Genomic DNA, 49,863 nt, shown 5'->3' with positions numbered 1-49,863 from the left:
CCGATGGTACTGCAGGGGGGACCCTGTGGGAGAGTAGGACGCCGCCGAACAAATATTGAGGAAACCCCCGCATCATTTGATGCGGGGGTTTTCTGCGTTGTCTGATGCAATCTGGCCGTAATCATGTGTTGACATGTCCAGAACATGGCCCTACCTTCGAGGCGTCTGGAAAGCGCTTTCTATCGGAGGAGGTACCCCCATGAGATCGTCCTCGTTAACGCTTTCGCTCGTCCTCCTGCTGGGTGCGTTGGGTCTCGGTGGCCAGGCGACGGCCGCTGGGCCGGCGCCGTTGGCCGAGACGTCGCCCACCGGGTTCGCCGCCGTCAACGCGCTCGGGCAGAACGGCACGACCGGTGGGGCCGGGGGCGCCACGGTCACCGCCACCACGTCCGAGCAGTTCCTCGACTACATCGACACCGTGGGGCCGCTGACCATCAAGGTGCAGGGCACCATCAACATCACCAGCAAGCAGGGGGTCCGGCCCAACAAGACCATCGTGGGGGTCGGTTCGTCGGCCGTCATCAACGGTGGCGGGCTCGACTTCTACCGCTCGTACAACGTCATCGTGCGCAACATCAAGTTCACCAACGCCGAGGACGATGCCGTCAATATCGGCCAGCAGTCGCACCACATCTGGATCGACCACAACGAGTTCGTGGCTCCCGTCGACGGTGCCCTCGACATCAACCGGGCGGCCGAGTACGTCACCGTGTCCTGGAACTGGTTCAACAAGACCGACAAGAACATGCTGATCGGTCACTCGGACGGGAACGGCGGCCAGGACGCCGGGAAGCTGAAGGTGAGCATCCACCACAACTTCTTCGACGGGTCGAAGCAGCGGAACCCGCGGGTGCGGTTCGGTGAGCCGGTGCACGTGTACAACAACTACTACCGGAACAACGAGCTGTACGGGGTCGCGTCGACGATGAACGCCGGCGTGCTGGTCGAGGGGAACTACTTCGAGAACGTCCCCCATCCCTGCTACTCGGCCAGCGGGTACGCCGATTCCGGGCCCGGGCGGCTGGTGCAGCGCGGCAACCAGTTCGTCGGATCGGGGACGTGCGAGACCAACGGCAGCGTGACCGAGCCGCGGACCTTCTACCCGTACACGCTGGATCCGGTGGCCAACGTGCCCTCGCTGGTACGGGCCGGGGCCGGTGTCGGGAAGATCGGGGCCGTCTAAGGTCTGGTCATGCGATATGACCTCGTGATCTTCGACAACGACGGTGTCCTGGTGGACAGTGAGCGGATCTCCAACCGGCTGCTGGCCGCCTACCTCACCGAGCTCGGGCACCCGACGTCGTACGAGGACTCGATCCGGGAATACATGGGCTCCGCCATGCATCGTGTGCACGAACTCGTGGCGGAGCGCACCGGTCAGCGGCTGCCGGTGGATTTCGACGACGTGTTCCACGCGCGTGTCTTCGCGGCCTTCGAGCAGGAGTTGAAGCCGGTGGGCGGTGCCGTGGACGTCCTGGAGAAGCTCGCCGCCGACTCCGTGCCGTACTGCGTGGCCTCCTCCGGGAGTCATGAGCGGATTCGGGTGGGGCATCGGACGACCGGGCTGGACCGGTGGTTCGACGAGGGGCGGATCTTCAGTTCGCAGGACGTCGGGCGGGGGAAGCCGGCGCCCGACCTCTTCCTGTACGCCGCCGGGCGGATGGGGGTCGCGCCGGAGCGGTGCGTCGTCGTCGAGGACAGTCCGCTGGGGGTGCGGGCCGCGGTCGCGGCGGGGATGGACGTGTACGGGTTCACCGCCATGACGCCGGCCGAGCGGCTGGCCGGGGCCACCCGGCTCTTCTCCGACATGGGGGAGCTGGCCGACCTGCTGGCGTGAGTGAGCGCGGAAGCTGAGGAGAATTCATCTTTGGCTGGACCTACCCACGGGTAAGCCGGGGCACTACGCTCGCCGCCATGACTGATGTGCTGCGGCGCGGCAGGGCCTCGTTGGCGTTCAGCTTCTTGGTGCAGGGGGTCGCCTTCGCTCTGCTCGTGACGCGGATCCCGGCCATCCAGGACCGGTACGGGGTGTCGGACGCGCTGCTGCCCGCCTTTCTGGCCGCCGTGCCGATCCTGGCCGGGGTCGGGAGTGTGACCACCGGGCGGCTGGTGAAGCGGGTGCCGCCGAGCCGGCTGCTGCGGTGGTCCCAGCCCGTGGTGCTGCTGGCGCTGCTCGGGGTCGGGGCCGGGGAGCGGATGGTGGAACTGGGCGTCGCGCTCGCGGCGTTCGGGCTCGCCGTCGGGGTGCTGGACGCGTCGATGAACATGCTCGGGGTGAGCCTCCAGCGGTCGTACGGGCGCAGCATCATGCTCAGTTTCCACGCGGCCTACAGCCTGGGCGGGATCGTCGGGGCCTCGCTGGCGTGGGTCGGGGCGCACTGGGATCTGGCGTTGTGGGTGTCGTATCTGCCCGTGGTGGCGGTGCTGCTGCCGGCGGTGCTGGTGGGGAGCCGGTGGTACGTCGACGACCGGGGCGCGGCTCCGGCGGCGGAGGAGGCGGCAGCGGGCGGGGAGCAGGCCGTCGCGTTCAAGTGGCTGCTGCCGTTGTGTCTGGTGATGACGGTCGCCTATATCGGGGACTCGACCGTGTCCAACTGGAGTGCGAAGTACCTCCAGGACGTGCTCGGGGCTTCGGAGCAGATGGCGACGGTGCCGTACAACGTGTACATGGTCACCACGCTGCTGGGGCGGGCGATCGGGGACTTCGGGGTGCGGCGGTTCGGGGCCGTGGCGGTGGTGCGGGCCGGTGCGCTCGTGGCGGCGGGCGGGTTCGCGGTCGTGGCGGGGGCGCCGGGGGCGTGGGTGGGGATGCTCGGGTTCACGCTGCTGGGGCTGGGGTTGTGCGTGCTGGTGCCGCAGACGTTCGCGGCGGCCGGCAGGTTGTTCCCGGGGGCTTCGGATGCTGCCGTCGCGCGGCTGAATGTCTTCAATTATGTGGGGTTTTTGATCGGTTCGCCGTTGGTCGGTGCGCTCGGGGATGTGTGGAGTTACCGCGGGGCCATGCTCGTGCCGATGGTGTTGGTGCTGGTGACGCTGGTGTACGCCCGGTCGTTCGCCGCTCAACCGGACCGATACGGTGGCGGGCATGAGCGGCCGCGCACAGCTGATGTGGGACGAGGCAGTAACGGGCTATGACTTCGGTCCGGGCCATCCGATGGACCCGATCCGGCTCGCCCTGACCCGGAGGTTGGTCGACGCCTTCGGGCTCGACCGTGAGGTGGAGGTGGTCGCCGCGAGGGCGGCCGGGGAGTCGACGCTGCGGCTCGTCCACCGGGAGGACTACATCGCGGCGGTGAAGGCCGCGTCGGCGGATCCGGGGGCGGCGGACCAGTCGTACGGGCTGGGGACGATGGACGATCCGGCGTTCGCCGGGATGCACGAGGTGTCGGCGCTGATCGCCGGGCAGTCGGTGGGGGCGGCGGAGGCGGTGTGGCGGGGTGAGGTGCTGCACGCGGTGAACTTCGCGGGCGGGCTGCACCACGCGATGCCGGGCGGCGCGTCCGGGTTCTGCATCTACAACGACGCCTCGCTGGCCATCGCCCGGCTGCTGGAGCTCGGAGCCGAGCGGGTCGCGTACATCGACGTCGACGTGCATCACGGGGACGGGGTGCAGGCGGCGTTCTGGGACGACCCGCGGGTGCTGACGATCTCGCTGCACGAGCATCCGCGGACGCTGTTCCCGCAGACCGGGTGGCCGGAGGAGACCGGGGCGGACTCCGCGGAGGGCTCGGCGGTGAACGTGGCGCTGCCGGCCGGGACCGGGGACGCCGGGTGGCTGCGGGCGTTCCACGCGGTCGTGCCGGAGCTGATCGCGGACTTCCGGCCGCAGGTGCTGGTGACGCAGCACGGGGCCGACACGCACTTCGAGGATCCGCTCGCGCACCTGGCGGTGTCGCTGGACGCGCAGCGGGCGGTGCAGGTGGCCTGTCACGACCTGGCGCACGCGTACGCGGACGGGCGGTGGGTGGCCCTGGGCGGGGGCGGCTACGCGGTGGTGGACGTCGTACCGCGGTCGTGGACGCATCTGGTCGCGATCGCGGCGGGCCGGGCCGTCGAGCCCGAGGCGATGATCCCCGAGGGCTGGCGGCAGGAAGTGTTCGCGAGGACACGGCAGTTGGCCCCGGCGCGGATGACGGACGGGCGCTGGCCCGTCTCCTGGTCCGGCTGGGAGGAGGGCTACGACCCCGCCGACCGGCTCGACCAGGCGGTGCTGGCGGCCCGACGGGCGGTGTTCCCGCTGCGGGGGCTGCTGGCGTGAGGGGGCCGGCGTGAGGTCGGCTGGTGTGGGTGGCCCGGTGGTGAGGTCGGCTGGTGTGGGTGGCCCGGTGGTGAGGTCGGCTGGTGTGGGTGGCCCGGTGGTGAGGTCGGCCGGTGTGGGTGGCCCGGGTCGTGAGGTCGGCCGGTGTGAGTGGCTCGGTGTGAGGCCGGCCGTGCGAGTGGCCCGGTCGTGAGGCCGGCCGTACGCCGACCGTGCAGTGTTCGCCCGTTCCCGGGACATGTGGGGCGGTGGTCGCGGACGATCGCAAGGTGCTGACACCCGAAGCCCTTCGTGCGCACCTGGTCGGCGCACGGCTCGCCGGGACCGTGGCGACCTCGCGCGAGGAGAGCCTGCGCAGCTACCGGCTCTTCGCCGCCCGGGACCCCCGCGTCCTCCTCGGGCTCGACCCCGAAGATGCCTGGGAGCAGCCGGATCTGATCGAGTTGATGGCGGACAGGTGCGGGGTTTCGGCCGATTCCCGACGTACTTCCGGCCAGGACGTGATCGATCCGGAGCGGACCCTGGCCGCGCTGGACGCCTTCGCGGAACGTCTCGCCGAGGCCGCCCGGCGGGGCGCGCCCGTGCTCCTCGGCACCGGGCACCCCCACCGGCTGCTCGGTTTCTACGCCGCTCTGGCAGACGCGCTGTCGGCGGCGGGGTGTGCCGTCCTCACCCCCGCGCAGGGTCGCTGTGTCGACATAACGACCCGGTTCGGCCTACGCACGTACAACCTCGACTACGTACGAGGAGTCGCGCTGGTGCGGACCCCCGGCGCAAAACGCCCCGGTTGTGAGCCCGGCGCACATACGCACTCACCCCTCCCGATTCGTACCGTACTGGCCGCTGTCGCGGAGACCGGAGGGCCCCTCCCGGAGCTGGTGATCGGGGACCACGGATGGGTCTGCGGGGCAGGTCAGCTGGGGTTCGAGGCCATCGGGCCGGCCGATACGGACGACCCGGCGCCGTTCGTGGGGGAGGCCGAGGGGTCCGTGTCCGTCGTCGTTCCACTTGATGACGGCGTGCGGTCTGATTACTACCTGCCGCTTACCCGCTACGTACTCAATCGGGCGTGTCTGTCACAGTAGGCCGCCGATGGGTGCACCTCTTCCCCACTCGCATCACCCGCCCCTACATTGGGGAGTGAGCACGCAGCGACGAAGAGTCACCGGAAGGGGAAGCCGGTGGCCGTCGAGTGCGGAAGGTTCAGGTGTGTCATGGCTGCAGCTGGCGAGAGGCCTCTGAACGAGGTTCAGTTCCTTACCGTGGCGGAAGTCGCCTCGGTGATGCGAGTGTCGAAGATGACCGTGTACCGGTTGGTGCACAGCGGTCATCTGCCCGCGATCCGTGTGGGGCGGTCCTTCCGCGTCCCGGAGCAAGCGGTTCACGAGTACCTCCGCGAGAGTTACGTGGGGGTGGAAACCGCCTGACGGCTGGGGCGGGGTGGTCCCTCACAGGGCACTCGGGATCACCCTGGCCCCCTCGATTACGACCTCAGCGCTCGGGCGGGTAGGCTAGCCCCTCGTAGGTCGTGTGGGCCCATGGCGCCCAAACAACCGAGTGATGAGAAGTGAGCGAGGGTAGTCGTGGGCTCTGTTATCAAGAAGCGGCGCAAGCGGATGGCGAAGAAGAAGCACCGCAAGCTGCTCAAGCGCACGCGCGTTCAGCGTCGCAACAAGAAGTAAGTTCGCGACGCGGACACCGCGAGAGCGTTGCTGTGGCCCCCCACCCACTGGTGGGGGGCCACAGGTGTATCGGCTCGTACGTCCGGCTGCTTGTCGTCACTTCGCGCATCGGGCGGTCATCACAGCGCAACCCCGAACCGCTAAGTTGGCCACACGGGGGAACGCGGCGGGACAAGAGGTTCTGGAAGAAAGGCGCTGATCTTGGGCAAGGTCGTGCTCGTGACCGGAGTGGCCCGTCAGCTGGGGGGCCGGTTCGTGAGGCGGATCCAGCGTGATCCCGAGGTGGACCGGGTCGTCGCGGTGGACGCGGTGCCGCCCGAGCACCATCTGGGCGGGGCCGACTTCGTCCAGGCCGACATCCGGCAGCCCACGATCGCCCGCGTGCTCGCCGAGACGGGCGCCGACACGATCGTCCACCTGGACGTGACGGGCACGCCGCTGGGCAGCGGCAACCGGGCCTCCCAGAAGGAGACCAACGTCATCGGCACCATGCAGCTGCTCGGTGCCTGCCAGAAGTCCCCGGCCGTGCAGCGGCTGGTCGTGAAGTCCAGCACGAACGTCTACGGCTCCGCGCCCCGCGACCCGGCCGTCTTCACCGAGACGACCCCGCCGAAGTCCCTGCCCAGCGGCGGCTTCGCCAAGGACACCGTCGAGGTCGAGGGCTATGTGCGCGGCTTCGCCCGGCGCCGGCCCGACGTGGCGGTGTGCGTGCTGCGGTTCGCCAACATCCTCGGCCCCACCGCGGACACCCCGCTCGCCTCGTACTTCTCGCTGCCGGTCCTGCCGACCGTATTCGGCTACGACCCGCGGCTTCAGTTCGTCCACGAGGACGACGTGATCGAGGTGCTGCGCATCGCCTCGCACGAACCCCGGCGGGGCACCCTCAACAGCGGCACCTTCAACATCGCCGGCGACGGCGTACTGCTGCTCTCCCAGTGCTCCCGGCGCCTCGGGCGCCCCACCGTGCCCCTGCTGCTCCCGGCCGTCACCTGGGCCGGCTCGCTGGTGCGTACGCTGGGCATGACGGATTTCTCGCCCGAGCAGATCAGGCTGCTCACCCACGGCCGGGTCGTGGCCACGGGCCAGATGCGCGAGACGCTGGGATTCCAGCCCAAGTACACGACCGCGGAGACGTTCGCGGACTTCGCCCGCAGCCAGGGCCCCGGACTTCTTCCGCCCGAGGCCCTCGCGGGGGCCGTCGACCGGATCGCCGCGCTGCCCCTCGCGGGCGGCGGCCAGAGCCCGACGCAGAGCGCCGACTGAGGAGCGCATCAACGATGGCGGATGCCAAGGTCATTCCGTTCGACGACGACCGGTCCCGCGGGAGCGCCGTGCAGCGCCCCCAGCGGCGGCGGAGCGCGGGGAACCGGCGCCCGGGCACGGAGTCCGCGCCGGTCCGTGAGGTGCAGCCCCTGCCCACCAGGGCCGTTCCGCAGGATGATGTTCCCGTGACTTCTGAGGAACAGCCGCCGGAGCGGTCCCGGGACGGCGACGGCGGGCTGGAGCGGCGGATCGCGGGCGGCCTCGCCTTCCTGCGCCGCCGCCTCACCGGGGACTACGAGGTCGACGACTTCGGCTACGACGAGGAGCTGACCGACCAGGTCCTGATGTCCCTGCTGCGCCCGCTGTACGAGAAGTACTTCCGGGTCGAGGTGAAGGGCATCGAGAACATCCCGTCCGAGGGCGGCGCCCTGATCGTCGCCAACCACTCCGGGACGCTGCCGATGGACGGCCTGATGATGCAGGTCGCCGTGCACGACAACCACCCGGCGGGCCGGCATCTGCGCCTCCTCGCCGCGGACCTGGTGTTCATGCTGCCGGTGGTCAACGAACTGGCCCGCAAGCTCGGCCACACCCTGGCGTGCGCGGAGGACGCGGCTCGGCTGCTGGAGCAGGGCGAGCTGGTCGGGGTGATGCCGGAGGGCTTCAAGGGCCTCGGCAAGCCCTTCGCGGACCGCTACAAGCTCCAGCGCTTCGGCCGCGGCGGTTTCGTCTCGACGGCCCTGCGCTCCGGGACGCCGATCGTGCCCTGCTCGATCGTCGGGGCCGAGGAGATCTACCCGATGATCGGCAACGCCAAGACGGTCGCCCGGCTGCTGGGCTTCCCGTACTTCCCGATCACGCCCACGTTCCCATGGCTCGGGCCGCTCGGGGCGGTGCCGCTGCCGACCAAGTGGACGATCCAGTTCGGCGAGCCGATCCCGACGGACGGCTATCCGCCGGAGGCGGCCGAGGACCCGATGCTGATGTTCAACCTGACCGACCAGGTCCGGGAGCAGATCCAGCACACCCTGTACAAGCTGCTGGTGCAGCGGCGGTCGGTCTTCTTCTGATCCCTGCGACTTCGTGTCCTGACGACGATGGGGGCGCCCCTTGCCGAAGGGGCGCCCCCACTGTCGTACCGCCGCCGGCTAGTCGGCGTCCTCGCCGTCGATGCCCAGCCCGGGCAGCAGGTCCGGCAGGAGTGGCGGGAGTGTCACATCCGGCTCGGGGGCGGGTGTGGTGCCGTCCGCCGACGGGGAGGTGCTCGCGTCGCTGTCCTGCGGCGGGTCGAGCAGGCCGCCGGTGTTGCCGCCGAGCAGGCCGTCGCTGTCGGAGCCGGCCGAGCGGCTGGGACTGCCGCTTCCGGTGCCGCCCTTGTCGGTGCGGCCGCCGCCGCTGTCGCTGGGCTGGGCCGAGCGGTCGGTGGCGGAGGAGCCGGTGGAGGCCGACTCGGAGGCGCCCTGCCGCCGGCCGTCGCCGCCGCCCTGGGCCGGGGGCTCGGGCAGCAGGGACCGCAGCGGGGCGACGTCCTCCTCTATGGCGTCGAACACCGACGACACCTGCTCGCTGACGTCCCCGAGCTGGACGGGGAGCCGCTCGCGCAGTTCGCCCCAGGCCTCGCGGTGGGAGCGGGAGAACGCGGACAGGGCCTGGATGGGGCCGAGCGAGTCCGGGTCGCGCTCGTACGCCTCGCTGAGCAGCCGGTGGCCCTCGGACGCGTCGTGCCGCATGCCCGAAAGGGCTCGGCGGATCTCGCCCAGGGACTCGTGGTCCAGGGGGCCGCTGCGGCCGCGCTCCATCAGGCGCCGGGCTTCGCTGAGCCGTGTGGAGGCGTGGTCGAGGTAGACCAGGCCGCGCTCGTCCGCGCTGTCGGCCAGCCCGAGTTTGACGTCCTCGATGCCGCGCTTGAGGCCGTAGAGCGAGTCGCCGGGCAGGGCGTCGGAGCTGGCGGCGGCGACGCCGCCGAAGGCGCTCGCGGCCACACCCACGCTGAGCCCGCCCGCGGTGAGGCCCTTGGCCAGGCGGGAACGCGGCCGGAACTTCCTCAGCGAGCCCGCGCGGTGGGCGCCGCGGGCCCGGCTGGAGCGCTGCTCGGGGACCGCACGGTCCGTCGCCCCGCCTCCCGCGGTGCCCTCCTGGAGCATGGCCTCGAACGCGGCCACCAGCTGGGCCCGCTGGACGACCTTGACCTCCGGGTCGAGCTCCGGCTTGGGCAGCGCGCCGAGACCGGAGGCGAGCGCCAGCAGGCGTGCCCCTTCGGCCGGTTCCACGGCTGCCGGGGCCGGTGGCGATCCTTCGGACTGCTCGGCCGCCGTGCCCTGCTCGGACTGCTCCTCCAAGGCCTGGGCGAAGGCGTTCGCCCGCCGGTGCGCCGATACGTTCGCGATCACTGGCGGCACCTCCTCTCGTCATGACGGTCGACTCCCCAGGGGGTCCTGAGGGTTGCACGCCCTGACTACAACCACACGATCGAGTGATCGGAGTCGGCCAGGGGGTGACCACAGGGAGCCTGCATCCCGCACAACGAGCGGCTTGGCACTTGGGTTACGGACGGAGAACGATCGGATGGGGAAGTCAACGGACTTTCACGGAAAGTGAGTTGACCGTCGCCGAGGGTGCCGTCCGGTCAGCGGGCGTCTTCCGGGAGGAGCCGGGCGAGGGTGCGGACGGCCCGGTACTGGAGGGTCTTGATGGCGCCCTCGTTCTTGCCCATGACACGGGCGGTCTCGGCGACCGAGAGGCCCTGGAGGAAGCGGAGCGTCACGCACTCCTGCTGCTGGGGGTTGAGTCGCCGCACCGCGTCGAGCAGGGCGGCGTTGGAGAGGGACTCCAGGACGGAGTCCTCGGGGGAGCGCTCGACCTCGTTGGCGTCGAGCATCTCGCCGGTGGTGACCTCCAGCCGGAAGCGGCTGGACTTGAAGTGGTCCGCGACCAGGTTGCGGGCGATGGTGACGAGCCAGGCGCCGAAGTCACGGCCCTGCCAGGTGAAGGTGCCGATGCGGCGCAGGGCACGCAGAAAGGTCTCGCTCGTGAGGTCCTCGGCGGTCGCCTTCCCTCCCACTCGGTAGTAGATGTAGCGGTACACGGTGTCGCTGTACTGGTCGTAGAGGCGCCCGAAGGCGTCGGCCTCGCCGGCCTGGGCACGCTCCACGAGGTCCATCATCCGGGCGCTGTCGCTGTCCGCCGCCGGACGGCGGGCGGTGGCCGCCCCGGACGGGCGGCCTCGTCTGCCGACCGCGGCGCTGCCGTCGGCCAGTGCGTAGCACGGGCCGACGGGCGCGGCGGTGGCGAATGCGGGGACGGCGTACGCGGTGGGGACGAAGCCGCGCAACAGGTCCAGGACCGTTGCGCGCAGCGTAGCCAGGCCCGAGGCGTCAACCCCGACGTGTGGGTACACGGGACTCCCAGAGGCAGAGCTTCCATCACGTGCAGTGCGGGACCTTTCACCCGTCGTAGCGACGGAGGGGTACCGGTTTGCGTCTGAGGAGAATAACGCTTCGTGCAGGTGCTGCTACACCGAGTTGCTCAAATCATCGATTGCGTCGCTTCCGTAACCGATTGACACCGCATCAAGTGCCGATGGATGAACGGTTGTTGATCGGAAAGGTTCGTATTGCGGCTGAGTCCAGGGCGTGTTGTGGCCGTGTGCAGCCAAGAGGACTGGATACGAGGTTGTGGGGGTACGCCAGTTGGATTTACGGGGTTTGTCATCCCGTAAACGAAGGTGTCCCGCTTTGATCGTGTGGTCAGCGGCGCCGACGGTGCAGGGCGATGGCGGCAGCCGTGCCGCCGGCCACCGCGCCGACGCCCGCGGCGGCCGGGATGCCGACCTTGGCGGCCTTGCGGCCGGTGCGGTAGTCGCGCAGGCGCCAGTCCAGTTCGCGGGCGTGCTTGCGCAGCTTGGAGTCCGGGTTGATGGCGTAGGGGTGGCCCACCAGGGAGAGCATCGGGATGTCGTTGTGCGAGTCGCTGTAGGCGGCGCAGCGGCCGAGGTCCAGGCCCTCCGCCGCGGCCAGGGCGCGGACGGCCTCGGCCTTCGCGGGGCCGTGCAGCGGCTCGCCGACCAGCTTGCCGGTGTAGACGCCGTCGACCGACTCGGCGACCGTGCCGAGGGCGCCGGTCAGGCCCAGGCGGCGGGCGATGACCTGGGCGATCTCGACCGGGGCGGCCGTGACCAGCCACACCTTCTGGCCCGCGTCCAGGTGGGCCTGGGCGAGGGCGCGGGTGCCGGGCCAGATGCGCTCGGCCATGTACTCGTCGTAGATCTCCTCGCCGATCGACTGGAGCTCGGCGACACGGTGGCCCTTGACGATGGAGAGGGCCGACTCGCGGGCCTCCTGCATGTGCTCGGGGTCCTCGACCCCGGCCAGCCGGAACCAGGCCTGCTGCCAGGCGAACCGGGCGAGGTCGCGGGTCTCGAAGAACTTCCGTTTGTACAGGCCGCGCCCGAAGTGGAAGATCGCGGCACCCTGCATGACGGTGTTGTCCAGGTCGAAGAAGGCGGCGGCCCGGTCGTCGCCGTGGACCGGGAACTGCGGTTCCTCGGTCGCGCCGGCAGCCTCCTGTGAGGACTTGCGTGCTGCCTCCGCCGAGGCCTCGCCTGCCAAAACGCTCCGCGCCGTGGCGGAGCGCCTACGGGGAGTGAGCCATCCTAGAGCGGCCATGGCGTGAGCATAGCCAGTTTGCTCGGGGGTTCCGGAGTCGCGAGGTTTGAAGCCTGTGAACTCTCGGCAAGCGTGTCGTTAAAGATGCCGCTCGGGACGGACCCGGTCGGCGTGTCCCCTGGCCGTTCGCGGGGGTTCCCCTCGCCGCGTGGCGCGCGACAATGGCCGACATGAGCCCTCTCTTCCGTCGCAGGCCCCCTCGGGACCGGCTCGTCACCCTGATCCGCAAGCCGGGCTGTCATCTCTGTGATGACGCGCAGGTCGTTGTGGAGAAGGTGTGCGGTGATCTGGGAGTCCCCTGGGAGCAGAAGGACATCACCGAGGATCGGGAACTGCACGACCAGTACTGGGAGCAGATCCCGGTCGTGCTGGTGGACGGCAGGCAGCACACGTTCTGGCGCGTGAACGAGGGCCGCCTGCGCAAGGCGCTGACCGACTGACCCCGCCGGTGGGACGACTGACCGAGCAGTCCAAAGCGGCCCCCAAAGTCGCTTAGGATCGACGGCGACTTGGTCTCGGGGGCGGGATTCACTGAGGAAGTGTGTTGTTTTGCCCCCAGAAGGCAAGGAACGGCGGCGCGTATGCGCCGGTTCCCCAGGCGTGCGCCGGGGGCGCGTGAGCCCGGTCACGTTGGGCGGGCAAAACGGACACCATCTTTGTGCACGCGTTCACAAAGACATAGCCTGCTTTCGACGGGGCGGTCATGTAGGGACGTATGACCGCCTACAGCCCCGCTCTACCCGCAGGAGCACCGTGGCAACTGGCCGAACTCACCGACCGGCGACCCGCAGCCGAGGGATTCCCGAGGCCACCGTCGCCCGGCTTCCGCTGTACCTCCGCGCGCTGACCGCACTGTCGGAGCGCTCGGTCCCCACGGTCTCCTCCGAGGAGCTCGCGGCCGCGGCGGGGGTCAACTCCGCCAAGCTGCGCAAGGACTTCTCGTACCTCGGGTCGTACGGCACGAGGGGTGTCGGCTACGACGTCGAGTATCTCGTCTACCAGATCTCCCGCGAACTGGGGCTCACCCAGGACTGGCCGGTCGTGATCGTCGGTATCGGAAACCTCGGCGCCGCCCTCGCCAACTACGGCGGGTTCGCCTCCCGCGGCTTCCGCGTCGCCGCGCTGATCGACGCCGACCCGGCCATGGCGGGCAAGCCCGTCGCCGGCATTCCCGTGCAGCACTCCGACGACCTGGAGAAGATCATCCAGGACAACGGCGTGTCGATCGGTGTCATCGCCACTCCCGCCGGTGCCGCCCAGCAGGTCTGCGACCGGCTCGTGGCCGCCGGTGTCACCTCCATCCTGAACTTCGCGCCGACCGTGCTGTCCGTCCCGGACGGCGTCGACGTGCGCAAGGTCGACCTCTCCATCGAGCTGCAGATCCTCGCCTTCCACGAGCAGCGCAAGGCTGGCGAGGAGGCCGCGAGCGGCGACGGCGCCCTGCCCACGGCCGCCGCCCGCAGCGAGTCCGCCGACCAGGGGCCTGACGGGGACATGCCCGCCGTGATGCCGGCATGAGCCTCCTCGTCGTCGGACTCAGCCACCGCAGCGCCCCGGTCAGCGTCCTGGAGCGGGCCTCGCTGAACGCGGACGCGCAGGTCAAGCTGCTCCAGGACACGGTCGCCGCCGAGCCGGCCGCCGAGGCCGCGCTGCTCGCCACCTGCAACCGCATCGAGCTCTACGCCGACGTGGACAAGTTCCACGCCGGTGTCGCCGAGCTGTCCACGCTGCTCGCCCAGCACAGCGGGGTCGGCCTGGAGGAGCTCACTCCATATCTCTACGTGCACTACGAGGACCGGGCCGTCCACCACCTCTTCTCGGTGGCCTGCGGGCTGGACTCGATGGTCGTCGGCGAGGGGCAGATCCTCGGCCAGATCAAGGACTCCCTGGCCCGGGCGCAGGAGCTGCACTCCGCGGGCCGGCTGCTGAACGACCTGTTCCAGCAGGCCCTGCGGGTCGGCAAGCGCGCCCACTCCGAGACCGGCATCGACCGCGCCGGCCAGTCCCTGGTCACCTTCGGCCTGGAGCAGCTGGCCCGCGGCGGCGACGTCCAGGAATGGGCCCGGGGCAAGAAGGCCCTGGTCATCGGTGCCGGGTCGATGTCCTCCCTGGCCGCGGCCACGCTCGCGCGGGCCGGTGTCGCCGAGGTCGTCGTCGCCAACCGCACCTTCGACCGTGCCGAGCGGCTCGCCCAGATCCTCAGCGAGGGCGACGACACGGACGTGCTGGCCCGCGCGGTACCGATGGAGTCGGTGCCGGCCGAGCTGACACGTGCCGACGTCGCCGTCTCCTGCACCGGCGCGACCGGCCTGGTCCTGACCGCCGAGTCCGTCGCGGCCGCGGTCGAGGGCCGTACGCCCGCGCCGTCCGCAGGGATCGGTAGCGACGGACCGGCGGCGCCGGGCGGCGGCTCCGGCCGTACGGCCGGGCCGGACACGCGGCAGGGCGGTCCGTCGGCCACCAGCCTCGGCAGCGAGGACGGCTGCCCGCTGGACCTCTCCGCGGTGCAGGGCACCGCCGGATTCTCCGTACTGGGCGAGGCGGCCGTGGCCGGGATGGCCGCGGCGGACCTGGAGCAGCACGCGGCGTGGGTCGACAACGGCACGGCGGGCGGCGCCCAGCGCGGCGCGGGCCCCCGGCCGGGAGCTGCCGGCCCCCTCGACCCGGCCGCGGACACCGACGCCATCGCCGCGCTCGCCGCGACCGTCGCCACCGTCGGGCGGATCCCCGAGCGGCGTCGGCCCGAGCCGGTCGAGGAGCCGCGGCGGCCCGAGCCCGTGCTCTTCCTGCTCGACCTGGCGATGCCGCGCGACATAGACGCGGCCGTGCACCGGCTGGCCGGGGTGCGGCTGGTGGACATCGAATCTCTGGCGGAGGCATCCGCGGGCGCTCCGATGGCTGCCGATGTGGACCAGGTCCGGCGTATCGTCTCCGACGAGGTCGCGGCCTTCGGGGCAGCCCAGCGGGCCGCGCACATCACACCGACCGTGGTCGCCCTGCGCACCATGGCCGCCGACGTCGTGGCCAGCGAGATCGCCCGGCTGGACGGGCGACTGCCCGGCCTCGACGACAAGCACCGCGCGGAGATCACCCAGACCGTGCGGCGTGTGGTCGACAAGCTGCTGCACGCGCCGACCGTGCGGGTCAAGCAGCTCGCGGCCGAACCCGGCGGCGCCGGGTACGCGGACGCGCTGCGGACCCTGTTCGACCTCGACCCCGAGACGGTGGCCGCCGTCTCCCGGGCCGAGGACAGCACCACCCAGAGAGACCGAGGCCCGGCATGACTGACAAGGCGCTGAGGCTCGGCACCCGGCGGAGCAGGCTCGCCATGGCCCAGTCCGGGCAGGTGGCCGAGGCCGTGAGCCGGGTGACCGGGCGGCCCGTGGAGCTCGTCGAGATCACCACGTACGGCGACGTCTCGCGCGAGGCGCTCGCGCAGATCGGCGGCACGGGCGTGTTCGTGACCGCCCTGCGCGACGCGCTGCTCAAGGGCGAGGTCGACTTCGCGGTGCACTCGCTGAAGGACCTGCCGACCACACAGCCCGACGAACTGGTCGTGGCCGCCGTGCCCGTGCGGGAGGACCCGCGGGACGTGATCGTCGCCCGGGACGCGCTGAAGTTCACCGACCTGCCCTCCGGGGCGCGCATCGGCACCGGTTCGCCGCGCCGCATGGCCCAGCTCAACGCGTACGCGCGCAGCCACGGCCTGGACATAGCGACGGTCCCGATCCGCGGCAACGTAGACACCCGGATCGGATACGTGCGGGGCGGTGAGCTCGACGCCGTCGTGCTGGCCGCCGCCGGACTGAACCGGATCGGCCGGGGTGACGAGGTGACCGACTTCCTGTCGGTCGACACGGTTTTGCCCGCCCCCGGCCAGGGGGCCCTGGCGGTCGAGTGCACCGCGGGCAACGCGGACCTCGTCGCCGCGCTCGCCGAACTCGACGACCCGTTCACGCGGGTCGCCGTGACGGCCGAGCGGTCACTGCTCGCCGCCCTGGAGGCCGGTTGCAGCGCTCCCGTGGGCGCGCTGGCCGACCTTTTGGCCGACGGGCAGGTTGTCAAGGAAATGCGCCTGCGCGGCGTCGTCGGCACCACCGACGGCACGCGCATGGTGCAGTTGTCCACCACCGGTCCCGTGCCCGAGACGCATGACGGGGCAACGGCGCTCGGTCGCGCACTCGCGGCCGAGATGCTCGCCCAGGGCGCGGCCGGTCTGATGGGGGAGCGAGCACATTGAGCCCCACCACCCTTTCCGCCGGTCCTGAACACGGGCACGTCACCTTCCTGGGTGCCGGACCCGGAGATCCGGGACTGCTTACTCTGCGCGCCGTCGAGGCGCTGGCGAACGCGGACGTCCTCGTCGCCGAGCACGAGGTGCTCGACGTCGTACGTCAGCACGCCAGGCAGGGCGTCTCCGAGGTGCACACGGACGCGGATCCTTCCCAGGAGCCGACTCCGGGCACAGGGACGCCCCAGCTGACGGTAGTTGACGGTACGTCAACCACCGTGGCCGTCCCCGCGGTGCGGGATGCCGCACATCTTGTCATGGAGGCCGCGCGGGGCGGCAGGCGGGTCGTGCGTGCGGTGTCCGGTGACCCGGGCCTCGACACGTACGCCGCCGAGGAGATGCTGGCGTGCGCCGCCGCCGGGGTGCCCTTCGAGGTCGTCCCCGGCATCGCGAGCGCGGTCGGCGTGCCCGCGTACGCCGGTGTGCCGCTGCGGGACGCGCAGGGCGCGGACGTGCGGTTCGTGGACGCGCGGACGGCGTCGGACCGGTGCTGGACGGAGGTCGGGGCCTCGGACGGCACGGTCGTCGTGTCCACGACGCTGGACTCCGTCGCGGCGGCGGCCGGCGAGCTCGTCTCCGCGGGCCGCAAGCCGGACACCCCGATGACGGTCACCGTCGCCGGTACGACCACCCGGCAGCGCACCTGGACCGCCACCCTCGGCACGATCGCGCAGACGCTGAAGCAGGCCAAGGTGCTGCCCTCGCCTGAGGGCGGCCGGCCGGTGATAGCCGTGGTCGGTGAGCGTTCCGCCGCCGCCCAGCGCGACCAGCTCGCGTGGTTCGAGTCCAAGCCGCTGTTCGGCTGGAAGGTGCTCGTGCCGCGCACGAAGGAGCAGGCGGTGTCGCTCTCCGACCAGCTGCGGTCGTACGGGGCCGTGCCGCACGAGGTGCCGACCATCGCCGTCGAGCCGCCGCGTACGCCCCAGCAGATGGAGCGCGCGGTCAAGGGCCTGGTCACGGGCCGCTACGAGTGGATCGCCTTCACCTCGGTGAACGCGGTCAAGGCCGTGCGGGAGAAGTTCGAGGAGTACGGGCTCGACGCGCGTGCCTTCGCGGGCATCAAGGTCGCGGCCGTCGGCGAGCAGACCGCCAAGGCGCTGATCGCCTTCGGCGTGAAGCCGGACCTGGTGCCGAGCGGGGAGCAGTCGGCCGCCGGGCTGCTGGAGGACTGGCCGCCGTACGACCCGGTGTTCGACCCGATCGACAGAGTCTTCCTGCCGCGTGCCGACATCGCCACGGAGACGCTGGTCGCCGGGCTGATCGAGCTGGGCTGGGAGGTCGACGACGTCACGGCCTACCGGACCGTGCGGGCCTCGCCGCCGCCGGCGGAGACCCGCGAGGCGATCAAGGGCGGCGGCTTCGACGCCGTGCTGTTCACGTCGTCCTCGACGGTGCGGAACCTTGTGGGCATCGCCGGCAAGCCGCACAACGTCACCGTCATCGCCTGTATCGGCCCGGCCACGGCCAAGACCGCCGAGGAACACGGGCTGCGGGTGGACGTCATGGCGCCCGAGCCGTCCGTGCTCAAGCTGGCGGAGGCCCTGGCCGACTTCGGCGCGAAGCGGCGGGCCGCGGCCCTGGAGGCCGGGGATCCGGTGACGCGGCCGAGTGAGAGGCGGCCGGGGGCGCGGCGGCGGCGTTCGACGACCTGAGCGTCGGCGAAGGTGTGGGCTGCGGCTACGCGGGCGTCACCGCGTGGCCGTAGCGCAGGAGGTTGGTCGGGTCGTAGGTGGCCTTGTCGTGGCGTAGGCGTTCGTAGACCTCCGTGGTCCAGGCGCGGGCGCGGTCCTGTTCGTCGCCCGGGGTGCCGTGGATGTTGACCATGGTGCGGCCGGTGCCGTAGGGGGCCATGGCCGTGTAGAGCTGCTGTGTCGCCTGTTCGATGGCTTCGGCGGCGGGTGGTGCGGCCAGGACGCCGACCGAGTCCAGGAAGTACAGCGCGTCGCGGGAGCAGACGGCGTCCTCGACGGGGGACGGGCGGGACATCGCGCCGCCCATGTGGCGCAGCTCGACCATCAGCAGGGGGAAGTCGGCGCCGGCCGTGGGGCCGGCCTGCTCCAGGAACGTGCGGATTGCGTCGGGGGGCAGGTCGCGCAGCAGGAGGCAGGACTCCCTGGCGGGGAGCGGGTCCTGGGGGTCCATGTGGATGCGGTCCAGCGCCGCGTGCTCCATGACCTCGACCGTGTCGACGGCCACGGGGGCCGCCGCGCGGATCGGGGCGATCAGTGCCTCGCCCTCGGCCGGATCCCCGGGCCAGGCGATCGCGACACGGGCCCAGAAGCCGCCGCGCAGGGGTTCGGGGATCTGCGGGATGGGCGGCAGGCGCAGGATCGTGAACGCGCTGCACATCTCGTCCGGGACGGTGCGGGTCCAGTCCACCCAGGCCCGGAGCAGGGCCTCCGTGTGCTCGCCGGCGCAGTACACGCCGCCGCCGTAGAGGTGGGGCAGGGGGAGCAGCTCGGTGACGAGCGAGGTGACGATGCCTACGTTGCCCTTGCCGCCGCGCAGTGCCCAGAACAGTTCCGGCTCGTGCTGGGGGTCCGTCTCGCGCAGGTGGCCGTCCGGGGTGACGACCTGGAAGGAGCGGACGAGGTCGGCGGCGTAGCCGTAGGCGCGGCCGAGGACGGGGAGTCCGCCGCCGAGGGTGTAGCCGATGACGCCCGCGTCCGTGGAGGTGCCGCACAGGCCCGCGAGGCCGTGGGGGGCGGCCGCGGCCATGACGTGGCTCCACTTCGCGCCCGCGGCGATGGTGGCGGTGCGGGTGGTGGGGTCGACCCGTACGTCCGTCATGCGGGCGGTGTTGAGCAGCAGGCCCTGCTCGATGGGGAAGTTCGCGCCGTGGCCGGTGGCCTGGACGGCGACGGGGGTGCCGGTGGCTCTGGCCCAGCGCATGGCGGTGACGATGTCGTCGGCGCCGGTGGCTCCTATGACGACGTCGGGGGTGTGGAGGGCGGCGAGGTTGAAGCCGGTGACCTCGTCGGCGTAGGCGGGGTCGCCGGGGCGTAGGACCGGGCCGTGGATTTCTGACAGGGCGAAGAGGTCGGGGGTGTGGTGGGGGGCGGTCATCGCGTCCTCCGTGGGGGCGGGTACGGAGGGACGGCGGCGGCGGGGTCTTTTCGGCCGTCGGGGTCCATGTCCTTGTCGTTGTTGTCTTCAGGATGGACCTGGGGGGTGGTGGGCGCAGCTGGGGCAGCCGACATCGCGTCGGCATCGGCGTGCAGGGGGCGGGCGTAGCGTAGAGGGCATGACGACGTACGGATCTTTTCCCGGTGCGCGGCCGCGGCGTTTGCGGAGTAATCCCGTCATGCGTCGGATGGTCGCCGAGACCAGGCTGCACCCCGCCGACCTCATCCTTCCGGCCTTCGTGCGCGAGGGCGTCAGCGAGCCGGTGCCGATCGCGGCGATGCCCGGGGTCGTGCAGCACACGCGGGACAGCCTGAAGAAGGCGGCCGCGGAGGCGGTGGCGGCCGGGGTCTCCGGGATCATGCTGTTCGGTGTGCCGGAGGAGTCCAAGAAGGACGCGCTCGGGACGCCGGGGACCGATCCGGACGGGATTCTCCAGGTCGCCATCCGGGACGTGCGGGCCGAGGTCGGGGACGATCTGCTCGTCATGTCCGATCTGTGCCTGGACGAGACGACCGATCACGGGCACTGCGGCGTGCTCGACGCGCAGGGGCGGGTCGACAACGACGCGACCCTGGAGCGGTACGCCGAGATGGCCCAGGTGCAGGCCGACGCCGGCGCCCATGTGGTCGGGCCCAGCGGGATGATGGACGGGCAGGTCGGGGTCGTCCGCGACGCCCTCGATCAGATCGGGCGGGAGGACGTCGCCATCCTCGCCTACACCGTCAAGTACGCCTCCGCGTTCTACGGGCCCTTCCGGGAGGCCGTCGCCTCGTCCCTGCAGGGGGACCGGAAGACCTACCAGCAGGATCCCGCGAACGCGCGCGAGTCCCTGCGCGAGCTGGCCCTCGACCTGGAGGAGGGCGCCGACATGGTGATGGTCAAGCCGGCCGGGCCCTACCTGGACATCCTCGCCCGGGTCGCGGACGCCGTGGACGTGCCGGTCGTCGCCTACCAGATCTCCGGCGAGTACTCGATGATCGAGGCCGCCGCCGAGAAGGGCTGGATCGACCGGGACCGGGCGATCATGGAGGCCCTGACCGGGATCCGGCGGGCCGGCGCGCGGAACATCCTCACCTACTGGGCCACCGAAGTGGCCCAGAAGCTGCGCTAGTCGGGGGAGGGCACCTTCAAGTTCCCTGGGGCGTTAGGTTGTTGACCGTCGGAGTGGTTGCTGATTGAACCACCTACTCTTCAGGGAGACGCCCATGTCCGGTGACGCCCTCAGCCAGGACCTCGCCGAGCTGCGGAGGAGGATCGACAGCAGCAAGGCGCACCCGGCGCGGGTCTACGACGTCTTCCTCGGCGGCAAGGACCACTATCCGGCGGACCGGGACGCCGCTGCCGCCGCGCTCGCCGCGAACCCGCGCGGGTACCTCGACGTGCGGCACAACCGCGACTTCCTGCGCCGCGCGGTGACCACGCTGGTGGAGCAGGACGGCATCCGGCAGTTCCTCGACATCGGTACGGGACTGCCGACCGCCGAGAACGTGCACCAGATCGCGCAGCGGACCGCGCCCGACACGCGGGTCGTCTACGTCGACAACGACCCGGTCGTGCTCGCGCACGCCCGCGCCCTGCTCACCAGCGGGCCCGAGGGGCGCACGGACTACATCGACGCCGATCTGCGGGACCCGGCCGGCATCCTCGAACAGGCCGCCAAGACCCTGGACTTCGACCGGCCGGTCGCGCTGTGCCTGGTGGCGATCCTGCACTTCGTCGAGGACGGGGAGGCGTACCCGCTGGTGCGCGAGCTGCTCGACGCGCTGCCCGCCGGCAGCCGGCTGGTGCTCAGCCACCTCACCGAGGACCTGAACCCCGAGAACATCCGCGCGGTCCAGCGGACGTACACCGAGCGGGGGTTCACCTTCGTGCTGCGGTCCCGGGCGGAGGTCGAGCGGTTCTTCACGGAGAACCGGCTGGAGATCGCCGACCCGGGGATCGTCCCCGCGCACCGCTGGCGGCCCGACCACGCGGCCCCCGTCCCCGAGCAGCCCGATGAGTCCTTCCTCGCCGGCCTCGACGACATCGAGAAGGTCCGCTACCGCGACATCAACGACGTGACGGACGCGGACATCAACGTGTACGCCGCGATCGGGGCCAAGGGCTGAACGAGGGGTTGGGCGAGGGCTGAGCGAGGGCTGAGCGAGGGGCGCCTGTGGGCGTCCGCCCGGCCGTTCCCCCCGGGGCTGTCCGGATCCCGGAATATTCTTGTAGGCGGCACGTATTTCCCTAGGCTGCGGCGCACGAGCCGTCCCGCAGCCGAAGGAGCCGTGCCATGACCGTCACCGAGCCCACGCCCACGCCCACCCGCTCTCCCGCGCCGCGGCTCGCCGCGCGGGCGCGCTCGGTCGGCGGCTCTCCCGTGCGGGACATCCTCGCCGTCACCGCCCGCCCCGAGGTGATCAACTTCGCGGGCGGGCTGCCAGCGCCGGAGCTGTTCGACGCCGAGGCCATCGCGGCCGCGTACCGGGCGGTGCTCACCGAGGTGCCCGCGCGGGCGTTGCAGTACTCCACGACCGAGGGCGAGCCCGGGCTGCGAGCCGCGCTGGCCGCCCGCACCACCGAGCGCGGCCTGCCGACCGGCCCCGACGACCTGCTCGTCACCACCGGCTCCCAGCAGGCCCTCTCCCTCCTGGCCACCGCGCTGCTCGAACCCGGGGACACCGTCCTCGTCGAGAACCCCTGCTATCTGGCCGCACTTCAGGCCTTCGGCTTCGCCGGAGCGCGCGTCGTGGCGGTGCCCGGCGACGAGCACGGCCTCGACCCCGAGGCGCTGGCGGACCTGGTGGTGCGCGAGCGGCCCAAGCTGCTCTACACCGTGCCGACCTTCCAGAACCCCACCGGCCGGACGCTGCCCGCCGGCCGGCGCGCCGCGGTGGCCTCCGTCGCCGCCCGGCACGGGCTGTGGATCGTCGAGGACGACCCCTACGGGGAGCTTCGCTACGACGGCGACCGCGTGCCGTGGATCGCCTCCCACCCCGGCGCCGAGGACCGTACGGCGCTGCTCGGCAGCTTCTCCAAGGTGATGGCGCCCGGACTGCGGCTGGGCTGGCTGCGCGCGCCCGGGGAGCTGCGGCGCGCCTGTGCCGTCGCCAAGCAGGCCGCCGACCTGCACACCCCGACCGTCAACCAGCTCGCCGCGGCCCGGTACCTGGCCGACAGCGACCTGGACGCCCACATCACGCGCGTCGCCCGCGTCTACCGCGAACGCCGCGACGCCATGCTCGCGGGGCTGGCCGGGGCGCTGCCCGAGGGGTCGGTCTGGACCCGCCCCGAGGGCGGCATGTTCCTCTGGGCGAGCCTGCCGGAGCCGTACGACACGACGGCCCTGTTGCCGCAGGTGGTGCGGCACGACGTGGCGTACGTCCCCGGCGTCCCCTTCTACGCCGGCACGCCCGACCGCACGACCCTGCGGCTGTGCTTCGTGACGCAGGCGCCGCAGGAGATCGGGGAGGGGCTGCGCAGGCTCGGGGAGGGTCTGCGGGGCGCGGCTCCCCGGGCCTAGGGGGGCGCCGGCTCCTGGGAGGAGGAGTTCGGCATCACCCCGGTCCGTCTAGTCCCACCAGAAGTGCCAGGTCGGCCGGTCGAGGATCTGGTGCGCGGCGTAGGCCTCGATGGTCGGGTCGCTGCCCTGGCCTATGGTGGCCGGGCAGAACGCGAAGTGCTCGGCGGCGAGGGCCTCCGCGTCGGTCACGGTGGTGGGCGGGGCGGCGACCGACACCAGCAGGTGATCGAAGCCGAGCGCGACGACCCGGATGCCGAAGCGGTCCTCCCAGGAGCGCAGCACCGCGCTGAGCCGGGCCGTGTCGCCCTCGTGGTTCGCCGGGCCCGTCCAGCCGATCGCCGTGGGGATGTCGGCGCTGCGGCGGGCCGGGACGAGGGCGAGGTGCGGGGCCTTGAGCGGGCCGCCGTCGGAGAGCAGGGAGTCCGCGATGCCCGCCGCCACCGCGTCCGGGTCCCGGTCCTGCGGGAGGTCGCCGGCCGGTCCGGGCCAGGCGTCGCCCTCCGCGGCGTACTCCTCCCAGTACTCCGCCAGGACCTCCTCGGCGTCGTGGTCCCCGGGGTACGACACCGCGCCGGGCGCCAACTCCCAGCGGTCCGGGCCCCCATGGCCGTCCCCCACGTCGAGGACGACCGGCAGCAGTCCCGTACGGCGGGCCGGCTCCAGCGCCGTCCAGCCGCCCGGCACGGCCCGCTCGTCCGCGCACCACAGCAACGGCTCGTGCCAGGGGCCCTCGTCGGTCGTGTCCACGAGCGCCCCGGCGGGGAGGTGCAGTCCGAGCGCGCGTCCGCTCGGGTCCGCCGCCAGCGTCGGCAGGGGGTTCGGAAGTGTCGCCATGGTGGTGACTGTAGAGCCGGCCACTGACAAACGGTCCGGCCGGGCGATGGGACGGGCGGGGACACCCATCCGACAGGGGACACCGATCCGACAGGGGACACGTCCTGACCTAATTGCCTCCTACGCTCCTTCCATGACCACTTCCTCGGAGAAGACGGACCTGCTGGAGGCGTTCGCGGAGCAGCGGGAGTTGCTGCTGATCACCGTGCGCGGACTGACCGACGCGCAGGCCGCCCGGCGTACGACCGTGAGCGAACTGACCCTCGGCGGGATCGTGAAGCACCTCGCGCAGGGAGAGGAGGTGTGGACGCAGCTCATGGTCAAGGGCGACGGTGAACTGCCCGACGGCATGCTCGACATGGGGCAGTACCGCATGGCCGAGGGCGACACCCTCCCCGCCCTCCTGGAGCGCTACGCGGCGGCCGCCCGGGCGACCGGGGAAGCCGTGGCCGGGCTGCCGGACCTGGACCACAGCGTGCCCCTGCCGAAGACGCCCTGGTCGCCGCCCGAGCCCGGGTCCTGGTCCGTGCGCCGGATCCTGCTGCACCTGATCAGGGAGACCGCCCAGCACGCCGGGCACGCGGACATCATCCGGGAGGCCCTGGACGGCGCGAACAGCACGGCCCAGCGCTGACCGGCCTCCCGCGACGACACCGAGGGCGGCACCCCACAGGGGGTGCCGCCCTCGGCCTGTCACGACAGGGCGGTATCAGAGCCGCTCGGGCGTCCGGATGCCCAGCAAAGCCATGCCCTGGTGGAGCGTGCGGGCCGTGACGTCGCAGAGGAACAGGCGGTTCTCGATCTGCTCGGGCGACTCGGCCTTCAGCACCGGGCACTTGTCGTAGAACGCCGTGAAGAGCGACGCCAACTGGTACAGGTACGCCGTCAGCTTGTGCGGGGCGTACTCCGCCGCCGCCTCCGCGACCGTCGCCGCGAACGCGTCCACGTGCAGGCCGAGCGCCCGCTCCGCCGCGTGCAGGTCCAGCTCCGGACGGGCCGCGGGGCGCGACTCGCCGGCCTTGCGCAGGATCGACTGGATACGGGCGTAGGCGTACTGGAGGTAGACGGACGTGTCGCCGTTCAGCGAGACCATCTGGTCCAGGTCGAACTTGTAGTCCCGGCTCGCCGACGTCGACAGGTCCGCGTACTTCACCGCGCCGATGCCCACCTGGGTGCCCCGCTCGGCGATCTCCTCCTCGGAGAGGTCCTGGGCCTTCTCCCGGACCACCGCCGACGCGCGGTCGATCGCCTCGTCGAGGAGGTCGACCAGGCGGACCGTCTCGCCCTCACGGGTCTTGAACGGCTTGCCGTCCTTGCCGAGGACCGTGCCGAAGGCGAGCTGCACCGCCTCGACGTCGCCGTTCAGCCAGCCGGCGCGCCGGGCCGTCTCGAAGACCATCTTGAAGTGCAGCGACTGGCGGGCGTCCACCACGTACAGCAGCGTGTTCGCCTTGATGGTGAAGACGCGGTCGCGGATCGCCGAGAGGTCGGTCGCCGCGTAGCCGTAGCCGCCGTCCGACTTCTGCACGATCAGCGGGACCGGCTTGCCGTCCGGGCCCTTGATGTCGTCGAAGAAGACACAGAGCGCCCCCTCGGAGCGGACCGCGACGCCCGACTCCTCCAGCAGGCGGCACGTCTCGGCGAGCATGTCGTTGTAACCCGACTCGCCGACGATGTCCTCGTCGCGGATCTCCATGTCCAGCTTGTCGAAGACGGAGAAGAAGTAGATCTTCGACTCGTCGACGAACTTCTGCCACATGGCGAGCGTCTGCGGGTCGCCCGCCTGGAGGTCGACCACCCGGCGCCGGGCGCGCGTCTTGAACTCCTCGTCGGAGTCGAAGACCTTGCGGGCGGCCTTGTAGAGGCGGTCGAGGTTCGACATCGCCTCCTCGCCGCTCACCTCGGACGACTTGTGGTCCAGCTCGTGCGGGTGCTCCTCCAAGTACTGGATGAGCATGCCGAACTGGGTGCCCCAGTCGCCGATGTGGTGACGCCGGACCACCGACTCGCCCGTGAACTCCAGCAGCCGCACCACCGAGTCGCCGATCACCGCGGAGCGCAGGTGGCCGACGTGCATCTCCTTCGCCACGTTCGGCTGGGCGTAGTCGATGACCGTGGTGCCCGGGTTCTTTGCGGAGGGCACGCCGAGGCGGCCCGTGTCGTCCGCGTAGCGCGCGGCGAGGTTCTCGGTGATCGCCCGGTCGGTGACCGTGACGTTCAGGAAGCCGGGACCGGAGACCTCGACGTCCTTGATCACCTCGCCCGCCTCGACCCCGGCGACGACCTGCGTCGCCAGCTCCCGCGGGTTGGCCTTCTCCTTCTTCGCGAGGGCCAGGATCCCGTTGGCCTGGAAGTCGGCCCGGTCGCTTCGTCGCAGCAGCGGGTCCGCGGAGCCGGCCTGCGGCAGGGCTGCCGACAGGGCCGCCGCGAGGCGCTGGTGGACGGAGTCGCTGAGGGACGTGACCGAGGCCATAGGTAAGGGTGCCGTTCTCCTCGAGGGAATCGATAGACACGGCCAGTATCCCATGGGGGGTAAAGCCGTTTTCCCGGGCGCGAGGGGGTCTGGGACAATAGGGCGGTCAGCCGTGCGACCGTACCGGCTGCCCGATGCAGAAAGAAGGACGTGCCGATCGTGGCTCAGAGCACCGAGACCACCGACTGGGTCTCCCGTTTCGCGGATGAGGTCATCGAGGAGTCGGAGCGCCGGGCCCCGGGCAAACCCGTCGTCGTCGCGTCCGGGCTGTCCCCGTCCGGCCCCATCCACCTCGGCAACCTCCGCGAGGTCATGACCCCGCACCTGGTCGCCGACGAGATCCGCCGCCGCGGCTACCGGGTGCGACACCTGATCTCCTGGGACGACTACGACCGCTACCGCAAGGTCCCGGCCGGTGTCCCGGGCGTCGACGAGTCCTGGGCCGAGCACATCGGCAAGCCGCTGACGTCCGTCCCGGCGCCGAAGGGCTCCTCGCACCCGAACTGGGCCGAGCACTTCAAGGCCGCGATGATCGAGTCGCTGGCCGAGCTGGGCGTGGAGTTCGACGGGATCAGCCAGACCGAGCAGTACACCTCCGGCGTGTACCGCGAGCAGATCCTGCACGCCATGAAGCACCGCGGCGACATCGACGCCATCCTCGACCAGTACCGGACCAAGAAGGCCCCCGCCAAGAAGCAGCAGGGCCAGAAGCCGGTCGACGAGGCCGAGCTGGAGGCCGCCGAGGGCTCCGGCGCGGCCGCCGAGGACGACGGCAGCTCCGGCTCCGCCGGCTACTTCCCGTACAAGCCGTACTGCGGCAACTGCGAGAAGGACCTCACCACCGTCACGTCCTACGAGGACGACTCCACCGAGCTGACGTACGCCTGCACCGCGTGCGGCTTCTCCGAGACGGTCCGGCTGAACGAGTTCAACCGCGGCAAGCTGGTCTGGAAGGTCGACTGGCCGATGCGGTGGGCCTACGAGGGGGTCGTGTTCGAGCCGAGCGGTGTCGACCACTCCTCCCCGGGCTCCTCGTTCCAGGTCGGCGGGGAGATCGTCGGGATCTTCGGCGGCAAGCAGCCCATCGGGCCGATGTACGCCTTCGTCGGCATCTCCGGCATGGCGAAGATGTCGTCCTCGAAGGGCGGTGTACCCACCCCGGGCGACGCCCTGAAGATCATGGAACCGCAGCTGTTGCGCTGGCTCTACGCCCGCCGCCGGCCCAACCAGTCCTTCAAGGTCGCCTTCGACCAGGAGATCCAGCGGCTCTACGACGAGTGGGACCGGCTGGACGCCAAGGTCGCCGACGGCAGCGCCCTGCCGGCCGACGCCGCCGCGCACTCCCGTGCCGTGCGCACGGCCGCCGGTGAGCTGCCGCGCACGCCCCGGCCGCTGCCGTACCGGACGCTGGCGTCCGTCGCCGACATCACCGCCGGGCACGAGGACCAGGCGCTGCGCATCCTCAGCGAGCTGGACCCGTCGCGGCCGCTGGGCTCCCTGGAGGAGGCCCGGCCCCGGTACGACAAGGCCGAGGCCTGGATCAACACGCACGTGCCCGCCGACCAGCGGACCATCGTGCGGGACGAGCCCGACGCCGAGCTGCTGAAGTCGCTCGACGAGCAGGGGCTCCAGTCGCTGCGGCTGCTGCTCGACGGCCTGGCCGACCACTGGTCGCTGGACGGGCTGACCCACCTCGTCTACGGCGTGCCCAAGGTGCAGGCCGGGTTCTCCGCCGACGCGACGCCGAAGGAACTGCCGCCGGAGATCAAGACCGCCCAGCGGTCCTTCTTCGCCCTGCTGTACCACCTGCTGGTCGGGCGGGACACGGGGCCGCGGCTGCCCACGCTGCTGCTGGCGGTGGGGCAGGAGCGGGTCCGGCACCTGCTCGGCGAGTAGCGGCGGTTTCGTCGTAAGAGGTCGAAAGAGAAGGGGCCCTCACCCGAGGGCCCCTTTTCTTATGCGTTCACGCTCTTATGCGTTCACGCGATGTGGTCCTCTTCCAGCTCCGCCGTGTGGCGCTTCTGGAAGCGTTCCACGAGGGACTTCAGCTCGCCCGGGCTCAGCGTCGTGCCGTACGTGGCCTGGATGTTGTCGCCGAGGGCGCGGGGCGTGGGGTAGCTGCCGTCTATCGACTGGCGGAACACCTGGTAGTACGCCTCCTCGTCCGGCTCGGGAGCCGGCGGGGCGCCGCCGCCGTCGCCCAGTTCCCGGGTGCGGTTGGGGCCCACCGGGATGGGGAAGCTGCCGGTGTCCTCCGGGGAGGGGGCCGGGTCGTACTCGGGCTGGTGCCGCTCGGCGTCCTGTTCCCCGGCGATCCACTGGGCGTACTGGTCGGGGTCGTAGGCCGGGTCGTAGCCGCCCTGGTACTCGACCTCCCGGGGGGCGTTGAACCAAGGGCTCTGGTCCGGCTCGGGTTCCGGTTCCGGGTACCCGGCTTCGTGGTTGCTCTCGAGCTGAGGGCGCTGCTCGCCGGGAGGTGCCGCCCTCTGCGGGTCGGGAGCCGCCCCGGCGGCACGAACCGCGTCCAGGTCGGCCTGGGGCGGAGGCGGGGGTATCAGCGCCGGCTCTATGCCCGCCGCCGCCAGCCCCGCCGGGGCCGTCTCCGCCAGCGGAACGCCGTACCTCGCCAGCCGCAGCGGCATCAGCGACTCCACCGGGGCCTTCCTGCGCCACGAGCGGCCGAAGCGGGAACGCAGGCGGGCCTGGTAGACGAGACGTTCCTGCTCCAGCTTGATGACCTGGTCGTAGGAGCGGAGCTCCCACAGCTTCATGCGGCGCCAGAGGAGGAACGTCGGGACGGGGGAGAGGAGCCAGCGGGTGAGGCGGACGCCCTCCATGTGCTTGTCGGCCGTGATGTCGGCGATCCGGCCGATCGCGTGGCGGGCCGCCTCGACCGCGACCACGAACAGGATCGGGATGACCGCGTGCATGCCCACGCCCAGCGGATCCGGCCAGGCCGCCGCGCCGTTGAACGCGATCGTCGCCGCCGTCAGCAGCCACGCCGTCTGGCGGAGCAGCGGGAACGGGATCCTGATCCAGGTGAGGAGCAGGTCCAGGGCCAGCAGGACGCAGATGCCCGCGTCGATGCCGATCGGGAAGACGTAGGAGAAGTTCCCGAAGCCCTTCTGGAGGGCCAACTCGCGGACGGCCGCGTACGAACCGGCGAAGCCGATGCCGGCGATGATCACGGCGCCGGCCACGACCACGCCGATGAGAACGCGGTGCGTCCGAGTCAGTTGCAGTGGCGCGGCCACCCGTACTCCCCTCCCCTTGCGTGTTGTTGCGCGCAACAGGGTGGCACATATGTGCGGAGGACGGGTGGCCGGTTCCCGTCGGGCTTGTTCAGCTCTTCGAGACGGGCTTCTTGGACGGCGACTCCGACGCGTCCTTCGACGGCTCGTCCGAGGCTTCCCCGGACGCCGACTTCGACGGGGAGCCGGACGGGGACTTGGACGGCGCGCCGCTCGCCTTGCCGCCGCCCGCGCCGTTCGCCTCGGACACCGCCGCCACCGCCTCCTTGGCGGCCTTCTTCACGTCCTTCAGCAGGTCCTCGGCGCTCGGGGACTTGTCACCGGCCAGGCCCGCGCCGTTGTAGTCCAGGGTGACGACGACGTTCTCCACGCGCGCCACGAGCGTCTGCTGCTTGAAGGTGCCTTCCTTCTTCTTCAGCTCGTAGCGCACGGCCGTCGCCTCGTCGCCCGTCCCGGGCACCGGCTCCGACTTCACGCCCTTGGCGCCCTCCGCGGCCTGGGCGTCCTGGACCTGCTTCTCGAAGTACTCGTGGGCGAGCTCGTCGGCCGGGCCGCGTGTGACGTCCGACTCGAAGCGCAGCATCGACACGTTCAGCCAGCGGAACTGCGAGCCCTTCACGCCGTTGTTGTCGAGGCTGTTCCAGGAGCAGCTGCCGCGCGTGGAGATGTCGTCCGACTTGCCCTCCTTGCCGGACTTGCTCTCCGGAACGAGGTCCTCCAGCGTCTTCTTCGAAAGCGCCTTGCACGGCTCCGGGAGCTTGCCGTACGCCGCCGCCTGCACGGTCGGCGACGGGCTCGCGGACGCCGAGGCGGCGGCCTTCGCGGCCTTGTCGGTGCTGTCGCCGGAGCCGGAGTCCGAGGAGCAGCCGGCGGCGACCAGCATCACGGGGACGGCGGCCGCGCAGACAAGGACGCGGTTCAGGCGCTTCGCTCGCTGGTCTCGCTCTTCTCGCTGTGCTCGTCGCTGCATGGTTCCTTCACTCATGACGCTCGTGGTTCCTGCGGTCGGGACGGGTCCGAGTGGTCACGGTACGCGGTGAGGCGGCGGTGTGTTCTTCTTCGGGTGCTTTGCGCGTGCCCGTGAAGGGGGCGTGAAGGGGCCTCAGCCGCCCAGCGAATCGGCCAGCTGGGAGGCCAGTTTCCGGGCCCTGTCCTGCATTTCCTGGCTGTCCGGGACGACCCCGATCGCCGTCGGCTGCTCGGCGTACTCGATGGTCACGATGACGTTGGACGTGCGGAACGCCACAGTCACCGTCCGCTGCTTGGCCGTCGAACCGGAACTGCTCAGCTCGTCGTCGAGGAACGCCTCGTCGCCCAGGTCCTCCAGGACGCGTGGCTGGAGCTCGGTCGGGGTGGCGGAGGTGGACGCCGAGGGCGACGACGAGCCGGACGGGGAGGAACTGGGGGCCGGTGAGCCGCTGGGTGAGCCGCTCGGTGCGGCCGAGGAACCGCCGGCCGGGGTGCTGCCGGCGGCGACGGACTCGGTGGCGGTCGGCTCCGGCAGGTGGGCCGCCGCCTCCTTCTCCGCGAAGAGCTGCTCGGCCTGGCTGTCGTCGCTGACGGCGTTGTCGTAGGAGACGACCCGCTCGAAGTCGACGAGCAGATGGTCGGTCGCCTGGGTGGAGTCGACCTTCCAACGGCAGCCGACCTTGCGGTCGGTGTCGTAGGTCAGCGTCGCCTCGCCCTCGTAGGCCTTCTCGCGCTGCTCCCGGTCGCTGATCTGCCGGATGCCGGGCAGGAGTTCGTCGAGCAGGCTCTGGCCGGGCGCGTCGCAGGGCTCGGGGAGCGTGCGGTAGCGGCCGGGCTCGGCGGCGGCCGAAGCCGTGCCGGCGTCGCCCGGGTTGGAGTCGTCGGTCGGGCCGCCGTCGCCCGAGCCGCCGGTGCAGCCGGCCAGCAGCGCCGCGAGGAGCGCGGCGATACCGGGTGCGTACGCCTTCCGTTGCACGTGGTGGCTCCTCTCGACGCGGATATTGGCTTGCCGCCGCGGGGCGGCCGATGAACACAATGTGTATCGCACGCACAGCCGTGGACGCCGGTCCGATTTCCTTTTCGTCGACGTTGGCTCCGGTAAGTGCTCTTGAGGACTTCTGTTCGTTTACGGGGGATTGAGGACGCTATGTCTTATGTAGAAATGCCTGGCGCGAAGGTACCGATCCGGATGTGGACCGACCCGGCGACGGTCGAGGACTCGGCGCTCCAGCAGCTCCGGAACGTCGCGACGCTGCCGTGGATCAAGGGCCTGGCCGTCATGCCCGACGTCCACTACGGCAAGGGCGCGACGGTCGGCTCGGTCATCGCGATGCAGGGCGCGGTGTGCCCGGCGGCGGTGGGCGTCGACATCGGCTGCGGGATGTCGGCGGTGAGGACGTCCCTGACGGCGAACGACCTGCCCGGGGATCTGTCGCGGCTGCGGTCGAGGATCGAGCAGGTCATTCCGGTGGGGCGAGGGATGCATGACGATCCCGTGGATCCGGGGCGGCTGCACGGGTTCGGTACGGCTGGGTGGGACGACTTTTGGGGGCGGTTCGGCGGGGTTGCGGAAGCGGTCAAATTCCGTCAGGAACGTGCCACCAAGCAGATGGGAACGCTCGGATCCGGAAATCATTTTGTCGAAGTGTGCACGGACACGACCGGCTCTGTCTGGTTGATGCTGCACTCCGGTTCCCGGAACATCGGCAAGGAACTGGCCGAGCACCACATCGGCGTGGCCCAGAAGCTCCCGCACAACCAGGGGCTGGTCGACCGCGACCTCGCGGTCTTCGTCGCGGACACCCCGCAGATGGCGGCGTACCGCAACGACCTGTTCTGGGCGCAGGAGTACGCGAAGTACAACCGCTCGATCATGATGGCGCTCCTGAAGGACGTGGTCCGCAAGGAGTTCAAGAAGGCCAAGCCGACGTTCGAGCCGGAGATCTCCTGCCACCACAACTACGTCGCGGAGGAGCGGTACGAGGGCATGGACCTGCTCGTGACCCGCAAGGGCGCGATCCGGGCGGGTTCCGGCGACTACGGAATCATCCCCGGCTCCATGGGCACGGGTTCGTACATCGTGAAGGGCCTCGGCAACGACAAGTCCTTCAACTCCGCGTCGCACGGCGCGGGCCGGCGCATGAGCCGCAACGCGGCCAAGCGCCGGTTCTCGACGAAGGACCTGGAGGAGCAGACCCGGGGTGTGGAGTGCCGCAAGGACTCCGGCGTCGTGGACGAGATCCCCGGGGCCTACAAGCCGATCGAGCAGGTCATCGACCAGCAGCGCGATCTGGTGGAGGTCGTGGCGAAGCTCAAGCAGGTCGTCTGCGTGAAGGGCTGATGACCGGGGGGCCTCACGCCTCCCGGTGCACCTTCGTGTTCGACGCCTGGGCGCGGGGGCGGAGGAGCAGGAGGTCTACGTTGACGTGGGCGGGGCGGGTGACCGCCCAGGTGATCGTGTCGGCGACGTCGTCGGCGGTGAGGGGTTCGGCGACGCCCTCGTAGACCTTGGCCGCCTTCTCCTCGTCGCCGTCGAAGCGGGTCAGGGCGAACTCGTCCGTCTTGACCATGCCGGGGGCGATCTCGATGACGCGGACCGGCTGTCCGACGATCTCCAGGCGGAGGGTCTCGGCGAGGACGTGGGCGCCGTGCTTGGCGGCGACGTAGCCCGCGCCGCCCTCGTAGGTGCCGTGGCCCGCGGTGGAGGAGACGACCACGACCGTGCCGTCGCCGCTCGCGATCAGCTTGGGCAGCAGGGCCTGGGTGAGGTTGAGCGTGCCGATGACGTTCGTCTCGTACATCTGCCGCCAGTCCGCCGGGTCGCCGGTCGCGACCGGGTCGGCGCCGAGCGCGCCGCCCGCGTTGTTCACCAGCACCCCGATCGTCCGGAAGGCCGTCGCGAACTCGTCGACCGCCGCGCGGTCGGTGACGTCGAGGGCGTACGCCGTGGCCTGGTGGCCCGCCGCGTTGATCTCCTCCGCCAGCGCCTCGATGCGGTCCTTGCGGCGGGCGGTGAGGACGACGCGGTAGCCGGCCGCGGCGAGCTGTCGGGCCGTGGCGGCGCCGATTCCGCTGCTCGCACCCGTGACGACGGCGATGCGGGAGGCTGCGGACGGGGCGGCGGTGGCCATGGGAGCTCCTCGGGCGTGGTGTGCGGGCCGACTTGGGTGGCAGCGCTTCCCGCCAGGATAGGTGGGCCCCACGGTGGGAGAATGAGGGCGGGTGATCCCCTGTTTCCCTGGAGGTGGATCATGGGCGAGGCACGTGAGGTCATGGACCGGCTCACGGACGCGGTCACCACGCACGCCGATCTGAACACCGTCGCCGAGTTGTACGCCGAGGACGCGGTCGCCTTCACCCCCGACGAGGGCGAGCTGCGCGGGCGCGACAACATCGTCGAGTACTGGCGGACGATGAAGGAGGCGGTCCCCGAGGCGACGTTCCAGCCGCTGCACTCCTACGAGATCGGTGACACGGCCATCGACGAGGGGATCTTCAGCGGGCGCAACACCGGGCCGCTGGAGCTGCCGAACGGCGAGACGCTGCCGCCGACGCAGAAGGAGATCAGGATCCGCGGGGTGGACATCGCCACCGTGCGGGACGGGCGGATCGTGGACTACCGGCTGTACTTCGACGAGATGGACTTCCTCGGGCAGTTGGGGCTGTTGCCCGACGAGCCGTTCTGAGGTTCCTGAGGGGGGCCGGTCAGTTTCCTCGCGGGGCGTACATGATGACCGCCATGCCCGCGAGGCAGATCAGTGCGCCCGTGATGTCCCAGCGGTCCGGGCGGTAGCCGTCCGCGACCACGCCCCACAGGATCGAGCCGGCGACGAAGATGCCGCCGTATGCGGCGAGGACGCGGCCGAAGTGGGCGTCGGGCTGGAACGTCGCGACGAAGCCGTAGGCGCCGAGCGCGAGGACGCCGCCGGTGGCCCAGAGCCAGCCCTTGTGCTCGCGCACGCCCTGCCAGACCAGCCACGCGCCGCCGATCTCCAGGAGCGCGGCGAGGACGAAGAGGGCGGCGGAACGCAGGATCGACATGCGGGCAGCTTGGCATGCGGGGTGGGGCGCCGAGGGCGCGGTGTCACCTGATGGACGGCGCCTGCGGGGTGCTCCGCGTGGGATACATCGCAGTGCGAGTGCCAGTGCGCATACGAGTGCGCGGGTGTCCCGGCGGCTGAGGAGTGGGCGGTATGGGGAGAGTGCGGATCGGTGTGGTGTGGGGCGCGGTCGTGGTGGGGCTGCTGGTGGGGGCGGGGGTGCCTGCGGAGGCAGGGGCGGTGGGGTCCGAGGGCGGCCGCGCCGCCGCGGTCGGCGGTGCCGCGCCCGAGGCCGATCTCGCCTATCACGGGTTCGCCGTCATGTCCGCCGGGCTCGTCGATCTGGCGTTCACGCCGCGCAACCACGGCCCGGCCCCCGTCGCGGACGCGACCGTGCGGCTGCGGTGGTCCGCGCCGCTGACCGACCGGCAGGAGCTGCCGGAGGGGTGTGCGCGGTCGGGGCGGCAGGTGGTGCTGTGCCGGACGGGGGCGCTGCCGGCGGACGGGGCGGGGGAGCGGATCGCCCTGCGGGTGCGGGTGCTGGGTGCGCCGTCGGAGGTGGTGGTGGAGCTGGAGACGGTGTGGGGCGGCGGGGCGGTGGACCGTCACCGGGGGAACGACCGGCAGCGGGTACTCGTCCTGGACACCGGGGACCCGTACCACTTCTGAGGTGCAGTGCTCCGGACACCACTCCACTGTATGGTTGAAGAGTAAACAACCTGGAGGGTGAGCGAGCATGCAGTTCGGGATCTTCAGCGTCGGCGACGTCACGCCCGACCCCACCACTGGCCGGACACCGACCGAGCGCGAGCGGATCAAGGCCATGGTCGCGATCGCGCTGAAGGCCGAGGAGGCCGGGCTCGACGTCTTCGCGACCGGTGAGCACCACAACCCGCCGTTCGTGCCCTCGTCGCCGACGACCATGCTCGGCTACGTCGCCGCCCGCACCGAGCGGCTGATCCTCTCCACGGCCACCACCCTCATCACCACCAACGACCCGGTGAAGATCGCCGAGGACTTCGCGATGCTCCAGCACCTGGCCGACGGCCGGGTGGATCTGATGCTGGGCCGTGGGAACACCGCCCCGGTCTACCCCTGGTTCGGGCAGGACATCCGGCAGGGCATCCCGCTCGCGATCGAGAACTACGCCCTGCTGCACCGGCTGTGGCGCGAGGACGTCGTCGACTGGGAGGGCAAGTTCCGCACACCCTTGCAGGGCTTCACCGCCACGCCCCGCCCCCTGGACGGCGTACCGCCGTTCGTCTGGCACGGGTCGATCCGCTCGCCGGAGATCGCCGAGCAGGCCGCGTACTACGGCGACGGCTTCTTCCACAACAACATCTTCTGGCCGGCCGACCACACCCGGCGCATGGTCGAGCTGTACCGGGAGCGGTACGCGCACTACGGGCACGGCACGCCCGAGCAGGCGATCGTCGGGCTCGGCGGGCATGTGTTCATGCGGAAGAACGCGCAGGACGCGGTGCGCGAGTTCCGGCCCTACTTCGACGTCGCCCCGGTGTACGGGCACGGGCCGTCGCTGGAGGACTTCATGGACCAGACGCCGCTGACCGTCGGCTCCCCGCAGCAGGTCATCGAGAAGACGCTGGCCTTCCGCGAGTACGCCGGCGACTACCAGCGGCAGCTGTTCCTGGTCGACCACGCCGGGCTGCCGCTGAAGACCGTGCTGGAGCAGATCGACCTGCTCGGCGAGGAGGTCGTACCGGTGCTGCGCAAGGAGTTCGCCGTCGGCCGCCCGGCGGACGTGCCGGACGCGCCGACGCACGCCTCCCGGCTCGCGCGGGCCCGAGGGTGAGAGGACGGTAGGCACCCGGCCTGGGGTTGCGTGACCCCTGGTGAGAGGCCAGTAAGAAGGACGCTCCGGTGCAGCTCATCCGGTCCCGGAAACCCGGCGGCGGGGCACACTGGACGCGTGCCCCAAACAGTGCTGCTCGCCGAAGACGACCGCGCCATCCGCAACGCCCTGGAGCGCGCCCTGACCCTGGAGGGCTACCAGGTCATGGCGGTCGCCGACGGGGTCGAGGCGCTGGCGCAGGCCCACCGCAACCGTCCGGACGTCCTCGTCTTGGACGTGATGATGCCCGGCATCGACGGCCTCCAGGTGTGCCGCGTGCTGCGCGCCGAGGGCAACCGGACGCCGATCCTGATGCTGACGGCCCTCGTGGAGACCGCCGACCGGATCGCCGGCCTGGACGCCGGCGCCGACGACTACGTGGTGAAGCCCTTCGACGTGGAGGAGGTCTTCGCCCGGCTGCGCGCCCTGCTGCGCCGCACCAGCCCGGTCGGCGTCGGGAGCGCGACCGCGCCCGCCGAGGCGCCCAGGCCGGTCCTCGAGCGGTTCATCGAGGCGGCCGGCATCCGCATGGACCCGCAGGCCCGCCGGGCCTGGCGGGGCGCCCGCGAGCTGGAGCTGACCCGCACCGAGTTCGAGCTGCTGGAGCTGCTGGTCCGCAACACGGGCATCGTCCTGGACCACTCGACGATCTACGACCGCATCTGGGGCTACGACTTCGGGCCCGGCTCGAAGAACCTCGCCGTCTACGTCGGCTACCTGCGCCGCAAGCTCGACGAGCCGGGCGCTGCGCAGCTGATCCACACGGTGCGCGGCGTGGGTTACGTGCTGCGGGAGGACTGAGTGGGCCGCCTCCGCCGGCTGCTGGCCGGGCGGCGGCCGGGACTGGTCTCGCTGCGCACCACGTTCGCGGTGTCGTTCGCGGCGGTGACGGCGGCCGTGACGATCCTGGTCGGCATCCTGTCCTACAGCGCGGCGGCCCGGCTGGTGCGGGTGGACCAGCAGACGGTGTTCGACGAGGTCGTGCAGGACCTGCGGGACGAGGTCAGCCAGAACCGGATGACGCCCGGCGACTTCTCGTCCGCCGCGCCGGGCCACGACCTGGTGCGGCCCGCGCGGACGGATGTGCAGGTGCTCGGCCCGGACGGGCATGTCGTCGACCCGGGCCGTCCGGGGCTGCCGGTCACCGGCGCCGACGTGCGGATCGCCGCCGCGGCCGTCTCCGGGCGGGTGGTCCAGCACCGGGACGTCGACGTGGGCGACGACGTCTACCGCGTCGCGACCGTCTCCCTCGGCGGCGGCCGGGGCGCGGTGCAGGTCGCGCAGGAGTTCAGCGACGTCGAGGACCTGCTGCGGGCGCTCCAGCAGCGCACGCTCCTCCTGATGGCCGCCGTGGTGATCGGCGCCGGGCTGTTCGGCTGGTGGCTGGCCCGGCGGATCACGCGCCGCCTGGTCGTGCTCACGGACGCCGCCGAGGACGTCGCCCGCACCCGCCGCCTCGGCATCCAGGTGCCGGTCGCCGGCCACGACGAGGTGGGCCGGCTCGGGCGGGCCTTCGACCGCATGCTGGGCCGGCTCGCCCAGTCCGAGGAGGACCAGCGCCGCCTGGTCCAGGACGCGGGCCACGAGCTGCGTACGCCGCTGACCTCGCTGCGGACGAACATCTCCCTGCTCCGCCGGATCGACGAACTGCCGCCGGAGACCCGGGAGGAACTCGTCGCCGACCTGGGCCAGGAGGCCCGGGAACTGACCGACCTGGTCAACGAGCTGGTCGACCTCGCGGCCGGGCAGTCCGACACGGAACCGCCGCAGCGGGTGGATCTGGCCGACATCGCGGAGGAGGTGGCGGGCCTCGCCCGGCGCCGCAGCGGCCGGCGGATCGTGCTGCGTGCGAGCGGCGACACCACGACCGACGGCCGGCCCGGGATGCTGACCCGGGCGCTGTCCAACCTCGTCGAGAACGCGGTGAAGTTCGACCAGGGCGGCACGGCCCCCGTCGAGATCGCCGTCGCCGGGCCCGCCCGGCCCGGCGTGATCCGCGTCGAGGTCCTCGACCGGGGCCCCGGCATAGCCGAGAAGGACCTCGACCGGGTCTTCGACCGCTTCTACCGCGCGGCCGACGCCCGCTCCCTGCCGGGCTCCGGCCTGGGCCTGTCCATCGTCCGCGAGGTGGCGCTCGCGCACGGGGGAGCGCCGTTCGCGTTCCGGCGGGACGGGGGCGGGTCGGTGATCGGGTTCACGGTGGGCGGCGGGATCGACTGACACCCGCACCCGCCCACACGGGCCGCCTCGCCGCATCCGGGTCGCCTCGCCGCATCCGGGTCGCCTCGCCGCATGCGGGCCGCCTCGCCGCATCCGGGTCGCCTCGCCGCATGCGGGTCGCCTCGCCGTATCCGGGCCGCCTCGCCGCGTATGAACGGGCCGGGCTGAGCAGATATGCGTGCGGGGCTGCGATCGCCGCGCCCTGGGTGAGGGGAGGACCGGCAGCGTGCTGAGTGACGAGGAGGCCGCCGCCCTGGCGGAGATCGACGAGGCGGCCCTGGCCCGCACCCTGCGGGAGCTGATAGCCGTACCCAGCGTGACCGGCAGCCCCGCCGAGTCGGAGCTCCAGCACCTGCTGGCGGCCCGGCTGGAGCGGCTCGGCCTGGACACCGACCTGTGGTCCATGGACCTGCCGGCGCTGCGGGCCGACCCGGACTTCCCGGGCACGGAGGCACCCCGCGACGAGGCCTGGGGCCTGGTCGGCACCACACCGGACGGCGGCGACGGGCCCACCCTGATCCTCCAGGGCCACGTCGACGTCGTACCGCCCGGCGACCTCGGCGCCTGGGACGGCGACCCGTTCACGCCCCGGGTGACCGGGGACGTCGTCCATGGGCGCGGCGCCTGCGACATGAAGGCCGGGCTGGCGGCGCACCTCGCCGCGCTGGCCGCGATCCGCGCGGCCGGGATCCGGCTGCGCGGCCGGATCGCCGTGCACTTCGTCGTCGGCGAGGAGGACGGCGGCCTCGGCGCCTTCGGCACCCTCCGGCGGGGGCACCGCGGCGACGCCTGCGTCATCGCCGAGCCCACCGCGGGCACGCTGATCACCGCCAACGCCGGTGCCCTGACGTTCCGCGTCACGGTCCCCGGCCGGGCCGCCCACGCCAGTTCCCGGGAGCGTGGCGTGAGCGCGATCGACGCGTACCTGCCGCTGCACCGGGCCCTGGCCCGGCTGGAGACCGTACGCAACACCGACCCCGACCCGCTGCTGGCGGAGTACCCCATCCCCTACGCCCTGTCCGTCGGCACCGTGCGCTCCGGCGACTGGGCGAGCAGCGTGCCCGACCTGCTGGTCGCCGAGGGCCGGCTCGGCGTACGCCTCGACGAGGACCCGGCCGAGGCGCGCCACGCCCTGGAGCAGTGCGTGGCCGAGGCCGGCGCCACCGACCCCTGGCTCCGCGACCACCCCCCGACCGTGACCTGGCCCGGCGGCCAATTCGCCCCCGGCCGCCTCCCGCCGGGCCACCCCCTGCCCGGCATCCTGCGGGGCGCCTGGGCCGACACCACGGGCGGCCCCGCCCTGCGCGAGCGCGGTGCGACGTACGGCAGCGACCTGCGGCTGTACGCCGGGGCCGGAATCCCGACGCTGCAATTCGGGCCGGGGGACATCCAGGTGGCCCACAGCGCGGCGGAACGGGTGTCGCTGCGGGAGGTGGTGGCGGTGACGCGGGCACTGGTGGTGGGGGCTTTGCGGGTGGTGGGGACGAAGTGAGCGCCGCGCGGCGGACGGCATGACGCCCGGGGCGGCCGGTCACCTCGCGGGCCCCCACCGCAGCGCGTGCCGGAGATGAAACCGCCCCCCGTGCGTGAGCCGCACCCCGGGTGTCCCCGAGAACAGCTCGTGCCCCTTGTCGTGGTCGCCCGCCTCGGCGGCCTCCTGGTGGGCCTCGGCGCTGGTCCACTCGGTGTAGAGCAGCACCCGGCTGCCGTCGACGCTGTGCAGGAAGTGGGCGGAGACGGCCCCGGGGTGGCCGCCTTCACGCGGCTGGGCCGCGATCACCGCGTCGGTGAAGTGGCGCTGCCGCTCGGGCCCGTCGACATCGAAGGCGGCGGTGATCAGGCAGCCGGGGACACGGGTCTCGTGCTCTTCGGCGAGGCTGCGGTCGAGGCGGTAGCGGGGCGGACCGGCGAGCGGAACCGCCGTGTCGTCGTCCCACTGGGCGAGCGTCAGCACGGTCTCCCCGTCCGTGCTCAGGAACCAGCTGACCGCGGCGAGGCCGGGCGGCGGGGTGGCGAGTGCTCCTGACTCGGCTTCCACGAGGGCCCGTTGACGGTCGGGGCCGTCGGCGTGCCGCGTGCCGATGACGAGCGTGCCGGGGCGAGTGAGGTCCGGGAACGGGGCTGCGGGCATGGCGGGCTCCTTCTCGTGCGGGCGGCGGACGGTGGCGGAACCGTGATCGTGCCCGAGGGCGACCGGGGACGGTCAACTGCTTTACGCGCCCCGCACGACCGACACGGCCGCTGCTAGCGTCCGCTCATGCCACCAGCTCAGCGGCACCCCACCATGGCCGACGTCGCCGAACGGGCCGGGGTCTCCACCTCCACCGTCTCGCGCACGCTGCGCGGGCTGTCCACCGTCTCGCCGGAGGTCCGCGCCCGTGTCGAGAAGGCCGCGCGCGAGCTGAACTTCGCCGTGTCCCGGCAGGCCGCGAGCCTGGTCACGGGCAGGACCGGGACGATCGCGGTGCTGGTGCCCACGCTCGACTCGTGGTTCATGGGCTCCGCCCTGTCGAGCCTGGCCACGCTGCTGCGCGCGGCGGGCCTCCAGCTGAGCGTCTACGAGATCCCGGACCTCGCCGAGCGCACGGCGTTCTTCCAGCACCTCCCGGCCCGCCGCAACGCCGACGCGCTCCTGGTGTTCTCCTTCGACCTCACCGACGAGGAGACCGCCCGGCTGGACGACCTCGGCATGCCGGTGATCTACGTCAGCCGGCACGTCGACGGACGGCCGAGCGTCTACGCCGACGACGTCGCCGGCGCCCTGCACGGCACCCGCCACCTGCTCAACCTCGGCCACCGCCGGATCGCCTTCGTCCAGACCACGGGTGCGCGGGGCTTCTCCTTCAGCTCCGAAGAACGGCTGGTGGGTTATCAGCAGGCGCTCATCGAAGCGGGGGTGCCGCTCGACGACGACCTGGTGGTGGCCACCCGGGCCGGCAGCAAGCGCGCCGCCGCCGAGGTGCTCGGCACGCTGCTGAGCCTGCGCGAGCCGCCCACCGCCGTCTTCGCCGAGCAGGACGAGGTCGCCGTCGCCCTGGTCTGGAACCTGCGCAGGACGCGGATCGCGGTCCCCGAGCACATCTCCGTCCTCGGCTTCGACGACCAGCCGCCGGCCGACTGGTTCGACCTGTCCACGGTCGCGCAGTCACCGTCGGAGATGGGCCGGCAGGCCGGGGAGCTGGCGCTGAAGCTCATCGACGACCCCGAGGGCGAGCAGGGGCGGCACGTCGTCCTGCCGACGCAGCTGATCCCCCGGGCCACGACGGCACCGGTGGCCCGGGGGCAGGGGGAGGGGGAGCGGGACCGGCCGGGCGCCGGTGACGCGTGACCGGGCGGTGGGAGCCGCCGCGCGTTGCCCCCCTGCCCGGGTGGCCGCAGAGTGACCTCATGGATCACGCACAGGCACGCGCTTGGCTCGCCACCGCCCTCGAGGAGGCCCGCGCCGGGCTCGCCGAGGGCGGCATTCCGATCGGTGCCGCGCTCTACGGCGCCGACGGCACCCTGCTGGGCTGCGGCCGCAACCGGCGCGTCCAGGACGACGACGCCTCCACGCACGCGGAGACGGCGGCCTTCCGGGCGGCCGGGCGGCAACGCTCGTACCGGGGCACGACGATGGTGACGACCCTGTCCCCCTGCTGGTACTGCTCCGGGCTGGTCCGGCAGTTCGGCATCTCCCGTGTGGTGATCGGCGAGGCGGCCACCTTCCACGGCGGCCACGACTGGCTCGCCGGACACGGCGTGGAGATCGTGCTGCTGGACGACGCCGATTGCACCGCCCTGATGCGCGACTTCATCGCCCGGCACCCGGCGCTCTGGAACGAGGACATCGGCGCCTGAACCCGGAAAGAGCCGCTGATCGGCTGGTATGCCGAGCGCCGTCAACCGAGGGCGACGGCGTGGCCCCGTATCGCCGTTCGACATGCCATCCGTTCCCCTGAAATGTGGCGACACCCGGTGTGGCCGGTCGCGGGCTCGGCATTCCCTTGATCGGGTCTGTCCCAACTGCGAACGGAGACGCCCCGTGCGAATGACTGACATCCAGCGCTGCGAGGTCCGGCCTGGACGACTCGTCGAATGGACGCTCAGTCCGGCGACCGTCGCGACGGCGAAGGACCTGCCGGAGGACTCCCGGCCGCCCGCCTACATCCAGGAGTCGCATCTGCGGACCGCGCGGACCGTGCGCGACGACGGCCTGTTCGTGCCGACCTGGATCGGCGCGGCCTTCGACCTCCCGGGCCGGGCCGACCTCGACGCGCTGGGCGAGGCGCTGCGCGGCTGGACCCTCCGGCACGAGACGCTGCGCAGCGGCTTCCGCTGGGCGGGCGGCCCCGGCGACGCGATCCGCCGCTTCACCCTCGACGCCGACGCCGTGTCCCTCCACCGCGAGGACGTCGGCGAGTTCGGCGACCCGGCGGCCCTGGCCCGGCACCTCCAGCACCGCTTCGACACCACGGCGGACGCGCTGCGCTGGCCCAACCTCATCTACGCGGCGGTCGTCCGGGACGACTGCACCAGCGTGTACATGGCCTTCGACCACAGCAACGTCGACGCGTTCTCGATCTACCGCCTCCCGGCCGAGATCCACGAGCTGTACGCCGCCCACCGCACCGGCCGCACCCCGGAGCAGACCCCGGTCAGCAGCTACGTCGACTTCTGCGAGGCCGAGCGGGCGGATGCGGACCGGATCGACGCCGACCACGAGACCGTCGCCCGCTGGCGGGAGTTCATCCAGCGCTGCGACGGGCGGCTGCCGGGCTTCCCCGTCGACCTCGGCCTGGAACCCGGCGGCGCGCTGCCCACCCAGAAGCTGATGCGCGAGATGCTCGTGGACGCGGACGCCGCCGCCGCGTTCGAGGCGTACTGCCGCCCCTGCGGCGGCACCCTGGTCGGCCTGCTGGCGGCGACCGCCCTGATCGTCCACGAGATCGGCGGCGAGCCCGTCTACCGCACCGTGGTGCCCTTCCACACCCGGGCGAAGTCCGCGTACTCGGACTCCGTGGGCTGGTACGTCGGCGGCGCGCCGATCGAGGTGCCCGTGGCCCGGACGCCCGACTTCCCCGCCGCGCTGACGACCGTACGCGCCGCGCTGCACGCCACCCGCCCGCTGGCCCGCATGCCGCTCGCCCGGGTGCTGCGGCTGCTCGGCGCCGACTTCCGGCCCACCTCCCCCGACATGTACTCGATCGTGTCGTTCACCGACACCCGGGACATCCCGCACTCCACGAGCTGGACCGAGCGGAACGCCTACGGCCTGATCCGGGTGTCGTACGGCGACCAGGTCTGCGCCTGGGTCACCCGGCTCCACGAGGGGCTGTGGTTCGCCGCCCGCCACCCGGACACCGACGTCGCCCACAAGAACCTGCGGCTGTACGCCGACCGGCTGCGCGACATCATCCTGTCGGTCGCGGACCGCGCCCCTCACACCAGGCGGTGAGGTGCCCTTACGGGCGCTGGCCCCGCCGGTCCACCACGGCCCGCTCCAGGACGGCGAAGCGGCCGGTCACCTCTCCCTTCTCGAAGCCGTACTCGAGGTCCTCGACCGCCACTTCGCGCTCGCCGAGGAACTCCTTCGTCTTCCGGTCGAAGATCAGCTCGACGCGTTCGCCGTCGTCGATCCGGGCGACCGCGACGCCGTGCCGTCCGGCCGCGTCGACCGCGTCGTCGACGACGAAGACGCCGGAGATCTTCGCGGCGGCCCGGTAGAGCGCGGCGGCCTGGGCGGGCGGCATCAGCGACTCGCGGGCGAGGTCGCCGACGAGGACGAAGTTCGCCTCGTCCTTGCTGTCGCTGCCCTCGCTGACGCTGTTCAGCCAGTCGTACATCTTGTCGGGGTCGGTGGGGAGGGTCTGGAGGTGGCGGTAGGTGGTGTCGGACGGGGCGCCGGGTGCCGGCTTCTCCAGCAGTTCGTGGTCGGACCTGACGCCGGGGTCGTGCAGCATGCCGGCCTGTGAGCCGTCCACCGACAGCCAGATCTCGCGCTGACGGACGGGCTCCAGCTTCGCGGGCCCGTCGCCGTTCTGGGTGGTCCAGCCGCCCTTGCTCTTGATGTACACGAACTGGTCGTCCTTGATACCGGCCGGTTCGTCGGCCCGTTCCGCCGCCAGCGCGATGTCCTCCAGCAGGGCCGCGGCCTCCTTCGAGGCGGGTGCCGCGGACTCGTCGGACGGCAGGGCGACCACGAGGGTCGCGGCCACGGCGGCGGCCGCGGACGCCACCAGCGCGGTCCGCGGCCACCTGGACGGCTTCCGGGCCGGGGCGGGGTGCTCGGTACGCCGTATGTTTCGCGAGTTTTGTCCGCGCCCGCGACAGCCGTGACCGTACGGTCCCCACCGGCACCCCGAGCGCCTCGGCGGCCGCCGCGTAGTCCAGCCCGGACCATACGCACAGCGCGAGCACCTCCCGCTCGGCGCGCCGCAGGTGCCGTAACGCCACCTGTACGAGGGCCAGTTGAGCCGTGTCGTCCACGCGGGCCGCGACCTCGTCGGCGAAGTCCCGCACCGGCTCCTCGCGCGGCAGCCGGGCGACCGGCCGCCGTATGCCGCCGGGCGGCGCGGCGGGTGTTGCGCGTGACGTTGGTGGCGATGCCCAGCAGCCAGGGGCGCGGGGAACCGCCGTCCTCGTCGAGCTTCCGGCGCAGCCGCCAGGCCTCCAGGAAGGTCAGCGAGACGACGTCCTCGGCGCTCGCCCAGTCGCCGGTGAGCCGGTAGGCATGGTTGTAGACGGAGCGCGCGTACGCGTCGAAGAGGTCGCCGAAGGCGTCGTGATCCCCCGCGCGGACGCGTCTTCGCAGATTCGTATCCACATCTCTTTGCCTGTCCGTACGCCGAAGGCCGGTTCCCGTGACCCAGGTCACGCGAACCGGCCTTCGACGGTACGGGAGCTACACGCCCGCGTAGGAGTGCTTGCCGGAGACGAAGATGTTCACGCCGTAGTAGTTGAACAGCCAGCAGCCGAAGGCGATGAGGGCCAGGTAGGCGGCCTTGCGGCCCTTCCAGCCGGCCGTCGCGCGGGCGTGCAGGTAGCCGGCGTAGGCGACCCACGTGATGAAGGACCAGGTCTCCTTGGGGTCCCAGCCCCAGTAGCGGCCCCAGGCGTCACCGGCCCAGATGGCGCCCGCGATGATCGTGAACGTCCACAGCGGGAAGACGGCCGCGTTGACCCGGTAGGAGAACTTGTCGAGGGAGGCGGAGGAGGGCAGCCGCTCCAGGACCGAGGTCGCGAAGGTGCCGGGCGTGCCGCCGCTCGCGAGCTTGTTCTCGTAGGAGTCCTTGAAGAGGTACAGGATCGTGCCGACCGCGCCGACGTAGAAGACCGCGCCGCAGAAGATCGCCGTGGAGACGTGGATGTACAGCCAGTACGAGTGCAGGGCGGGGACCAGCTGGTCGCTGGCCGTGTACAGGACCGTGACGGCCAGGCCCAGGTCGAGCAGGACCGTGGTGGTCAGGAACAGACCGAGCCAGCGCACGTTCTTCTTCAGCGCCAGCAGCCCGAGGTACACACCGACCGCGACCGTGGAGAACGTGATGTTGAACTCGTACATGTTGCCCCACGGCGCCCGCTCCACCGAGGCCGCGCGGGCGATGACGCCGCCCAGCTCGATCAGGAAGGCGAGCACGGTGAGGGAGATGGCGATCCGGCCGTACAGGTCGCCCTGCTCGTCACCGCCGTGCGCCCCGGGCCCGTCCGGCACGTCGCGCTGACCGGCCGTGGCCCGCACGGTGACCTTCGGCCGCTCCAGCACGGCGGTGCCGCCCGCCTGGTTCACCGTCACGGCGGGCGCCTTCTTCGCCTCGGACTTGGCCGTGAGCGCGGCGGCGGTCCGGGCGACCTTGCTGCGGCTGCCGAAGAGCCATTCGGCGATGTACGCGAAGAAGGCCAGCGTGTAGACAGCCATCGCGGAGTAGATCAGCGTGTTGCTGATATTGGCGAGATGTTCGTTGGTCGCGGCGGCGAGCGTCACTTCTTCTCAGCCCCTTCGGCAGGTACGGGGGTTGTGGTGCCCGGCTCCTGGTCGGGGTCGGGGGAATCTGCGGGGTCGGGCGCTGCGGGCGCCTGGTCGTACAGGATCCCGGCGAGGTCCCCCAGTTCCTCGGGGACCTTGGCGGACTCGCTGCGGCCGAGGCCGGCCATCTCGACGACGGTGACGCCGTCGGCGCCCCGCACCGCGCGCACCCAGACGCGGCGGCGCTGGATGAACAGCGAGCCGGCCAGGCCGAAGATCGCGGCGACGGCGCCGCCCAGAGCCCAGCCGCTGGCCGGCTGCTGGGTGATCTGGAACTGCGCCCACTCCTTGATGTCCTTCTCGAACGTGATCGAGCCGGCGCCGTTCGGCAGCTGCATGGTCTGGCCGGGCTTGAGCAGCTTCTTCAGCAGCTTGCCCTGGGAGTCCTTGAACTCCTTCATGTTGGTCTTGTCGAGCTGGTACACGCTCTGCGGCAGGCCCGAGTCGACCCCGAGGTCGCCGTGGTAGGCGTTCAGCGCGAGGACCGGGCTCAGCAGCGCCGGGAACTGGGAGACCATCGCGCCGCCGTGGTAGGTGGGCACGAAGAAGGCCTGAAAGCCGAGCTGCTCCTTCTGGCCCTTGGCGTTGCGGTAGCCGTCCATGACCTTGATCGCGCCGGAGGAGGTCGCGAAGCCGTCCAGCGGGAGCAGCGGCACGGCGTCGCGGTAGACGACGTCGCCCTTGCCGTCCCGGACGGTGACGACGGGGGCGTAGCCGTGGCTGGCGAGGTAGACCTTGGTGTCGCCGATGGTGAGCGGCTCGTTGACCTTGATGGTCTTGTGCTGGTCCTTGCCGTAGGCGCCCACGCTGTAGTCGACCGTCGCCTGGTAGGTGCGCGGGGTGCCCCGGTTCGGGCCGCTCTCCTCGTAGGTGCCCTCGAAGTCCTTCAGGCGGAAGCTGAAGGGGTTCAGGTCGTCCTGCGTGAAGAGGTTGCCGGACTTGAAGTCGTCGTACTGGGTGAGGGTGTTGGAGAAGCCGTCGCCCTCGACGACGAGCTTGAAGCCCTCGGCCTTGAACAGCTGGCCCCAGGCGAAGGCGATCAGCATCACGATCAGGGCGAGGTGGAAGACGAGGTTGCCGACCTCGCGCAGGTAGCCCTTCTCGGCGGCGACCGCGTCACCGGCGAGGTGCGCGCGGAAGCGGCGCTTCTTCAGCAGGGCGAGCGCGGCCTCGCGGACCTGCTCGGGCTCGGCCGTCGTACGCCACGTGGTGTGGGCGGGCAGCCGCGTCAGGCGCCGGGGCGCGCCCGGCGGGCGGCCGCGCAGCTGGCCGACGAACTGCCAGGTGCGGGGCACGATGCAGCCGATGAGGGAGACGAACAGCAGGATGTAGATCGCGGAGAACCACACCGAGCTGTAGACGTGGAACATCCCGAGCTTGTCGTAGACGTCGCCGAGGGTCGGGTTGTTCTTGCGGAACTCGGCGACCTTGGTGGCGTCGATGCCGGTCTGCGGGATGAGCGAGCCGGGGATCGCGCCGAGCGAGAGCAGCAGGAGCAGCAGCAGCGCGACCCGCATGGAGGTGAGCTGCCGCCAGAACCAGCGGGCCCAGCCGATGACGCCCAGCGAGGGCAGGCCCGGCCCGTCCTCCTTGGGGGCGGTGGACAGCTGCGCTCCGGCGTCGCCGAGGTCCTGGTCCTCGGGGCCGCCGGCGGGGGCCGGGTCGGTGGTGCTGGTCTTGCTCATCGGTCAGATCCCCACAGTGAAGCCGTTGGACCAGGTCTGCATCTCCTGCACGATGCGGTCCCAGGCGCCGGTCAGCAGCAGCAGACCGGTGATGATCATCATGCTGCCGCCCAGGCGCATCACCCAGACATAGTGGCGCTTGACCCAGCCGAAGGCACCGAGCGCCTTGCGGAAGGCGACCGCGGCGAGCACGAAGGGCAGCCCGAGGCCGAGGCAGTACGCGACGGTCAGAATCGCCCCGCGGCCCGCGCTGCCCTGGTTGGAGGAGAGCGCCAGCACGGAGGCGAGGGTCGGGCCGATGCAGGGCGTCCAGCCGATCCCGAACAGCGCGCCCAGCAGCGGCGCCCCGACCAGCCCGGTCACGGGCCGCTTGTGGAGGCGGAACTCGCGCTGGGTCATCCAGGGCATCAGCCCCATGAAGAACACGCCCATGAGGATCATGAGCCCGCCGAGCACCTTGGACAGCACGCCCCGGTTCGCCTGGAGCGTGTCGCCGAAGTAGCCGAACAGCGCCCCTGAGGAGACGAACACGGCGGTGAAGCCGAGCACGAACAGGGAGGCGCCCGCGACCATCCGCCCGCGCCGGGCCTCGGCGAGGTCGGTGCCGGTGACGCCGGTCACATACGACAGGTAGCCGGGGACGAGCGGCAGGACGCACGGGGAGAAGAAGGAGACGAGACCGCCGAGCAGCGCGATGGGCAGGGCCACCAGCAGGGCGCCGTTGAGCACCGTGCCGTTGTAGCCCGTCGCCGCGAGCGTGGTGACTGCCGAGGTCACGTCACTTCTCCGCGAGGACCGGGGCGATCATCTTGCGGAGCTTCTCCTCGCTCAGCGCCTGGAGCGAGCGGGCGGCGATCTTCCCCTCCCGGTCGAAGACGAGAGTGGAGGGGATCGCCTGCGGGTTGAGGGTGCCGCGCTCGAAGCGGAGCATCAGCTTGCCCGTCGGGTCGTACAGGCTCGGGTACGTGATGCCGTACGCCTTCTCGAAGGCCAGGGCCGGGCCCGTGCTGGTGTCGCGGGTGTTGATGCCGACGAACTGGACGCCCTTGCCCTCGAGGTCCTTCCAGACCTTCTCGAAGCCGGGCGCCTCGGCGCGGCAGGGCGGGCACCAGGAGCCCCAGACGTTGACGACGACGACCTTGCCCTTGTAGGCGGCGACGTCGAGCTGCTTGCCGTCGACGGTCTTGCCGGACAGGTCCGGGGCCTTCGCGCGCTCGCCCTTGTCCGCGGTGGCGATGCCGTCCTTGCCGAGGACGAAGTTGGTGTCACCGCCTCCGCTGGACGTCCCGCCCGAGCTGCACGCGGACAGCATCAGCGCGACGGCCGCGGCACCGGCGGTGAGCAGGGCGGCGCGGCGGGGGCCCGTGAGGGTGCGGCGGGTGCGGGTCGAGCGCAGGGGGGCGCGGCTGGCGGCACTCATGTGAAAAGTTTCGCATGTCCGTTCTGGGGATCTCGCCCACCCCCCTTGCGGGCGGAAAACCGCATTTCAGGCGGCGTTTTGGGAGGGTGTACCCGAGCTCGTGGGGGTCGCCTTCAGGAACTCCCGCCAGCCGCCTGCCGGCTGCTGTCCGACGTCGAGGGTACGCAGCTTGGCGAGCACCTCGGGCCGCTGCGCGTCCATCCAGTCGACGTACTGCCGGAAAGAGACGAGTCGCACATCGGCGCCCTTCTCCTTCTCCCGCGCGATGTGCTTGAAGGCCTCCTCGACGGCGTCCATGTAGATGCCGCCGTTCCACTGCTCGAAGTGG

Annotated in this window: 47 protein-coding genes and 1 pseudogene (1 of these 48 cut by a window edge); 29 read left to right on the top strand and 19 right to left on the bottom strand. The window is 71.5% G+C overall.

The window, feature by feature from the left end; translation table 11 throughout:
• Positions 1-199: 199 nt before the first annotated feature.
• From IE255_RS11570 to IE255_RS11530, 9 genes are all read left to right on the top strand, one after another.
• A complete protein-coding gene (locus IE255_RS11570; RefSeq protein WP_190050073.1) occupies positions 200-1,183 on the top strand; it encodes a pectate lyase family protein in 984 nt (327 codons plus the stop codon).
• Between the two features lie 9 nt (positions 1,184-1,192).
• Positions 1,193-1,837, top strand: a complete 645-nt coding sequence (locus tag IE255_RS11565) for an HAD family hydrolase (protein ID WP_190050072.1) — start codon at positions 1,193-1,195, stop codon at positions 1,835-1,837.
• 77 nt (positions 1,838-1,914) lie between these two features.
• Positions 1,915-3,135, top strand: coding sequence for an MFS transporter (locus tag IE255_RS11560; RefSeq protein WP_190050071.1), 1,221 nt, complete (start codon positions 1,915-1,917; stop codon positions 3,133-3,135).
• The gene (locus tag IE255_RS11555; RefSeq protein ID WP_190050070.1) at positions 3,086-4,258 is read left to right on the top strand and encodes an acetoin utilization protein AcuC; all 1,173 of its coding nucleotides are present in this window, start codon (positions 3,086-3,088) and stop codon (positions 4,256-4,258) included. The genes IE255_RS11560 and IE255_RS11555 overlap by 50 nt, the downstream gene beginning before the upstream one ends.
• A 269-nt stretch (positions 4,259-4,527) precedes the next feature.
• A complete protein-coding gene (locus IE255_RS11550) occupies positions 4,528-5,343 on the top strand; it encodes a phosphatase (protein WP_190050123.1) in 816 nt (271 codons plus the stop codon).
• Between the two features lie 129 nt (positions 5,344-5,472).
• Complete coding sequence (locus IE255_RS11545; protein WP_004984898.1) at positions 5,473-5,685, top strand: helix-turn-helix domain-containing protein; 213 nt, start codon at positions 5,473-5,475, stop codon at positions 5,683-5,685.
• Positions 5,686-5,841: 156 nt separating this feature from the next.
• The gene (locus IE255_RS11540) at positions 5,842-5,940 is read left to right on the top strand and encodes a 30S ribosomal protein bS22 (protein ID WP_003948845.1); all 99 of its coding nucleotides are present in this window, start codon (positions 5,842-5,844) and stop codon (positions 5,938-5,940) included.
• 201 nt (positions 5,941-6,141) lie between these two features.
• Complete coding sequence (locus IE255_RS11535; protein WP_190050069.1) at positions 6,142-7,203, top strand: NAD-dependent epimerase/dehydratase family protein; 1,062 nt, start codon at positions 6,142-6,144, stop codon at positions 7,201-7,203.
• Between the two features lie 14 nt (positions 7,204-7,217).
• Complete coding sequence (locus IE255_RS11530) at positions 7,218-8,273, top strand: lysophospholipid acyltransferase family protein (protein ID WP_190050068.1); 1,056 nt, start codon at positions 7,218-7,220, stop codon at positions 8,271-8,273.
• A 78-nt stretch (positions 8,274-8,351) separates the two neighbouring features.
• Here the strand turns inward: IE255_RS11530 and IE255_RS11525 are convergent, their stop codons facing one another.
• The 3 genes from IE255_RS11525 to IE255_RS11515 form a co-directional block, all read right to left on the bottom strand.
• Positions 8,352-9,593, bottom strand: a complete 1,242-nt coding sequence (locus IE255_RS11525; RefSeq protein ID WP_190050067.1) for a DUF5667 domain-containing protein — start codon at positions 9,591-9,593, stop codon at positions 8,352-8,354.
• Between the two features lie 236 nt (positions 9,594-9,829).
• On the bottom strand, positions 9,830-10,600 hold the full coding sequence (locus tag IE255_RS11520) for an ECF subfamily RNA polymerase sigma factor, BldN family (RefSeq protein ID WP_031117141.1): 771 nt from the start codon (positions 10,598-10,600) through the stop codon (positions 9,830-9,832).
• Between the two features lie 349 nt (positions 10,601-10,949).
• Positions 10,950-11,867 (bottom strand): HAD family hydrolase, encoded by a 918-nt coding sequence (locus IE255_RS11515; protein ID WP_190050066.1) that lies wholly within the window; start codon positions 11,865-11,867, stop codon positions 10,950-10,952.
• A gap of 161 nt (positions 11,868-12,028) precedes the next feature.
• Here IE255_RS11515 and IE255_RS11510 point away from each other — a divergent pair, with 161 nt between their 5' ends.
• The 5 genes from IE255_RS11510 (at position 12,029) to IE255_RS11490 (ending at position 17,810) form a co-directional block, all read left to right on the top strand.
• On the top strand, positions 12,029-12,307 hold the full coding sequence (locus IE255_RS11510; protein ID WP_184986727.1) for a glutaredoxin family protein: 279 nt from the start codon (positions 12,029-12,031) through the stop codon (positions 12,305-12,307).
• Between the two features lie 313 nt (positions 12,308-12,620).
• Positions 12,621-13,385, top strand: a complete 765-nt coding sequence (locus IE255_RS11505; protein ID WP_190050065.1) for a redox-sensing transcriptional repressor Rex — start codon at positions 12,621-12,623, stop codon at positions 13,383-13,385.
• A complete protein-coding gene (locus IE255_RS11500; RefSeq protein ID WP_190050064.1) occupies positions 13,382-15,151 on the top strand; it encodes a glutamyl-tRNA reductase in 1,770 nt (589 codons plus the stop codon). The genes IE255_RS11505 and IE255_RS11500 overlap by 4 nt, the downstream gene beginning before the upstream one ends.
• Positions 15,148-16,107 (top strand): hydroxymethylbilane synthase, encoded by a 960-nt coding sequence (gene hemC, locus IE255_RS11495; RefSeq protein ID WP_190050063.1) that lies wholly within the window; start codon positions 15,148-15,150, stop codon positions 16,105-16,107. Before IE255_RS11500 ends, hemC begins: the two co-directional genes overlap by 4 nt.
• Complete coding sequence (locus tag IE255_RS11490; RefSeq protein WP_190050062.1) at positions 16,104-17,810, top strand: bifunctional uroporphyrinogen-III C-methyltransferase/uroporphyrinogen-III synthase; 1,707 nt, start codon at positions 16,104-16,106, stop codon at positions 17,808-17,810. Before hemC ends, IE255_RS11490 begins: the two co-directional genes overlap by 4 nt.
• A gap of 25 nt (positions 17,811-17,835) precedes the next feature.
• Here IE255_RS11490 and IE255_RS11485 read toward each other — a convergent pair whose 3' ends face one another.
• A complete protein-coding gene (locus IE255_RS11485) occupies positions 17,836-19,224 on the bottom strand; it encodes an FAD-binding oxidoreductase (protein WP_190050061.1) in 1,389 nt (462 codons plus the stop codon).
• Between the two features lie 178 nt (positions 19,225-19,402).
• On the opposite strand from IE255_RS11485, the gene hemB reads away from it, so the two are divergent.
• From hemB to IE255_RS11470, 3 genes are all read left to right on the top strand, one after another.
• A complete protein-coding gene (hemB, locus tag IE255_RS11480) occupies positions 19,403-20,395 on the top strand; it encodes a porphobilinogen synthase (RefSeq protein WP_190050060.1) in 993 nt (330 codons plus the stop codon).
• Positions 20,396-20,489: 94 nt separating this feature from the next.
• Positions 20,490-21,392 (top strand): SAM-dependent methyltransferase, encoded by a 903-nt coding sequence (locus IE255_RS11475; RefSeq protein WP_190050059.1) that lies wholly within the window; start codon positions 20,490-20,492, stop codon positions 21,390-21,392.
• Positions 21,393-21,559: 167 nt separating this feature from the next.
• On the top strand, positions 21,560-22,789 hold the full coding sequence (locus tag IE255_RS11470; RefSeq protein WP_190050058.1) for an aminotransferase-like domain-containing protein: 1,230 nt from the start codon (positions 21,560-21,562) through the stop codon (positions 22,787-22,789).
• A gap of 48 nt (positions 22,790-22,837) precedes the next feature.
• Here the strand turns inward: IE255_RS11470 and IE255_RS11465 are convergent, their stop codons facing one another.
• Positions 22,838-23,623 carry a DUF4253 domain-containing protein gene (locus IE255_RS11465; protein WP_190050057.1) on the bottom strand — a complete coding sequence of 262 codons (786 nt, stop codon included), beginning with the start codon at positions 23,621-23,623 and terminating at the stop codon, positions 22,838-22,840.
• A gap of 133 nt (positions 23,624-23,756) precedes the next feature.
• Between IE255_RS11465 and IE255_RS11460 the strand changes: the two genes are divergently transcribed.
• Positions 23,757-24,257, top strand: a complete 501-nt coding sequence (locus tag IE255_RS11460) for a DinB family protein (RefSeq protein WP_190050056.1) — start codon at positions 23,757-23,759, stop codon at positions 24,255-24,257.
• Positions 24,258-24,332: 75 nt separating this feature from the next.
• Here IE255_RS11460 and argS read toward each other — a convergent pair whose 3' ends face one another.
• Positions 24,333-26,096, bottom strand: a complete 1,764-nt coding sequence (argS, locus tag IE255_RS11455) for an arginine--tRNA ligase (protein WP_190050055.1) — start codon at positions 26,094-26,096, stop codon at positions 24,333-24,335.
• 150 nt (positions 26,097-26,246) lie between these two features.
• On the opposite strand from argS, the gene lysS reads away from it, so the two are divergent.
• Entirely contained in the window at positions 26,247-27,992 is a 1,746-nt protein-coding gene (gene lysS / locus IE255_RS11450) for a lysine--tRNA ligase (protein WP_190050054.1), read from the top strand.
• Between the two features lie 83 nt (positions 27,993-28,075).
• Here the strand turns inward: lysS and IE255_RS11445 are convergent, their stop codons facing one another.
• From IE255_RS11445 to IE255_RS11435, 3 genes are all read right to left on the bottom strand, one after another.
• On the bottom strand, positions 28,076-29,350 hold the full coding sequence (locus IE255_RS11445; protein ID WP_190050053.1) for a DUF2637 domain-containing protein: 1,275 nt from the start codon (positions 29,348-29,350) through the stop codon (positions 28,076-28,078).
• A gap of 88 nt (positions 29,351-29,438) precedes the next feature.
• A complete protein-coding gene (locus tag IE255_RS11440) occupies positions 29,439-30,332 on the bottom strand; it encodes a DUF3558 family protein (protein WP_190050052.1) in 894 nt (297 codons plus the stop codon).
• A gap of 117 nt (positions 30,333-30,449) precedes the next feature.
• Positions 30,450-31,292, bottom strand: a complete 843-nt coding sequence (locus IE255_RS11435) for a DUF3558 domain-containing protein (protein ID WP_190050051.1) — start codon at positions 31,290-31,292, stop codon at positions 30,450-30,452.
• A gap of 171 nt (positions 31,293-31,463) precedes the next feature.
• Between IE255_RS11435 and IE255_RS11430 the strand changes: the two genes are divergently transcribed.
• Complete coding sequence (locus IE255_RS11430; protein WP_190050050.1) at positions 31,464-32,657, top strand: RtcB family protein; 1,194 nt, start codon at positions 31,464-31,466, stop codon at positions 32,655-32,657.
• A 13-nt stretch (positions 32,658-32,670) separates the two neighbouring features.
• On the opposite strand, the gene IE255_RS11425 is transcribed toward IE255_RS11430, so the two are convergent.
• Positions 32,671-33,447 (bottom strand): SDR family NAD(P)-dependent oxidoreductase, encoded by a 777-nt coding sequence (locus IE255_RS11425; protein ID WP_190050049.1) that lies wholly within the window; start codon positions 33,445-33,447, stop codon positions 32,671-32,673.
• Positions 33,448-33,567: 120 nt separating this feature from the next.
• Here IE255_RS11425 and IE255_RS11420 point away from each other — a divergent pair, with 120 nt between their 5' ends.
• Complete coding sequence (locus tag IE255_RS11420; RefSeq protein ID WP_190050048.1) at positions 33,568-34,002, top strand: ester cyclase; 435 nt, start codon at positions 33,568-33,570, stop codon at positions 34,000-34,002.
• Between the two features lie 19 nt (positions 34,003-34,021).
• Here IE255_RS11420 and IE255_RS11415 read toward each other — a convergent pair whose 3' ends face one another.
• Entirely contained in the window at positions 34,022-34,357 is a 336-nt protein-coding gene (locus IE255_RS11415) for a YnfA family protein (protein ID WP_190050047.1), read from the bottom strand.
• A 152-nt stretch (positions 34,358-34,509) separates the two neighbouring features.
• Between IE255_RS11415 and IE255_RS11410 the strand changes: the two genes are divergently transcribed.
• From IE255_RS11410 to IE255_RS11390, 5 genes are all read left to right on the top strand, one after another.
• Entirely contained in the window at positions 34,510-35,025 is a 516-nt protein-coding gene (locus IE255_RS11410) for a hypothetical protein (protein WP_190050046.1), read from the top strand.
• Positions 35,026-35,092: 67 nt separating this feature from the next.
• Positions 35,093-36,169, top strand: coding sequence for an LLM class flavin-dependent oxidoreductase (locus IE255_RS11405; protein ID WP_190050045.1), 1,077 nt, complete (start codon positions 35,093-35,095; stop codon positions 36,167-36,169).
• Between the two features lie 117 nt (positions 36,170-36,286).
• Positions 36,287-37,009 (top strand): response regulator transcription factor, encoded by a 723-nt coding sequence (locus tag IE255_RS11400; RefSeq protein ID WP_190050044.1) that lies wholly within the window; start codon positions 36,287-36,289, stop codon positions 37,007-37,009.
• Positions 37,010-38,428: a HAMP domain-containing sensor histidine kinase gene (locus IE255_RS11395; protein ID WP_190050043.1), complete on the top strand. Its 1,419-nt coding sequence runs from the start codon at positions 37,010-37,012 to the stop codon at positions 38,426-38,428.
• A 226-nt stretch (positions 38,429-38,654) separates the two neighbouring features.
• Positions 38,655-39,920: an ArgE/DapE family deacylase gene (locus IE255_RS11390; protein WP_190050042.1), complete on the top strand. Its 1,266-nt coding sequence runs from the start codon at positions 38,655-38,657 to the stop codon at positions 39,918-39,920.
• Positions 39,921-39,959: 39 nt separating this feature from the next.
• On the opposite strand, the gene IE255_RS11385 is transcribed toward IE255_RS11390, so the two are convergent.
• Entirely contained in the window at positions 39,960-40,559 is a 600-nt protein-coding gene (locus IE255_RS11385; protein WP_190050041.1) for an antibiotic biosynthesis monooxygenase, read from the bottom strand.
• Between the two features lie 153 nt (positions 40,560-40,712).
• On the opposite strand from IE255_RS11385, the gene IE255_RS11380 reads away from it, so the two are divergent.
• From IE255_RS11380 to IE255_RS11370, 3 genes are all read left to right on the top strand, one after another.
• A complete protein-coding gene (locus tag IE255_RS11380; RefSeq protein ID WP_190050122.1) occupies positions 40,713-41,756 on the top strand; it encodes a LacI family DNA-binding transcriptional regulator in 1,044 nt (347 codons plus the stop codon).
• Between the two features lie 59 nt (positions 41,757-41,815).
• The gene (locus IE255_RS11375) at positions 41,816-42,265 is read left to right on the top strand and encodes a nucleoside deaminase (protein WP_190050040.1); all 450 of its coding nucleotides are present in this window, start codon (positions 41,816-41,818) and stop codon (positions 42,263-42,265) included.
• A gap of 184 nt (positions 42,266-42,449) precedes the next feature.
• Positions 42,450-43,862, top strand: a complete 1,413-nt coding sequence (locus tag IE255_RS11370) for a condensation domain-containing protein (protein WP_190050039.1) — start codon at positions 42,450-42,452, stop codon at positions 43,860-43,862.
• 7 nt (positions 43,863-43,869) lie between these two features.
• Here the strand turns inward: IE255_RS11370 and IE255_RS11365 are convergent, their stop codons facing one another.
• From IE255_RS11365 to IE255_RS11335, 7 genes and pseudogenes are all read right to left on the bottom strand, one after another.
• Positions 43,870-44,643, bottom strand: coding sequence for a CU044_5270 family protein (locus IE255_RS11365; protein WP_229906360.1), 774 nt, complete (start codon positions 44,641-44,643; stop codon positions 43,870-43,872).
• Positions 44,627-45,218, bottom strand: a pseudogene (locus tag IE255_RS11360) (RNA polymerase sigma factor); the annotation flags it as partial. The pseudogene IE255_RS11360 and the gene IE255_RS11365, both read right to left, overlap by 17 nt.
• Before the next feature lie 90 nt (positions 45,219-45,308).
• The gene (gene ccsB / locus IE255_RS11355) at positions 45,309-46,388 is read right to left on the bottom strand and encodes a c-type cytochrome biogenesis protein CcsB (RefSeq protein ID WP_190050038.1); all 1,080 of its coding nucleotides are present in this window, start codon (positions 46,386-46,388) and stop codon (positions 45,309-45,311) included.
• The gene (gene resB, locus IE255_RS11350) at positions 46,385-48,115 is read right to left on the bottom strand and encodes a cytochrome c biogenesis protein ResB (protein WP_190050037.1); all 1,731 of its coding nucleotides are present in this window, start codon (positions 48,113-48,115) and stop codon (positions 46,385-46,387) included. The genes ccsB and resB overlap by 4 nt, the downstream gene beginning before the upstream one ends.
• 3 nt (positions 48,116-48,118) lie before the next feature.
• Entirely contained in the window at positions 48,119-48,892 is a 774-nt protein-coding gene (locus IE255_RS11345; protein ID WP_190050036.1) for a cytochrome c biogenesis CcdA family protein, read from the bottom strand.
• Position 48,893: 1 nt separating this feature from the next.
• Positions 48,894-49,535: a TlpA family protein disulfide reductase gene (locus tag IE255_RS11340; protein ID WP_190050035.1), complete on the bottom strand. Its 642-nt coding sequence runs from the start codon at positions 49,533-49,535 to the stop codon at positions 48,894-48,896.
• 66 nt (positions 49,536-49,601) lie between these two features.
• Positions 49,602-49,863, bottom strand: the end of a protein-coding gene (locus IE255_RS11335; protein ID WP_190050034.1) for a polysaccharide deacetylase family protein. It continues 1,028 nt past the right edge of the window; only the last 262 of its 1,290 coding nucleotides appear in the window; its start codon lies beyond the right edge, outside the window; it ends in the stop codon at positions 49,602-49,604.

The organism is Streptomyces lomondensis (genome assembly GCF_014651035.1).
GTDB classification, from domain to species: domain Bacteria; phylum Actinomycetota; class Actinomycetes; order Streptomycetales; family Streptomycetaceae; genus Streptomyces; species Streptomyces lomondensis.
The sequence above is the reverse complement of the archived record's forward strand: the minus strand, read 5'-3'. Positions and strand labels throughout refer to the sequence as shown.

Coding starts and splice junctions, on each gene's coding strand:
- IE255_RS11570 (WP_190050073.1), top strand. CDS start 200: ATGAGATCGTCCTCGTTAACGCTTTCGCTCGTCCTCCTGCTGGGTGCG.
- IE255_RS11565 (WP_190050072.1), top strand. CDS start 1,193: ATGCGATATGACCTCGTGATCTTCGACAACGACGGTGTCCTGGTGGAC.
- IE255_RS11560 (WP_190050071.1), top strand. CDS start 1,915: ATGACTGATGTGCTGCGGCGCGGCAGGGCCTCGTTGGCGTTCAGCTTC.
- IE255_RS11555 (WP_190050070.1), top strand. CDS start 3,086: ATGAGCGGCCGCGCACAGCTGATGTGGGACGAGGCAGTAACGGGCTAT.
- IE255_RS11545 (WP_004984898.1), top strand. CDS start 5,473: ATGGCTGCAGCTGGCGAGAGGCCTCTGAACGAGGTTCAGTTCCTTACC.
- IE255_RS11530 (WP_190050068.1), top strand. CDS start 7,218: ATGGCGGATGCCAAGGTCATTCCGTTCGACGACGACCGGTCCCGCGGG.
- IE255_RS11515 (WP_190050066.1), bottom strand. CDS start 11,867: ATGGCCGCTCTAGGATGGCTCACTCCCCGTAGGCGCTCCGCCACGGCG.
- IE255_RS11510 (WP_184986727.1), top strand. CDS start 12,029: ATGGCCGACATGAGCCCTCTCTTCCGTCGCAGGCCCCCTCGGGACCGG.
- IE255_RS11500 (WP_190050064.1), top strand. CDS start 13,382: ATGAGCCTCCTCGTCGTCGGACTCAGCCACCGCAGCGCCCCGGTCAGC.
- hemC (WP_190050063.1), top strand. CDS start 15,148: ATGACTGACAAGGCGCTGAGGCTCGGCACCCGGCGGAGCAGGCTCGCC.
- IE255_RS11485 (WP_190050061.1), bottom strand. CDS start 19,224: ATGACCGCCCCCCACCACACCCCCGACCTCTTCGCCCTGTCAGAAATC.
- hemB (WP_190050060.1), top strand. CDS start 19,403: ATGACGACGTACGGATCTTTTCCCGGTGCGCGGCCGCGGCGTTTGCGG.
- IE255_RS11475 (WP_190050059.1), top strand. CDS start 20,490: ATGTCCGGTGACGCCCTCAGCCAGGACCTCGCCGAGCTGCGGAGGAGG.
- IE255_RS11470 (WP_190050058.1), top strand. CDS start 21,560: ATGACCGTCACCGAGCCCACGCCCACGCCCACCCGCTCTCCCGCGCCG.
- IE255_RS11465 (WP_190050057.1), bottom strand. CDS start 23,623: ATGGCGACACTTCCGAACCCCCTGCCGACGCTGGCGGCGGACCCGAGC.
- IE255_RS11460 (WP_190050056.1), top strand. CDS start 23,757: ATGACCACTTCCTCGGAGAAGACGGACCTGCTGGAGGCGTTCGCGGAG.
- argS (WP_190050055.1), bottom strand. CDS start 26,096: ATGGCCTCGGTCACGTCCCTCAGCGACTCCGTCCACCAGCGCCTCGCG.
- IE255_RS11440 (WP_190050052.1), bottom strand. CDS start 30,332: ATGAGTGAAGGAACCATGCAGCGACGAGCACAGCGAGAAGAGCGAGAC.
- IE255_RS11430 (WP_190050050.1), top strand. CDS start 31,464: ATGTCTTATGTAGAAATGCCTGGCGCGAAGGTACCGATCCGGATGTGG.
- IE255_RS11425 (WP_190050049.1), bottom strand. CDS start 33,447: ATGGCCACCGCCGCCCCGTCCGCAGCCTCCCGCATCGCCGTCGTCACG.
- IE255_RS11420 (WP_190050048.1), top strand. CDS start 33,568: ATGGGCGAGGCACGTGAGGTCATGGACCGGCTCACGGACGCGGTCACC.
- IE255_RS11415 (WP_190050047.1), bottom strand. CDS start 34,357: ATGTCGATCCTGCGTTCCGCCGCCCTCTTCGTCCTCGCCGCGCTCCTG.
- IE255_RS11410 (WP_190050046.1), top strand. CDS start 34,510: ATGGGGAGAGTGCGGATCGGTGTGGTGTGGGGCGCGGTCGTGGTGGGG.
- IE255_RS11405 (WP_190050045.1), top strand. CDS start 35,093: ATGCAGTTCGGGATCTTCAGCGTCGGCGACGTCACGCCCGACCCCACC.
- IE255_RS11385 (WP_190050041.1), bottom strand. CDS start 40,559: ATGCCCGCAGCCCCGTTCCCGGACCTCACTCGCCCCGGCACGCTCGTC.
- IE255_RS11380 (WP_190050122.1), top strand. CDS start 40,713: ATGGCCGACGTCGCCGAACGGGCCGGGGTCTCCACCTCCACCGTCTCG.
- IE255_RS11375 (WP_190050040.1), top strand. CDS start 41,816: ATGGATCACGCACAGGCACGCGCTTGGCTCGCCACCGCCCTCGAGGAG.
- resB (WP_190050037.1), bottom strand. CDS start 48,115: ATGAGCAAGACCAGCACCACCGACCCGGCCCCCGCCGGCGGCCCCGAG.
- IE255_RS11340 (WP_190050035.1), bottom strand. CDS start 49,535: ATGAGTGCCGCCAGCCGCGCCCCCCTGCGCTCGACCCGCACCCGCCGC.